Origin of the sequence: Noviherbaspirillum sp. (genome assembly GCF_036563305.1) — a bacterium.
In the GTDB taxonomy this organism is placed as follows: domain Bacteria; phylum Pseudomonadota; class Gammaproteobacteria; order Burkholderiales; family Burkholderiaceae_D; genus Noviherbaspirillum.
On record NZ_DATCMQ010000011.1, the window covers coordinates 225,984 to 282,341 of the forward strand.

Annotated in this window: 56 protein-coding genes and 1 tRNA gene (1 of these 57 cut by a window edge); 34 read left to right on the forward strand and 23 right to left on the reverse strand. The window is 64.7% G+C overall.

The features are described from left to right. From secA to VIM12_RS09085, 7 genes are all read left to right on the forward strand, one after another. Positions 1-126 carry the 3' portion of a preprotein translocase subunit SecA gene (gene secA, locus VIM12_RS09055; RefSeq protein ID WP_331941287.1) on the forward strand. It extends 2,637 nt beyond the left edge of the window, so 126 of the gene's 2,763 nt are visible here — the last part of the coding sequence; its start codon lies off the left edge, out of view; its stop codon occupies positions 124-126. 138 nt (positions 127-264) lie between these two features. Then, on the forward strand, positions 265-1,503 hold the full coding sequence (gene argJ, locus VIM12_RS09060) for a bifunctional glutamate N-acetyltransferase/amino-acid acetyltransferase ArgJ (RefSeq protein ID WP_331941288.1): 1,239 nt from the start codon (positions 265-267) through the stop codon (positions 1,501-1,503). A gap of 1 nt (position 1,504) precedes the next feature. Next, the gene (locus tag VIM12_RS09065; protein ID WP_331941289.1) at positions 1,505-2,386 is read left to right on the forward strand and encodes an ATP-binding protein; all 882 of its coding nucleotides are present in this window, start codon (positions 1,505-1,507) and stop codon (positions 2,384-2,386) included. Then, positions 2,383-2,802 (forward strand): NUDIX domain-containing protein, encoded by a 420-nt coding sequence (locus tag VIM12_RS09070; RefSeq protein WP_331941290.1) that lies wholly within the window; start codon positions 2,383-2,385, stop codon positions 2,800-2,802. Before VIM12_RS09065 ends, VIM12_RS09070 begins: the two co-directional genes overlap by 4 nt. 272 nt (positions 2,803-3,074) lie before the next feature. Then, a complete protein-coding gene (locus VIM12_RS09075) occupies positions 3,075-4,370 on the forward strand; it encodes a D-amino acid dehydrogenase (RefSeq protein WP_331941291.1) in 1,296 nt (431 codons plus the stop codon). After that, positions 4,367-4,900 carry a hypothetical protein gene (locus VIM12_RS09080; protein WP_331941292.1) on the forward strand — a complete coding sequence of 178 codons (534 nt, stop codon included), beginning with the start codon at positions 4,367-4,369 and terminating at the stop codon, positions 4,898-4,900. Before VIM12_RS09075 ends, VIM12_RS09080 begins: the two co-directional genes overlap by 4 nt. Before the next feature lie 97 nt (positions 4,901-4,997). Continuing rightward, positions 4,998-6,563, forward strand: a complete 1,566-nt coding sequence (locus VIM12_RS09085) for a sigma 54-interacting transcriptional regulator (protein WP_331941293.1) — start codon at positions 4,998-5,000, stop codon at positions 6,561-6,563. 9 nt (positions 6,564-6,572) lie between these two features. Here VIM12_RS09085 and yacG read toward each other — a convergent pair whose 3' ends face one another. From yacG to ispB, 8 genes are all read right to left on the reverse strand, one after another. Continuing rightward, complete coding sequence (gene yacG, locus VIM12_RS09090; RefSeq protein WP_331941294.1) at positions 6,573-6,761, reverse strand: DNA gyrase inhibitor YacG; 189 nt, start codon at positions 6,759-6,761, stop codon at positions 6,573-6,575. A gap of 22 nt (positions 6,762-6,783) precedes the next feature. Then, positions 6,784-7,539 (reverse strand): cell division protein ZapD, encoded by a 756-nt coding sequence (gene zapD / locus VIM12_RS09095; protein ID WP_331941295.1) that lies wholly within the window; start codon positions 7,537-7,539, stop codon positions 6,784-6,786. Positions 7,540-7,665: 126 nt separating this feature from the next. Then, positions 7,666-8,295: a dephospho-CoA kinase gene (gene coaE, locus VIM12_RS09100; protein WP_331941296.1), complete on the reverse strand. Its 630-nt coding sequence runs from the start codon at positions 8,293-8,295 to the stop codon at positions 7,666-7,668. 6 nt (positions 8,296-8,301) lie between these two features. Further along, positions 8,302-9,168, reverse strand: coding sequence for an A24 family peptidase (locus VIM12_RS09105; protein WP_331941297.1), 867 nt, complete (start codon positions 9,166-9,168; stop codon positions 8,302-8,304). After that, entirely contained in the window at positions 9,168-10,394 is a 1,227-nt protein-coding gene (locus tag VIM12_RS09110) for a type II secretion system F family protein (protein WP_331941298.1), read from the reverse strand. The genes VIM12_RS09105 and VIM12_RS09110 overlap by 1 nt, the downstream gene beginning before the upstream one ends. A 13-nt stretch (positions 10,395-10,407) precedes the next feature. After that, the gene (gene pilB / locus VIM12_RS09115) at positions 10,408-12,138 is read right to left on the reverse strand and encodes a type IV-A pilus assembly ATPase PilB (protein WP_331941299.1); all 1,731 of its coding nucleotides are present in this window, start codon (positions 12,136-12,138) and stop codon (positions 10,408-10,410) included. Positions 12,139-12,547: 409 nt separating this feature from the next. Beyond that, a tRNA-Pro gene (locus VIM12_RS09120) sits at positions 12,548-12,624 on the reverse strand. A 25-nt stretch (positions 12,625-12,649) separates the two neighbouring features. Next, positions 12,650-13,639: an octaprenyl diphosphate synthase gene (ispB, locus tag VIM12_RS09125; protein ID WP_331941300.1), complete on the reverse strand. Its 990-nt coding sequence runs from the start codon at positions 13,637-13,639 to the stop codon at positions 12,650-12,652. Positions 13,640-13,871: 232 nt separating this feature from the next. Here ispB and rplU point away from each other — a divergent pair, with 232 nt between their 5' ends. The 4 genes from rplU (at position 13,872) to proB (ending at position 16,953) form a co-directional block, all read left to right on the forward strand. Then, the gene (gene rplU / locus VIM12_RS09130) at positions 13,872-14,183 is read left to right on the forward strand and encodes a 50S ribosomal protein L21 (protein ID WP_057290114.1); all 312 of its coding nucleotides are present in this window, start codon (positions 13,872-13,874) and stop codon (positions 14,181-14,183) included. Between the two features lie 34 nt (positions 14,184-14,217). Beyond that, complete coding sequence (gene rpmA / locus VIM12_RS09135; protein WP_331941301.1) at positions 14,218-14,475, forward strand: 50S ribosomal protein L27; 258 nt, start codon at positions 14,218-14,220, stop codon at positions 14,473-14,475. 154 nt (positions 14,476-14,629) lie between these two features. Further along, positions 14,630-15,739 (forward strand): GTPase ObgE, encoded by a 1,110-nt coding sequence (gene obgE / locus VIM12_RS09140; protein ID WP_331941302.1) that lies wholly within the window; start codon positions 14,630-14,632, stop codon positions 15,737-15,739. A 92-nt stretch (positions 15,740-15,831) separates the two neighbouring features. Further along, positions 15,832-16,953, forward strand: coding sequence for a glutamate 5-kinase (gene proB, locus VIM12_RS09145; protein WP_331941303.1), 1,122 nt, complete (start codon positions 15,832-15,834; stop codon positions 16,951-16,953). Between the two features lie 30 nt (positions 16,954-16,983). On the opposite strand, the gene VIM12_RS09150 is transcribed toward proB, so the two are convergent. Continuing rightward, positions 16,984-17,568 (reverse strand): CNP1-like family protein, encoded by a 585-nt coding sequence (locus VIM12_RS09150; protein WP_331941304.1) that lies wholly within the window; start codon positions 17,566-17,568, stop codon positions 16,984-16,986. Between the two features lie 5 nt (positions 17,569-17,573). Continuing rightward, complete coding sequence (locus VIM12_RS09155; RefSeq protein ID WP_331941305.1) at positions 17,574-18,155, reverse strand: RNA pyrophosphohydrolase; 582 nt, start codon at positions 18,153-18,155, stop codon at positions 17,574-17,576. Positions 18,156-18,353: 198 nt separating this feature from the next. Between VIM12_RS09155 and VIM12_RS09160 the strand changes: the two genes are divergently transcribed. Both VIM12_RS09160 and VIM12_RS09165 read left to right on the forward strand, forming a co-directional pair. After that, entirely contained in the window at positions 18,354-20,078 is a 1,725-nt protein-coding gene (locus VIM12_RS09160) for a proline--tRNA ligase (RefSeq protein ID WP_331941306.1), read from the forward strand. A gap of 3 nt (positions 20,079-20,081) precedes the next feature. After that, positions 20,082-20,693 carry a lytic transglycosylase domain-containing protein gene (locus VIM12_RS09165; RefSeq protein WP_414691772.1) on the forward strand — a complete coding sequence of 204 codons (612 nt, stop codon included), beginning with the start codon at positions 20,082-20,084 and terminating at the stop codon, positions 20,691-20,693. 145 nt (positions 20,694-20,838) lie between these two features. Here the strand turns inward: VIM12_RS09165 and VIM12_RS09170 are convergent, their stop codons facing one another. After that, a complete protein-coding gene (locus tag VIM12_RS09170) occupies positions 20,839-21,351 on the reverse strand; it encodes an SWIB/MDM2 domain-containing protein (RefSeq protein ID WP_220807129.1) in 513 nt (170 codons plus the stop codon). Between the two features lie 515 nt (positions 21,352-21,866). After that, on the reverse strand, positions 21,867-23,234 hold the full coding sequence (gene ffh / locus VIM12_RS09175; protein ID WP_331941307.1) for a signal recognition particle protein: 1,368 nt from the start codon (positions 23,232-23,234) through the stop codon (positions 21,867-21,869). Positions 23,235-23,434: 200 nt separating this feature from the next. Between ffh and VIM12_RS09180 the strand changes: the two genes are divergently transcribed. The 12 genes from VIM12_RS09180 to VIM12_RS09235 all read left to right on the forward strand — a co-directional run bounded on the left by VIM12_RS09180 (position 23,435) and on the right by VIM12_RS09235 (position 38,106). Continuing rightward, positions 23,435-25,240: a sensor histidine kinase gene (locus tag VIM12_RS09180; RefSeq protein WP_331941308.1), complete on the forward strand. Its 1,806-nt coding sequence runs from the start codon at positions 23,435-23,437 to the stop codon at positions 25,238-25,240. Then, complete coding sequence (locus VIM12_RS09185; protein WP_331941309.1) at positions 25,227-26,567, forward strand: sigma-54 dependent transcriptional regulator; 1,341 nt, start codon at positions 25,227-25,229, stop codon at positions 26,565-26,567. Before VIM12_RS09180 ends, VIM12_RS09185 begins: the two co-directional genes overlap by 14 nt. An 82-nt stretch (positions 26,568-26,649) precedes the next feature. Beyond that, positions 26,650-27,459 carry a cytochrome C assembly family protein gene (locus VIM12_RS09190; protein ID WP_331941363.1) on the forward strand — a complete coding sequence of 270 codons (810 nt, stop codon included), beginning with the start codon at positions 26,650-26,652 and terminating at the stop codon, positions 27,457-27,459. Next, a complete protein-coding gene (locus VIM12_RS09195; RefSeq protein WP_331941310.1) occupies positions 27,456-27,725 on the forward strand; it encodes a PP0621 family protein in 270 nt (89 codons plus the stop codon). The genes VIM12_RS09190 and VIM12_RS09195 overlap by 4 nt, the downstream gene beginning before the upstream one ends. 33 nt (positions 27,726-27,758) lie before the next feature. After that, entirely contained in the window at positions 27,759-29,447 is a 1,689-nt protein-coding gene (locus tag VIM12_RS09200; RefSeq protein WP_331941311.1) for a sensor histidine kinase, read from the forward strand. A gap of 19 nt (positions 29,448-29,466) precedes the next feature. Then, positions 29,467-30,942, forward strand: a complete 1,476-nt coding sequence (locus tag VIM12_RS09205) for a sigma-54 dependent transcriptional regulator (protein WP_331941312.1) — start codon at positions 29,467-29,469, stop codon at positions 30,940-30,942. Then, on the forward strand, positions 30,939-31,523 hold the full coding sequence (gene ampD / locus VIM12_RS09210) for a 1,6-anhydro-N-acetylmuramyl-L-alanine amidase AmpD (RefSeq protein ID WP_331941313.1): 585 nt from the start codon (positions 30,939-30,941) through the stop codon (positions 31,521-31,523). The genes VIM12_RS09205 and ampD overlap by 4 nt, the downstream gene beginning before the upstream one ends. A gap of 355 nt (positions 31,524-31,878) precedes the next feature. Next, on the forward strand, positions 31,879-34,785 hold the full coding sequence (locus VIM12_RS09215) for a ribonucleoside-diphosphate reductase subunit alpha (RefSeq protein ID WP_331941314.1): 2,907 nt from the start codon (positions 31,879-31,881) through the stop codon (positions 34,783-34,785). Positions 34,786-34,871: 86 nt separating this feature from the next. Then, positions 34,872-36,068 (forward strand): ribonucleotide-diphosphate reductase subunit beta, encoded by a 1,197-nt coding sequence (locus VIM12_RS09220; RefSeq protein ID WP_331941364.1) that lies wholly within the window; start codon positions 34,872-34,874, stop codon positions 36,066-36,068. A 546-nt stretch (positions 36,069-36,614) separates the two neighbouring features. Continuing rightward, positions 36,615-37,160, forward strand: coding sequence for a histone H1-like DNA-binding protein (locus VIM12_RS09225; RefSeq protein WP_331941315.1), 546 nt, complete (start codon positions 36,615-36,617; stop codon positions 37,158-37,160). A 98-nt stretch (positions 37,161-37,258) separates the two neighbouring features. Then, entirely contained in the window at positions 37,259-37,801 is a 543-nt protein-coding gene (locus VIM12_RS09230; RefSeq protein ID WP_331941316.1) for a YggT family protein, read from the forward strand. Next, positions 37,798-38,106: a DUF167 domain-containing protein gene (locus tag VIM12_RS09235; RefSeq protein WP_331941317.1), complete on the forward strand. Its 309-nt coding sequence runs from the start codon at positions 37,798-37,800 to the stop codon at positions 38,104-38,106. Before VIM12_RS09230 ends, VIM12_RS09235 begins: the two co-directional genes overlap by 4 nt. Here the strand turns inward: VIM12_RS09235 and VIM12_RS09240 are convergent. The 9 genes from VIM12_RS09240 to VIM12_RS09280 all read right to left on the reverse strand — a co-directional run bounded on the left by VIM12_RS09240 (position 38,087) and on the right by VIM12_RS09280 (position 45,235). Continuing rightward, on the reverse strand, positions 38,087-38,530 hold the full coding sequence (locus VIM12_RS09240) for a glycine zipper 2TM domain-containing protein (RefSeq protein WP_331941318.1): 444 nt from the start codon (positions 38,528-38,530) through the stop codon (positions 38,087-38,089). The two genes, VIM12_RS09235 and VIM12_RS09240, sit on opposite strands and share 20 nt — an antisense overlap. A 47-nt stretch (positions 38,531-38,577) precedes the next feature. Beyond that, positions 38,578-39,510, reverse strand: a complete 933-nt coding sequence (locus VIM12_RS09245) for a carbohydrate kinase family protein (RefSeq protein WP_331941319.1) — start codon at positions 39,508-39,510, stop codon at positions 38,578-38,580. Positions 39,511-39,554: 44 nt separating this feature from the next. Beyond that, the gene (locus tag VIM12_RS09250; RefSeq protein ID WP_331941320.1) at positions 39,555-40,652 is read right to left on the reverse strand and encodes a DUF3426 domain-containing protein; all 1,098 of its coding nucleotides are present in this window, start codon (positions 40,650-40,652) and stop codon (positions 39,555-39,557) included. Positions 40,653-40,655: 3 nt separating this feature from the next. Then, positions 40,656-41,567 carry a 50S ribosomal protein L11 methyltransferase gene (gene prmA / locus VIM12_RS09255; RefSeq protein WP_331941321.1) on the reverse strand — a complete coding sequence of 304 codons (912 nt, stop codon included), beginning with the start codon at positions 41,565-41,567 and terminating at the stop codon, positions 40,656-40,658. A 13-nt stretch (positions 41,568-41,580) separates the two neighbouring features. Further along, positions 41,581-42,960: an acetyl-CoA carboxylase biotin carboxylase subunit gene (gene accC, locus VIM12_RS09260; RefSeq protein ID WP_331941322.1), complete on the reverse strand. Its 1,380-nt coding sequence runs from the start codon at positions 42,958-42,960 to the stop codon at positions 41,581-41,583. 84 nt (positions 42,961-43,044) lie between these two features. Beyond that, positions 43,045-43,503: an acetyl-CoA carboxylase biotin carboxyl carrier protein gene (accB, locus tag VIM12_RS09265; RefSeq protein WP_331941323.1), complete on the reverse strand. Its 459-nt coding sequence runs from the start codon at positions 43,501-43,503 to the stop codon at positions 43,045-43,047. A gap of 81 nt (positions 43,504-43,584) precedes the next feature. After that, the gene (aroQ, locus tag VIM12_RS09270) at positions 43,585-44,022 is read right to left on the reverse strand and encodes a type II 3-dehydroquinate dehydratase (protein WP_331941324.1); all 438 of its coding nucleotides are present in this window, start codon (positions 44,020-44,022) and stop codon (positions 43,585-43,587) included. Between the two features lie 83 nt (positions 44,023-44,105). After that, entirely contained in the window at positions 44,106-44,627 is a 522-nt protein-coding gene (locus VIM12_RS09275; RefSeq protein ID WP_331941325.1) for a TlpA disulfide reductase family protein, read from the reverse strand. Then, positions 44,624-45,235 carry a hypothetical protein gene (locus VIM12_RS09280; RefSeq protein WP_331941326.1) on the reverse strand — a complete coding sequence of 204 codons (612 nt, stop codon included), beginning with the start codon at positions 45,233-45,235 and terminating at the stop codon, positions 44,624-44,626. The genes VIM12_RS09275 and VIM12_RS09280 overlap by 4 nt, the downstream gene beginning before the upstream one ends. A 161-nt stretch (positions 45,236-45,396) precedes the next feature. Between VIM12_RS09280 and mpl the strand changes: the two genes are divergently transcribed. From mpl to corA, 8 genes are all read left to right on the forward strand, one after another. After that, on the forward strand, positions 45,397-46,773 hold the full coding sequence (mpl, locus tag VIM12_RS09285) for a UDP-N-acetylmuramate:L-alanyl-gamma-D-glutamyl-meso-diaminopimelate ligase (protein ID WP_331941327.1): 1,377 nt from the start codon (positions 45,397-45,399) through the stop codon (positions 46,771-46,773). After that, positions 46,770-47,354: a YqiA/YcfP family alpha/beta fold hydrolase gene (locus tag VIM12_RS09290; protein ID WP_331941328.1), complete on the forward strand. Its 585-nt coding sequence runs from the start codon at positions 46,770-46,772 to the stop codon at positions 47,352-47,354. The genes mpl and VIM12_RS09290 overlap by 4 nt, the downstream gene beginning before the upstream one ends. Before the next feature lie 59 nt (positions 47,355-47,413). Beyond that, positions 47,414-47,944 (forward strand): chorismate--pyruvate lyase family protein, encoded by a 531-nt coding sequence (locus tag VIM12_RS09295; protein WP_331941365.1) that lies wholly within the window; start codon positions 47,414-47,416, stop codon positions 47,942-47,944. An 11-nt stretch (positions 47,945-47,955) separates the two neighbouring features. Next, entirely contained in the window at positions 47,956-49,959 is a 2,004-nt protein-coding gene (locus VIM12_RS09300; protein WP_331941329.1) for a ribonuclease catalytic domain-containing protein, read from the forward strand. 69 nt (positions 49,960-50,028) lie between these two features. Then, positions 50,029-50,931, forward strand: coding sequence for a TonB family protein (locus tag VIM12_RS09305; protein ID WP_331941330.1), 903 nt, complete (start codon positions 50,029-50,031; stop codon positions 50,929-50,931). After that, the gene (gene aroE / locus VIM12_RS09310; RefSeq protein WP_331941331.1) at positions 50,928-51,746 is read left to right on the forward strand and encodes a shikimate dehydrogenase; all 819 of its coding nucleotides are present in this window, start codon (positions 50,928-50,930) and stop codon (positions 51,744-51,746) included. The genes VIM12_RS09305 and aroE overlap by 4 nt, the downstream gene beginning before the upstream one ends. 1 nt (position 51,747) lies before the next feature. Next, positions 51,748-52,446, forward strand: a complete 699-nt coding sequence (mtgA, locus tag VIM12_RS09315) for a monofunctional biosynthetic peptidoglycan transglycosylase (protein ID WP_331941332.1) — start codon at positions 51,748-51,750, stop codon at positions 52,444-52,446. Between the two features lie 329 nt (positions 52,447-52,775). After that, a complete protein-coding gene (gene corA / locus VIM12_RS09320) occupies positions 52,776-53,738 on the forward strand; it encodes a magnesium/cobalt transporter CorA (protein ID WP_331941333.1) in 963 nt (320 codons plus the stop codon). A gap of 33 nt (positions 53,739-53,771) precedes the next feature. On the opposite strand, the gene hemL is transcribed toward corA, so the two are convergent. Together hemL and VIM12_RS09330 are read right to left on the reverse strand one after the other, a co-directional pair. Further along, positions 53,772-55,055 (reverse strand): glutamate-1-semialdehyde 2,1-aminomutase, encoded by a 1,284-nt coding sequence (hemL, locus tag VIM12_RS09325; protein ID WP_331941334.1) that lies wholly within the window; start codon positions 55,053-55,055, stop codon positions 53,772-53,774. 24 nt (positions 55,056-55,079) lie between these two features. Further along, on the reverse strand, positions 55,080-55,904 hold the full coding sequence (locus VIM12_RS09330; RefSeq protein ID WP_331941335.1) for a hydroxymethylpyrimidine/phosphomethylpyrimidine kinase: 825 nt from the start codon (positions 55,902-55,904) through the stop codon (positions 55,080-55,082). A 99-nt stretch (positions 55,905-56,003) separates the two neighbouring features. Here VIM12_RS09330 and VIM12_RS09335 point away from each other — a divergent pair, with 99 nt between their 5' ends. After that, complete coding sequence (locus VIM12_RS09335) at positions 56,004-56,156, forward strand: rubredoxin (protein WP_331941366.1); 153 nt, start codon at positions 56,004-56,006, stop codon at positions 56,154-56,156. The last annotated feature ends 202 nt before the right edge of the window (positions 56,157-56,358 follow it).

Consider the following 56,358-nt stretch of genomic DNA (forward strand, 5'->3'; position numbering starts at 1 on the left):
CCGGTCGGCGAAGGCGATGCCGGTCGGAAGGCGTTGGCGGATGCGGTGCCGAAGGTCGGGCGCAACGACCCCTGCCCCTGTGGCAGCGGCAAGAAGTACAAGCAGTGCCACGGCAAGCTGGCCTGAACCTTCCGCCAGGCGCGGCAGGAAAAGAAGAAAGGGCAGGGTGACCTGCCCTTTTGCCATTCCCGGTGCGGGCTACGCCGCGGCGGCCGGCGATGCGTTTACAATTACGCACTTGTCCAACCGTCCCTCCGCATAGCCATGGCTGTCAATCTTCCCCTTCCTGTCGCCGCCAACCTCAAGCCCGTTCCCGGCATCGAACTCGGTCATGCGGAGGCCGGCGTGCGCAAGGCCAACCGCAAGGACCTGCTGGTGATGAAACTGGCCGAAGGCGCCAGCGTCGCCGGCGTGTTCACGCTGAACCGTTTCTGCGCCGCGCCGGTGCAGGTCTGCAAGGCGCACCTGCAGGGTCTGCAGTCGGGCGGGGCGCCGATCCGGGCGCTCGTGATCAATACCGGCAACGCCAACGCGGGCACCGGCGAAGCCGGCCTTGCCAATGCGAAGGCCACCTGCAGCGCGCTGGCCGGTCTGCTTGGCTGCGCGCCGTCGCAGATCCTGCCGTTCTCGACCGGCGTGATCCTGGAGCCGCTGCCGGTCGACCGCATCGCCGCCGGCCTGCCGCAGGCGATCGCCAGCCTGAAGCAGGACAACTGGTACAACGCCGCAGAAGCGATCATGACCACCGACACGCAGCCGAAGGCCGCGTCGCGCACCGTCAGCATCGGCGGCAAGACCGTCACCATGACCGGCATCAGCAAGGGCGCCGGCATGATCAAGCCCAACATGGCGACCATGCTCGGCTTCCTCGCGATGGATGCGAAGGTGTCGCAGCCGCTGCTGGAGAGGATGGTGAAGGACGCGGCGGACAAGTCCTTCAACTGCATCACCATCGACGGCGATACGTCCACCAACGATTCCTTCATCGTGATCGCAACCGGGGCCGGCGCGCTTGAAGTCAATGACGCCGGCAGCGCCGAGTATGCGCAGCTGTCAGAGGCGCTCACCGCGCTGTCGCAGGAACTGGCGCAGATGATCGTGCGTGACGGCGAGGGTGCGACCAAGTTCATGACGATCACCGTGGAAGAGGGCGCAAGCGTCGAGGAGTGCCGCAAGATCGCCTACGCCATCGGCCATTCGCCGCTGGTGAAGACCGCGTTCTATGCATCCGACCCCAACCTCGGCCGCATCCTCGCCGCCATCGGCTATGCCGGGGTCGATGACCTGGACGTCGGCAGCATCAATCTCTGGCTCGACGACGTCTGGGTGGCTAGGGACGGCGGCCGCAACCCGGACTACAAGGAAGAGGACGGCCAGCGGGTCATGAAGCAGAGCGAGATCACGATCCGGGTCAGGCTGGCGCGCGGCAATGCGTCCGCAACCATCTGGACTTGCGACCTGTCGCACGACTACGTCAGCATCAATGCGGACTACCGTTCCTGACATGTCTTCACTTGACCATTTCCTGCAGCGCGCCGAAGCGCTGCTGACCCGTCTCGAAGCCATCCTGCCGCAAGGCGCTCCCGCGCCCGACTGGAACGCCGCGACCGCGTTCCGCTGGCGCAAGCCTGCCGGCAACGGCGGCCGCGGCTACCTGCAGCCCGTCACCCATGTCGCCCGCATCGGCCTCGACGACCTGCATAACATCGACGCGCAAAAGCAGCAGATCGACCAGAACACCCGCCAGTTCGTCGAGGGCCGTCCGGCCAACAACGTACTGCTGACCGGCGCAAGGGGCACAGGCAAGTCGTCGTTGATCAAGGCCTGCCTTAACCAGTATGCGTCGCGGGGCCTGCGCCTGATCGAGGTCGACAAGGAAGACCTCGGCGACCTGCCGGATATCGTCGACCTGGTCGCGACCCGTCCCGAGCGTTTCGTGATCTTTTGCGACGACCTGTCGTTCGAGGAGGGCGAAAGCGGCTACAAGGCGCTCAAGGTCGCGCTGGACGGCAGCATCTCCGCACAGTCGGACAACGTGCTGATCTACGCGACCTCGAACCGCCGGCACCTGATGCCGGAGCGGATGTCCGACAACGCAAGCTACACCCACACCGAGGACGGCGACCTGCATCCGGGCGAGACCGTCGAAGAGAAGATATCGCTGTCGGAGCGGTTCGGCCTTTGGGTGTCCTTCTATCCGTTCAGGCAGGATGACTACCTCGACATCGTGGCCCACTGGCTGCGCCACTTCGGCTGCGACGTTGCCGACATCGAGGCGTCGCGCGCCGACGCGCTGAGATGGGCATTGCAGCGGGGCTCTCGCTCGGGCCGGGTTGCATGGCAGTTCGCAAAGGACCACGCCGGCAAGCTGGGCGGACCGCAATGACGGCCGTTGGCGCGGCGCCGATCGATGTCGCGGTCGGCATCCTGATGCAGGAGGGCGGCGACGTGCTCCTCGGGCAGCGCCCGGAGGGAAAGCCCTACGCCGGCTACTGGGAATTCCCGGGCGGGAAGGTCGAGCCGGACGAGACCCTGTTCGAAGCGCTGCGACGCGAACTGATCGAGGAGCTCGGGGTCGAGATCCTCGACGCCGAGCCGTGGTGCTGCGTCGAGCATGTCTATCCGCACGCCCACGTCCGGTTGCACTTCTTCATCAGCAGGCAGTGGCGTGGCGAGCCGCAAGGGCTGGAAGGCCAGGCATTTGCCTGGCAGGGCCACGTGGCGGTGGAGCCCCTGCTACCGGCGACGATTCCCCTCATCGAGTGGCTGGACCGGCTGCGTATGCCGTCCTCTCCGGCATGAACTGTACAAAATTCCGTACAGTGTAAGAAAATTTGCACATGCAAGGCAAGTCCTTGATTGGATGGCACTTTTTCTTTCAAAAGCAGCGCACTTCCAGTAAGTGTAAAAATTCCGATACAGCCATCACTCCCTGTGCCCACCCTCCTGCTTCCTTCAAGCCGTTGATTCTGAAGACTTTCTGAGTCTGGCACGCCTGTTGCTGAATGCGCATCTGTACTGCCCGCAGCACCGGGCCAGAACGCATTCGACACTCATCAGAACAGGGAAGCAGCGTGAAAATCATCGTCTTGGGCAGCGGCGTCATCGGTGCCACTTCTGCCTATTACCTGGCCCAGGCCGGTCACGAGGTCACGGTGCTTGACCGCCAGCCCGGTCCCGCACTCGAAACCAGCTTCGCCAATGCCGGCGAGGTGTCACCCGGCTACTCCGCCCCATGGGCGGCGCCGGGCATCCCGCTGAAGGCGATGAAATGGCTGTTGATGAAACACAGCCCGCTGGTCATCCGCCCCGGCATGGACCCGGCAATGTGGCGGTGGGTTTGGCAGATGCTGATGAACTGCACCGCGGCGCGCTACGAGGTCAACAAGGGGCGCATGGTACGCCTTGCCGAATACAGCCGGGACTGCCTGATTGCGCTGCGCGCCGCCACCGGGATCAGCTACGACCAGCGCACCCGGGGCACCCTGCAACTGTTCAGGACCCAGCAGCAGCTGGACGCGGCCGCCCAGGACATCGCTGTGTTGCAGCAATCCGGCGTCCCGTATGAAGTGCTGGATCCCGCGGGATGCATCCAGGTCGAGCCGGCGCTTGCGCACGTCAGGGAAAAATTCGTCGGCGCCCTGCGGCTGCCAAACGACGAGACCGGGGACTGCTTCAAGTTCACCCGCGAGCTGGCCAGGCTTGCTGCCGAAGCCGGCGTGCAGTTCCGCTACGGCGTCGACATCCGGCGCCTCGTCACTGATGGAAGCAGGATTACCGGCGTCCAGACGTCGGAGGGCGAGCTGAAGGCGGACAGCTACCTGCTGGCCCTCGGCAGCTATTCACCGCTGCTGCTGCGCGACCTCGGCATCAAGATACCGGTGTATCCGATCAAGGGGTATTCGATTACCGTGCCGATCGAGGACGCCGCAGGCGCGCCCGAATCGACCGTGATGGACGAGACGTACAAGGTTGCCATCACCCGACTCGGCGATCGCATCCGGGTTGGCGGGACGGCGGAAATCGCCGGCTATGACCTGACGCTGCGCGCCGCACGACGGGCCACACTGGAACATTCGGTGGGCGACCTGTTCCCGCGGGGCGGCCGCCTGGACCGGGCCGAGTTCTGGGCAGGCCTGCGGCCGATGACGCCCGACGGCACCCCGGTGATGGGCCCCACGGCATACCGCAACCTGTTCCTCAACACCGGCCATGGCACCCTCGGGTGGACCATGGCATGCGGCGCCGGGCGCATGCTCGCCGACCTGTTGTCCGGCAAGCGCCCCGAGATCGATACCGAGGGACTGTTCATCGACCGTTACCACGGCAAGCGGGGCGCGCCGCCGCTGCCGCAAGGGGTACATGCATGAGCGCCCGCGCAATGGAGCCGCTGTCGATCGAATGCATTTTCGGCGACCCGGCACTGCACGCGCGGTTCTCCATTGCGATCGACCTGATGGCACGGCTGGTCATGGCCGGGCCGGAGCCGCTCACCGGGGCGATGCTGGCGGCGGGCATGGGACAGCCCGCGCGCGTGGTCCGCGCCGTACTGTCCAGCCTGCGTGCAGGCGGCCTGGTCTATGCGCATCCTTCCGCGCGGGACGTCTGGGCCTGCGCGCCGCACGTGGAGTCGCTGACCCTCGCCGACGTGTTCCGCAGCATCGCGGACGCGGGGACGCCGGCGGCGCCGCCCGAAGCCGATGCCGACGACGCACGCAGGGCGTCCCGGCTGGGTGTCAACCTCTTGCTGATGCAAGCCACCATGGCGATCAACCAGGTGGTGCAGCAGCATCTGCAAACCTTCGATCTTGGCCGCTTGCGTGCGCTGGGAAGCGCCGCCGGCTTCCCGCCATTCGCCGGCGCACGCCGCCACCGTCCGCGCTTGGCTGAAACGGCCTGATCACGCACTGCGCCGTCGTCAAAGCCGGTATCATCCGCGTTACGGATGCCGCTGCCCGGCCATCCCGCCATCGCAACCGACCAGGCCCCTTTGCTCCATGCGGATTGATGTCCAGTTCGCCGACCGTGTCGGCATCGCCCACGAAATCCTCGCCGTCCTCGCGCGCCGCGACATGAACGTGGTCGCGGTCGAGGTCGACTCTTCCGACGTCTTCATCGATATTCCCGGCCTGACCCCGGCGCTGCTGCCTTCGCTGCGCGAGGATTTCCTGCGCGTGGCGGGCGTGCGCGCCGTCGAGGTGGTCGACGTGCTGCCAGGCGCCCGCCGGCGATTGCACCTCGATACCCTGCTGGCGGTGATGGCCGACCCGATCATGGCTGTCGACGCCAGCGGGCGCATCGTTGCGGCCAATGCCGCCGCCGCGGCGGTGGCACACATGCAGGAGAGCGAACTGCATGGGAAGACGCTGCACGCGCTTTTCGGCGAGGACAGCCTGCAGGCGGAACTGCTGGAGCGCGGCTTCCAGGCGCCGTCCCGCGAAGTGCGCCTGCACGGCGAACCTTTCCTGCTGGAGGTGACACCGGTGTCCGAGCCGCTGGAATCAGCTCTCGGCCATACGGTCGGCGGCGTGATCACGCTGCATGCGCCCCGACGCCTCGGCGGCCGGCTGCATGCGCTGCAGCATTCAGGCGGCTTCGACGCGATCATCGGCGACTCGGAAGCGATCAGGGCACTCAAGGCGCGGGCGGCACGGGTAGCGGTCGTCGATGCGCCGCTGCTGATTGTCGGCGAGACCGGGACGGGCAAGGAACTGGTGGCGCAGGCCTGCCACGCGGCCAGCCAGCGCAACAGCGCGCCTTTCCTTGCCCTCAATTGCGCGGCGCTGCCCGAAAGCCTGGCTGAAAGCGAATTGTTCGGCTACATGTCCGGCGCCTTCAGCGGGGCACAGCGCGGAGGCAAGCCGGGGTTGATCGAGATGGCCGACGGCGGAACCGTATTCCTGGACGAGATAGGGGAAATGTCGCTCTACCTGCAGGCCAAGCTGCTGCGGTTTCTGAACGATGGCCGCTTCCGTCGCATCGGCAGCGACCGCGAGATCAAGGTCAACGTGCGCATCATCAGCGCAACCCATCGCAACCTGCGCAAGATGGTGGCGGAGGGCAGCTTCCGTGAGGACCTGTTCTACCGGCTAAACGTGCTGCAGCTGGATGTGCCGGCGCTGCGCGAGCGGCCAGACGACATCCTGCTGCTGGCACGGCACTTCATCCAGCGCGCCTGCGCGCAGGCGCAGAAGCCGATCTGCCGGCTGAGCGCCCCGGCCTGTGCGGCCCTCGTGGAGCACAACTGGCCCGGGAACGTGAGGCAGCTGCAGAACGTGGTGTTTCGGGCCATCACGATGACCGACAAGCGCGTCCTGGACGCTGTCGATCTCGACCTGGCCCGGGACGCCGCGCTCAGGGACGCGTCGGCCAGGGACGAGGGCGTGCAGGACGGCGATCCGGACGACTGGGAACAGGCGGTGGCGGCATTCGAGCGCGCTTTCCTGGAGCGCCTCTATCCGCGCTATCCGTCGACCCGCAAGCTCGCGCTGCGGCTACGGACATCGCATTCGATGATCGCGGGGAAGCTGCGCAAGTACGGCATCACCGGTTCCTCGCGCTAGCATCGATCCCTATTGCAGCGGGTTGCCGTCGTCGTCGAGGTCCGCTGGCGGGTGTACCGCGGGAATGGTGTATTTTTCCTCGGCCCATGCGCCAAGGTCGATTTGTTTGCAGCGGTCGGAGCAGAAAGGCCGGTACTTGTTCTTGTCGGTCCATTCGACCTTCTTGCCGCATGTCGGGCAATCTACGACGGTCGTCATGTCGGTGGAGTCAGGATCAGATTCAGAAATTGCAAAGGGTCAGTTCGAATGTCACGTCGCTCTCGAGGGACTTCGGCTTCATGTCCCCGTCCTGCGTCGTGAAGCGAACCCACAGCATATACTTGTTCGCGGAGATCTCGGGTATCGCGCCCTGGTTCGCGTCCAGGGTCAGCCGCAGCATCTGGTACACCTTGCCCTGCAACATCTGCTGGTAGCTGCCTGCCTGGGCAATGGTCATCAGCGAGCGCCCCGACTCCCGCAGCAGGCGCAGCACCAGGCCGATGGCGTCGAACAGCGGCGCCAGCGGCGCGAACCATCCCGAGATGTCGTCGAAGCGCTGCTGCGGCGTCCGGTGCTGCCAGGCATAGTAGGAGGGCAAGTCGAATTCGCAGGCGCCGCCGGGGATGATGGTGCGCCCGCGGATGCTCATCAGCCATTCATTGTCGCGCACGTTCTGCCCGGTCTTGCCCTGCGAGCCCATCAGCGCGGTGCTGCAGCGGTCGACTTCCGACAGCACCGCATCGAGGCGCTCGGACACGACATTCGGATTGGACTTGAATCCGAGCAGGGTCTGCTTCTGGCGCTCGAGCTCCTGCAGCAGGTCGGATTTCAGGTCGGCGCGACCGGCCACTTCGAGCATCTCGAAGATGGTGGACAGTGCGACGTGGTGTTGATGGGGGTGTTCCTGGTGCAGGAAAAAGGCAAACTTCTCGTACAGATCCTCCAGCCGCAGCAGAGTGCGAATACGCTCGTTGAAAGGGTATTCGTAGGTGATCAAAATGACGTCCCTCAGCGGTAAAGGTTGGGCTGGAAGTAATTGTGTGATTCTGAACGAAGCGATGAAAAATTACAAATACACGAGAGGCCCGCCGCGGGATTTGAGGGGATACCGTGTAATCGTTTGTTACGGCGGCGGCGGAACGTCGGCGACGAGCGCCAGGTAGGTCGCATGCAACCGCTCGACCTGGGGCACCAGTGCGTCCGCATCGCCGTCGTTGTCGATCACGTCGTCGGCAACCGCCAGTCTTTGCCCACGCGTTGCCTGTGCCGCCATGATGGCCCGGACCTGCGCCTCCGGCAGCCCGCTGCGTGTCATCACGCGGCGTACCTGGGTCTGCTCGTCACAGTCCACGACCAGGACGCGCGATACCCGTTCTCGCCAGCCGCGCGATTCGACCAGCAGGGGCACAACGAACATGAGATAGCTGCCCTGGGCTGCCTGCGCCGCACGTTCGGTCTCGATCCTGATGAGCGGATGGAGGATGGCCTCCAGCCTGGCCTTGGCACTGGACTCGGCGAAGACGTATTCACGCATGCGCGCGCGGTCCATCGCGCCGTCGGCGGTCAGGAACGAGGCGCCAAACTGGGCGTGTATCGCCGCGATGGCGGCGCCCCCCGGCTGCGTCAGGGAGTGGGCGATCAGGTCGGTGTCGACCAGGGCGGCGCCGCGTGCGGCAAACATGTCGGCAACCGTCGTCTTGCCGCTGCCGATGCCGCCCGTGATGCCAATCGAGAACCTGCGCGGCGTGCTCATTGATCGTCAGACCGGAAACCCGAGATAGGCCTGCACCAGTTCCTTCCCGTAGAAGAGGGCGATGATTCCCGCCAGTGCCAGGTAAGGGCCAAAGGGAATCGGCTTGTTCCGCCCGTGGCGGGCGAAGACGATCAGCGCGATGCCGACCACCGCGCCCACCAGGGAGGACAGCAGGATGATCACCGGCAGCATCTTCCAGCCCAGCCAGGCCCCGAGCGCGGCCAGCAGCTTGAAGTCGCCGTAACCCATGCCTTCCTTCCCGGTCAGCAGCTTGAACAGCCAGTACACCGCCCACAAAACCAGGTAGCCGGCCACGGCGCCGATCACTGCTTCCGACAGCGGAACGAAGGTGGCGTTCAGGTTGAGCAGCAGGCCGGCCCATAGCAGGGGCAGGGTCAGGTCGTCGGGCAGCAGTTGGGTGTCGGCATCGATGAAGGTGAGCGCCACGAGGAGGTAGGCGAACAGCAGGGTCGCGAGACCCTGGATGCCGCTGCCGAAGTGCCAGACAAGCGCCGCGGAAAGCAGGCCAGTCAGCAGTTCCACCGCCGGGTAGCGCGCGGAGATCGGCGCCTTGCACGAGACGCAGCGGCCGCGCAGCGCAATGTAGCTCAGGACCGGGATGTTCTCGAGGGCGGTGATCTGGTGGCCGCAATGCGGGCAGGCCGAGCGCGGCGCCATCAGGTTGTAGCGGTCCGTGTGGGGCAGTGGCTGGCCGCTTTCCTGCGCGACGTAGTTGTCGGACTCGCGCTGCATCATCTTCGGCACGCGATGGATCACGACGTTCAGGAAGCTGCCGATCAGCAGGCCGAACACGGCGGCGACCACCGCCGGCAGCACGCTGCCCGGCGGCGCAAACAAGACCAGGTCGAACATCAGACCACTGCTCCGAGCTTGAAGATGGGGAGGTACATCGCGACCACCAGGCCGCCGATCAGCACGCCGAGGATGGCCATGATCAGCGGCTCCATCAGGCTGGACAGCGAGGCGACCGCCTCGTCGACTTCCGCCTCATAGAAGTCCGCGACCTTGCCGAGCATCTGGTCGAGCGCGCCGGATTCCTCACCAATCGCGACCATCTGCGTCACCATGTTGGGGAACACGTTCGCATTCTGCATCGAGACCGTCAGGCTGGTGCCGGTGCTGACTTCGGTCTGGATCCTGCGGGTGGCGTCCAGGTAGACGATATTGCCCGAGGCGCCGCCGACGGAATCGAGCGACTCGACCAGTGGCACGCCGGCGGCGAACATCGTCGACAGCGTGCGGGTCCAGCGGGCGATCGTGGCCTTCCGGATCACGTCGCCGAATATCGGCGCCTGCAGCAGGATGCGGTCCATGAACGCCTGGACCTTGGGCGAGCGCTTCCACGACTGGAAAAAGAGATAGAGGCTCGCGAACAAGGTGCCGAAGATCAGGTACCAGTACGAGACGAAGAAATCGGAGATGGCCATCACGAACAGCGTCGGCGCCGGGAGGTCCGCGCCAAAGCTCTTGAACACATCCTTGAACGCCGGTACCACCCAGATCATGATCACCGAGGTGACCACGAAGGCGACCACCAGGATCGAAACCGGGTAGAACAGCGCGGACTTGATCTTGGCCTTGATTGCCTGCGTCTTTTCCTTGTAGGTGGCAAGCCGGTCGAGCAGGTCTTCCAGGATACCGGCCTGTTCGCCCGCCCCCACCAGGTTGCAGAACAGGTTGTCGAAGTACAGCGGAAATTTACGGAAGGCCTGGTTCAGGCTGCTGCCGGTCTCCACATCGCTGCGGATATCATGGATCAACTTGGAGACGGCCGGGTTCGCATGTCCCTTGCCGACGATGTCGAAGGCCTGCAGGAGCGGTACGCCGGCCTTCATCATCGTCGCCAGCTGGCGGGTGAAGAGGGTAATGTCCTTGTCCGTGACCTTCTTGCCGGTCGAGAACGACTTTTTCTTGACCTTGGTGACGAGGATACCCTGCCGGCGCAGCGTCGCATTGACCACGGCCTCGCTGGCGGAGCGCAGCTCGCCCTTGACGGTCTTGCCTGTCTTGTCCTTGCCTTCCCAGGCGAAGATCGCGTCTTTTATCGCGCCCGCAGATTTGCTCGCCGCAGTTGCCATGTATTTCCCCTGACTATTCGTTTGTGCAGCCAAGCACTTCTTCCAGGCTGGTAAGTCCCTGCCTGACCTTGACCAGGCCGGCTTCGCGCAGCGTCTTCACGCCGTCGCGCCGTGCCTGTTCCTCAATCTCGAGCGCAGTGCCATGCGCGAGGATGATACGTTCGATCTCTTCCGAGATCGGCATGATCTGGTAGATGCCCACCCGTCCCTTGTAGCCGCTGCCGTTGCAGCGCTCGCAGCCTACCGGCTTGTAGGGCATCCAGCTGCCGTCCAGTTCGTCCTCCTTGAAACCCGCGTCGAGCAGCGCCTCGTCGGGAATGGAGACGGTCTGCTTGCAGGTGCACAGCCGGCGCGCGAGACGCTGGGCGGTGATCATGATCACGGACGACGCGATGTTGAACGGCGCCACGCCCATGTTCATGAGTCGCGTGAGGGTGGAAGGCGCGTCATTGGTGTGCAGGGTGGAAAAGACCATGTGGCCGGTCTGCGCCGCCTTGATCGCAATGTCCGCGGTTTCGAGATCACGGATCTCGCCGACCATGATGATGTCCGGATCCTGCCGCAGGAAGGCCTTCAGCGCCGCCGAGAAGGTCAGTCCGGCGCGGTCGTTGACGTTGACCTGGTTCACCCCGGGCAGGTTGATTTCCGCCGGATCCTCGGCGGTGGAAATATTGATGCCGGGCTTGTTCAGGATGTTCAGGCAGGTGTACAGCGACACGGTCTTGCCCGAGCCGGTCGGGCCGGTCACCAGCACCATGCCGTAGGGCCGCTGGATGGCGTTCAGCAGCAGCTCCTTCTGATCGGCGTCGTACCCGAGCGCGTCGATGCCCATCTGGGCCTGGCTCGGATCGAGGATACGCATCACGATCTTTTCGCCGAACAGGGTGGGCAGGGTGCTGACGCGGAAATCGATTGCACGCGTCTTCGACAGCACCAGCTTCATTCGTCCGTCCTGCGGCACCCGCTTCTCCGAGATGTCCAGCTTGGAGATGACCTTGACCCGGGAGGCCAGCTTCTCCTTGATCGCCAGCGGCGGTTGCGCAATTTCCCGCAGCACGCCGTCGACGCGGAAGCGGATCCGGTAGAACTTCTCGAAGGGCTCGAAGTGCAAGTCCGACGCGCCCATGTTGATTGCGTCGATCAGGATCTTCTGCAGGAATTTGACGACCGGCGCATCGTCGATGTCCGTCGTCGAGGCATCGCTGGCCGACGAGGCGGCCATGTCCTCTTCGCTGAAGTCGACGTCAAGGTCGTCGCCGATCAGCTCGTCGAGATTCTGTTCCGCGCTCTGGCCAAGCTTCTCGATCAGCTGCACCAGGGCCGAATGCTCGACGATCACCGGCTCCACGGCGAGCTCGGTCTGGAACTTGATCTGATCGAGCGTCTGGGTGTCGGTAGGGTCGGAAATCGCGATCGACACCTTGTTGCCGCGCTTGCTGAGCGCCATCACCCGATGCTTCTGCATCAGCTTCGGATCGACCACATTGGTAGGCAAGTGCGCGAAGCTCAGTGCCGATATGTCGAGCAGCGGGTAGCCGAAGGTCTCGGAGCAGAAACGGGCGAGGGAACGCGCGTCGATCGTCGCGCTGCCGACGAGGGCGTCGATGAACGGAGCCTTGTCACTGAGTGCCTGCTTGTTCAGTGCTTCGGCCTGCTGCGCGGTCAGGCGGCCGGCTTGCACCAGGGCGCGCGCCAGTCCGGGCATCGGCACAGCAGTAGACTGATTGGGGAGAACCGCCGCCATGTATTGATTTCTTTGAAGCCGGGAATCGGCAAGGATCGTCCAAGTTGCGTTAGATAATGCCTATAGGCATCTGATTTGTAAAGGTATTGTGGTCAAATTGACATTGAAAGCGCGGGCTGCCTGTGGCAAAAGCCGGCCCGCCGCCCCGGCGGATGCGAAGAATGCGGGGGCGGGCCGGCCTGGCATCATGTCCGCTGCAGCAAAGGGGGACCGGCGACCAGGTTAGGGCCGGGACCGGCGCGGCGTGCTTCCGGTTCGGCCTCGGCATGCCAGGCCGCTGATCGTGCGGCGTCCGGGGAATACGCGGTGGTAGCGACGGCAGGGCCGCGATCGCGCCTGTCGGCGAAAAGCCAACCGTAAACGCAAAACGGACTAACCATTGATGGATAGTCCGTCATGAGAAGAAATCTGGTCGGGGTGAGAGGATTCGAACCTCCGGCCTCTACGTCCCGAACGTAGCGCTCTACCAGGCTAAGCTACACCCCGATTCCGTGCCGACCGCACTAATCTGCTAGTGATTTCGGTCGACCGCGAAAGCGCATAATTGTAGCAAAGAATCCTTGAATTTGCTATCCACGATTTCGGAAATTGCCTGCGCGGCCCGCTGCGCCGCCTTTTCAGCCTCGCGCCGGGTGTACTCGAGCGCGCCGGACCCGCTGATTGCGGCCAGCACCTGGTCGAAGTGCTGTTCGTCGCCTGTCTCGATGCAGCTTCGCACCAGGCTGCGCTGTTCCGCGGAGCCGTTCTGCATCAGATAGATCAGGGGCAGCGTCGGCTTGCCTTCGCGCAGGTCGTCGCCGACGTTCTTGCCGATGTCGTTTGCATTGCCCGAATAGTCGAGCACATCATCGATGAGCTGAAACGCGGTGCCGAGCGAACGGCCATATTCTGCGGCGGCCTCGATCTCGGTTTCCTGCGCGCCGGCGATCAATGCCCCGAGCTGGGCTGCCGCCTCGAACAACTTTGCGGTCTTCGACCGTATCACCTGGAGGTAGCGCTCCTCAGTGACGTCGGGGTCGTGCATGTTCAGCAGCTGCAGGACTTCGCCTTCCGCGATCACGTTGGTGGCGTCGGCGAGAATCTGCATCACGCGCATGTTGCGGATGGCGACCATGATCTGGAACGCACGGGAATAAACGAAGTCGCCAACCAGGACCGCCGCCGCGTTGCCGAACATCGCATTCGCCGTCTTGCGTCCCCGCCGCAGCGAGGATTCGTCCACGACGTCGTCATGCAGCAGGGTGGCGGTATGGATGAACTCGACGACCGCCGCAAGGTCATGGTGGTGAGTGCCCCGGTAGCCGAAGGCATTGGCCACGAGCAGCACCAGCACCGGGCGGATCCGCTTGCCGCCGGCGCTGATGATGTACTCCGCAATCTGGTTCACCAGCGGTACTTCGGAATGCAACTGGCGGCGAATGACCGCATTGACAGCATCAAGATCGGCGGAAATGGGCTCGATGACCCCGTTCTGGGAGGCGGGTTGGAGTGCGGCGGACAAGATGAAACCTGCGAAATCGTGAATTCCGACGATTATACGATGACTAATGCTTCACGCCACGGGCGGCCATGCGGCCCGCCCGCTACCCAGGCGCGCGCCGATGTGACCCGTCCGGCTTTTGACCGCCGTGCTAAGTCTATGTATAATCAGCGGTTTTCCCGATTCTGCCTGGATACCTGAGCGTCGGATCGCGAAGAAAAAGTTCTTTTATTCATACTCGATGAGGTTTCACATGTACGCGGTCATAAAAACCGGCGGCAAACAATACAAGGTTGCTGCTGGCGAAAAACTTAAAGTAGAACAGATACCGGCTGACATTGGTTCCGAAATCACCCTTGATCAAGTGCTCGCAGTGGGCGCTGGCGATACCATCAAATTTGGTGCGCCGCTGGTTGAAGGTGCCAAGGTCCAGGCAACGGTAGTGGCGCATGGTCGCCACGACAAGGTGAAGATTTTCAAGATGCGCCGCCGCAAGCACTACCAGAAGCGCCAGGGCCATCGCCAGAACTACACCGAACTGCAAATCGTCTCGATCAACGCTTAAGCGATCGGGCTAACCGGAAACCAAGGAGCTTCACATGGCACACAAAAAAGGCGGCGGCACTACGCGCAACGGCCGCGATTCCGAGTCGAAACGACTGGGCGTCAAGGTCTACGGCGGCCAGGCTATCAATGCCGGCGGCATCATCATCCGTCAGCGCGGCACCCGCGTGCACGCTGGCGAGAACGTCGGCATGGGCAAGGACCACACCCTGTTCGCGCTGGTCGACGGCAAGGTGCAGTTCGCAACCAAGGGCGCAGCCAAGCGCCACGTGGTGACCGTCGTTCCGGCCTGATGGCGTCGGCGTAGTTCACCCGGGGGGCAACAAGCCCGCTATCGCGAAAGGCTCTGCCGCTGGTAGGGCCTTTTTCGTTTTCACTGGCACGCTGCATGCTGCGCGCCGATTATTTCCGAGCCGGCCTGCCCGGCATTTTTCCTGCGGCATACACATGAAGTTCATCGACGAAGCAAAAATCGAGGTTATTGCCGGCGACGGCGGTAACGGCGTAGTGTCGTTTTGCCGCGAGAAATTCCGTCCCTTCGGTGGGCCGGATGGCGGCGACGGCGGCAAGGGTGGTTCGATCTGGGCGGTCGCCGACCGCAATATCAACACACTTGTCGATTACCGCTACTCGAAGCTGCACAAGGCGCGCAACGGCGAGCACGGCCGCGGTTCCGACTGCTACGGCAAGGGTGCGGAAGACGTCGAACTGCGCATGCCGGTCGGCACCCTGATCAACGACCTGAACAGTGGAGAGATCATCGCCGACCTCACCGAGCATGGCCAGCGGGTGCTGCTCGCCAAGGGCGGCGAGGGCGGCTGGGGCAATATCCATTTCAAGTCGTCCACCAACCGGGCGCCGCGGCAGAAGACCGATGGCAAGGAAGGCGAACGCCGCGAACTGCGACTGGAGCTGAAAGTCCTCGCCGACGTCGGTTTGCTCGGCATGCCGAATGCGGGGAAGTCGACGTTCATCACCGCCGTCTCCAACGCCAGGCCGAAGATCGCCGACTACCCCTTCACGACGCTGCATCCCAACCTCGGCGTCGTGCGCGTCAGCCATGAGAAAAGTTTCGTCATTGCCGACATTCCCGGCCTGATCGAGGGTGCGGCGGAAGGCGCGGGCCTCGGCCACCAGTTCCTGCGTCACCTGCAGCGCACCCGCCTGCTGCTGCACATCGTCGACCTCGCGCCGTTCGAGGATACGGTCGATCCGGTGAAGGAGGCCAAGGCCATCGTCAAGGAACTCAAGAAATACGACGAGTCGCTGTACGACAAGCCGCGCTGGCTGGTGCTGAACAAGCTGGACGTGGTGCCGGAGGAAGAGCGCAAGAAGCGGGTCAAGGACTTCGTCAAGCGCTTCGGCTGGAAGGGGCCGGTGTTCGAGATCTCCGCGCTTAACCGCGATGGTTGCGAGGACCTGGTCAATGCGATCTACGAGCACCTGGCCGCGCAGCGCGAGCAGGAACACCGTGCGCAGGAGACCAGCATGGCCGAAGAAGCGCGCGGCATTTCGTCGATCGACCCGGACGATCCGCGCTTCAAGTTGGCCGAATAACACCGCCCGGCGCGCGGTTTCGGTACTATTGCGAACTATGCAGCGCGGTGCTGCACGCAAACCGGGGCGCGCCAGCGCCCGCCGACAAGAACATGAATACCTCCGTCATCCAGAAAGCCAGACGCATCATCATCAAGGTCGGCTCGTCGCTCGTCACCAACGACGGCAAGGGGCTGGACCATGCAGCCATTGCCAAGTGGGCCGAACAGATTGCCCAGCTGCGCGCTCTGGGCAAGCAGGTGGTGCTGGTCAGCTCCGGTGCGGTGGCCGAAGGCATGCAGCGCCTCGGCTTCGACAAGCGCCCGACCGGGATCCACGAACTGCAGGCGTGTGCGGCGGTGGGGCAGATGGGCCTGGCGCAAATCTATGAGACGAGCTTCCGGCGCCACGACCTGCGCACCGCGCAGGTCCTGCTGACCCACGCGGACCTGGCGGACCGCGAGCGTTACCTGAACGCGCGCTCCACCCTGTTCACGCTGCTGCGGCTGGGGGTCGTGCCAATCATCAATGAGAACGACACGGTGGTCACCGATGAGATCAAGTTCGGCGACAACGACACGCTGGGCGCGCTGGTCGCGAACCTGATCGAAGGCGACGCCCTGATCATCCTGACCGACCAGCGCGGGCTGTACACCGCGGATCCGCGCAGGCATGCGGATGCGGAGTTCGTGCACGTCGCGAAGGCGGGCGACCCGGCCCTGGAGGCAATGGCGGGCGGCGCCGGCACGGGCATCGGCCGTGGCGGCATGCTCACGAAGATCCTGGCCGCTAAGCGCGCTGCGACGTCGGGCGCCCATACCGTCATTGCCTGGGGCCGCGAGGACCGGGTGCTGACCAGGCTGGCTGCAGGCGAGTCGATCGGCACGCAGCTCACGGCCCAGACCGCGCAGCTGACCGCACGCAAGCAATGGATGGCCGACCACCTGCAGACCGCAGGCAGGGTCGTGCTGGATGCGGGCGCGGTGCAGAAGCTGACCGCGGAGGGCAAGTCGCTGCTGCCGATCGGGGTGGTGGAAGTGGCCGGTGAATTCGGCCGCGGCGACGTCATCACCTGCATCGACGAACAGGGGCGCCCGGTCGCCCGCGGCATCAGCAACTATTCGAGTTCCGATGCCCGCCGCATCATGCGCCGTCCGTCCACCGAGATCATGGCGATCCTCGGCTTCGTCGAAGAGACCGAGCTGATCCACCGGGACAACATGGTGCTGCTGTAGGAGAACCTGCGGCTCGCTGCCGCACCGGGGTCAGCGATAGACCTGGACGGTCAGCGGACGCTGGTAGCGCAGCCGGTCTGCCATGTCGCGCGCGTTGCCTGCGATTGTCTTCAGGTCGCAGAAATACTCCTTGGCCAGCGCCGCATGCTGCCGGTTCACGGCATTGCCGGTGATCAGTTCCCACTTGTCCCGCCGGGACCGCGACCAGCTGCCGTCAGGCTGGCCAAACGCATACAGCTTGCGCTCGTAGGTCGCACACCGGATACCCTCGAAACTCACGTTGCGCGCGCCTCCCTCGCTGGTCGCGACGAGCACATAGCGGATCACGCCGTCTTCGCCGACGGTGATCGAGCTGGTGTCGACCTCGAACTTCTGGGTGGCGACAGCGCTGACGAACAACGGCGCCAGGTTTTGCTGCTGCGGAGCCTGCGGCAACTGCACCGCGATTTCCTGCCAGGGCTTTTCCTCGTCGTCGAACTCTTCCTCGAAGCGGGACTGCGCATGCGCGCCACTCCATCCGAGAAGAATGACGGCAGTCAGCCCGGCGGCGGCGAGGCGGGAGCGGGTCCCCGAGGCGCCATCGTGCGCCGGAGCTGAATCATGTTGTTGCGGCATGTGGTTCATTCAGTTTTTGGTTTGACGGCAGGATGCGGCAGGTCGGCGCTGATGCGGCCGGCATGGTTCTGGCGCAGGTAGCGCGCGCCGTGCCGCACGGTGCTGCCTGCGGACGGGCGCTGCAGGAAGCGGGAAAGCTCCTGCAATGCCTTCTGGTAGACGTCGCGCTTGAACTCGATGACGACGTCGAGCGGGACCCAGTAGTCGTGCCAGCGCCAGGCGTCGAACTCCGGATGGTCGGTGCAGCGCAGGTTGATGTCGCAGTCGCGGCCGACCATGCGCAGCAGGAACCAGATCTGCTTCTGGCCACGGTAATGGCCACGCACCTCGCGCTTGATGAAGCGGTCCGGCACCTCGTAGCGCAGCCAGTCGCGCGTACGGCCGATGATTTTCACGTGCTCGGCCTTCAGGCCGACTTCTTCTTCGAGTTCGCGGAACATCGCCTGCTCGGGTGTCTCGCCGAACTTGATGCCCCCTTGAGGGAACTGCCACGAATGTTCACGCACCCTTTTTCCCCACCACACCTCGTTGCGCGAGTTGAGCAGGATAATGCCGACGTTCGGGCGAAAGCCTTCACGATCCAGCATGTTGCACCTCAAAACTTTCTGCGGCTAGATGGTCCTCATTCTTGCGATTTTTTCATCGGGGATTCGTTGCTGTCGTCGTGCCATGACTGCAGACCGGCAGCAGCGGAACCAAATGTGTCCTGAATGGGCGCATCAGCCAGCTAATCCTTTAAAATTGAGTCGATTATAACCCTCTCTTTTTAAAAAGAATTCACCTCCATGCGTGCATCACGATTTTTTATTTCTACCCTAAAAGAAGCCCCGTCGGACGCCGAAATCGTCAGTCACAAGCTGATGATGCGGGCCGGGATGATCAAGCGCCTCGGCTCGGGCATCTATACCTACATGCCGATGGGCCTGCGGATTATCCGGAAGGTGGAAAACATCATTCGCGAGGAGATGAACCGGTCCGGCGCGGTCGAGCTCCTGATGCCGGTGGTGCAGCCCGCGGAGATGTGGCAGGAGACCGGGCGCTGGGACAAGATGGGCCCGGAGCTGATGCGGGTGAAGGACCGGCACGGCCGCGACTACGCGATCCAGCCGACGTCGGAGGAGGTGATCACCGATGTGGTGCGCAGTGACATCAAGTCCTACCGGCAGCTGCCGATCAACTTCTACCATATCCAGACCAAGTTCCGCGATGAGCGCCGTCCGCGGTTCGGCCTGATGCGCGGCCGCGAATTCACGATGAAGGATGCCTACTCGTTCGACCGCGACGTCGCCGGCATGCAGCGGTCCTACCAGGTCATGTACGACGCGTACGTGCGCATCTTCGACCGCTTCGGGCTGCAGTTCCGGGCCGTGGCGGCCGACAATGGCGCCATCGGCGGCTCCGGCTCGCATGAGTTCCACGTGATCGCCGACACCGGCGAGGACGCGCTGGTCTACTGCCCGGAATCGGGCTATGCAGCCAACATGGAAGCGGCGGAAGCGGTCGCTCCGGCGGCCCCGCGCGGTGCGGCAACGCAGGCACTGACGAAGACGCCGACGCCCGGCAAGGCGAAGTGCGAGCACGTCGCCGAACTGCTCGGGCTGCCGCTGCAGCAGACGGTGAAGTCGATCGTGCTGGCGGTCGAGCGCGAGGAAGCCGGGAAGGAAATCTGGCTGCTGCTGCTGCGCGGCGACCACGAACTCAACGAGGTCAAGGCGTCCAAGGTCCCTGGTCTCGGCGGCTACCGTTTTGCCAGCGAGGCCGAGATCGTCGAATGGTTCGGCACCAAGCCAGGCTACCTTGGTCCGATCGGCACCAGGAAGCCGGTACGGGTCGTCGCCGACCGCAGCGTCGCCGCGATGAGCGATTTCGTCTGCGGCGCGAACGAGGAGGACTTCCACTTCACCGGAGCAAACTGGGGACGCGACCTGCCCGAACCGCAGGTGGCCGACCTGCGCAACGTGGTCGCGGGCGACCCGTCCCCGGACGGAAAGGGCGCACTGGCGATCCAGCGCGGCATCGAGGTCGGCCACGTGTTCCAGCTCGGTACCCGCTATTCCGAGGACATGAAGGCGACCTTCCTGGATGAGAACGGCAAGCCGCAGCTGCTGCAGATGGGTTGCTACGGGATCGGCGTGACCCGCATTCTCGGCGCCGCAATCGAACAGAATTTCGACGACAGGGGCATCATCTGGCCGCGCGCCATTGCCCCGTTCGAGGTGGTGCTCTGCCCGATGGGCTATGACCGCAGTGAGGCGGTGAAGGCCGAGACCGACCGGTTGTATGCTGCGTTGCAGGCAGCGGGCGTGGACGTCATCCTCGACGACCGTGGAGAGCGGCCGGGCGTGATGTTCGCCGACTGGGAACTGATCGGCGTGCCGCACCGCGTCGTGGTGGGCGAGCGCGGCCTGAAGGAGGGCCAGCTGGAGTACCAGGGGCGCCGCGATGCGTCCGCCACCCCGGTTCCGGTCGCCGAAATGGCGGCGTTCGTGCAGGCCAGGCTGGCGGCCTGAGCGGTGCCGTCCGCCGCAGTGCGCCGCCTGCTGATCGCGGCGGCGCTCACGCTTTGCGCCGCTGTCGCGCACGGCGGCAACCAGAAGGAAGAGGCGCTGGGCGATTCGGTCCGGCTGGCACTGTCGCGCGCCATCACCGATCCCCGACCTCCGCGCCCGGAGTTCGCGACCATCGAAGAGCGCATCAAGTACCTGAACTGGATAGGCGAGATGTCGGAGCGCCTGAAGAAGCGGATGCCGGACACCCAGGTCAGGCGCGAATTCCTGCAGACGGTCTGGTATGAATCGCGACGGGCCGGACTCGATCCTTCGATGGTGCTGGGGCTGATCCAGGTCGAATCCGGATTCCGCAAGTACGCGGTGTCGCATGCCGGCGCCCACGGCTACATGCAGGTGATGCCGTTCTGGACGCGGGTGATCGGCGACGGCGACCGCAGGAAGCTGTTCCACATGCAGACCAACCTGCGCTACGGCTGTGCCATCCTCCGGCTGTATCTCGATATGGAGAAGGGCAATCTCTACCTTGCGCTCGGCCGCTACAACGGCAGCCGCGGCCGGCCGGAGTATCCAAACATGGTGCTTGGCGCGTGGAAGCGCTGGGAATTTGCGCAGTAGCCGGCAGCCCGGCGACGCCTCGGTGGTGAAGCCTACGGAGGGACGCTTGCAGAGGGAACCCTGCAGAGGGAACCCTGCAGAGGGAGGCATCAACAAAAACGCCCGCGCGATGCGGGCGTTTTTGTTTGGCCTCTGGAAAGAGAGATTATTGCAGGTGGTTGGAAATGAGTTTGGTCATTTCGAACATGGACACTTGCTTCTTTCCGCCAAACACAGCTTTCAGCTTGTCGTCTGCATTGATCATGCGCTTGTTCGCATCATCCTGCAGCTTGTTCTTCTTGATGTAGTCCCAGACCTTCTTGGTGACTTCAGTACGCGGCAGCGGGTTCGCACCGATCACTGCACCCAGCGTGGCGGACGGCGTCAACGGCTTCATGAACGCGGCGTTCGGTTTGCGCGGGGTCTTCGGCTTTGCTGCTGCCTTCTTCGCGACAGGCTTCTTGGCGGGAGCTGCCTTCTTGGCCGGGGCGGCTTTCTTTGCTACCGGCTTGGCTGCTGCCTTCTTTGCTGCGGGTTTTGCTGCTGCCTTCTTTGCTACCGGCTTGGCTGCTGCCTTCTTTGCGGGTGCTGCCTTCTTTGCTGCGGGTTTGGCTGCTGCCTTCTTTGCAGCCGGCTTTTTAGCGGCTGCTTTGGCCGCGGGTTTTTTGGCTGTTGCCATCTTCAGGCCTCCTTCACAGAAGTGTGTTGGGAAAATGCGTCATTTCACGCACCGCTAATAGTGGTGCGGTTTTCATAGGTATGCAAGTGTTTTTTAAGCGTTTGCAGACGAATTTGCAGGCAGCGATGCGGCCTGCTCTCCATAGCGTAAACCGCCGTCCTGGTCGCCTCGCGCAAATGTGTCGCCACCAAAGGTGGCGGCGACGAGGGCGAAGCCGGCCCGATGAGGGGCGGGCGATGGGACCCGGCAGCAGCGTCCGCCACTATGAAAAAGCCTGGTTCCGAGAGTGAAAACGTCCGGCTGCAGGCGTCCGCAGCGGAGCCGGAAGGGAAGCTTGGAGCCAGCGGGAGGCCGCGAAGCCTCCGCTGCGCCGGAGGCGGGGAAGTACCCGGTGACGCCGGTCACAGCGGAGGAGGAAGGCCTCCGCAGGGGAGGCCAGGGGGGGATGCAGACGAAGCCGGGCAGGGGAGAAGGGTGGAAGCGACGGCGGCAGGGGGGAGGCGGCCGGCGTCCGGTCAGCGCATGCCGGGCATCATGCCCTTCATCCCCCGCATCATCTTCATCATGCCGCCGCCCTTGAGCTTCTTCATCATGGATTGCATCTGCTCGAACTGCGACAGCATGCGGTTGACCTCCTGCACCTGCACGCCGGCGCCAGCGGCGATACGACGCTTGCGGGAGGCCTTGATCAGCTCCGGCTTGGCCCGCTCCTGGGGCGTCATCGAGTTGATGATGCCCTCCATCCGGCGCACCTGCTTCTCCGCCTGGCCCATGTCGGCGTTGCCCGCGGCCTGCTGGAACTGCGCCGGCAGCTTGTCCATCAGGCCGGAGAGGCCGCCCATCTTCTTCATCTGGCTGAGCTGCGCCTTGAAGTCGTTCAGGTCGAACTTGCCGCCACCCTTGATCTTGTCCGCCAGGTCCTTGGCGGCCTCGACGTCGACGCCCTTTCTGGCTTCCTCGACCAGCGCCAGGATGTCGCCCATCCCCAGGATGCGGTTGGCCATCCGGTTCGGATCGAACGCCTCGAGGCCGTCCAGCTTCTCGGCAACGCCGGCGAACTTCACCGGTTTGCCGGTGACATGGCGCACCGAGAGCGCCGCGCCGCCGCGGGCATCGCCGTCGAGCTTGGTGAGGACGACGCCGGTCAGCGGCAAAGCCTCGTTGAACGCCTTGGCGGTGTTGATTGCGTCCTGGCCGAGCATGGCGTCGACCACGAACAGGGTTTCGATCGGCTTGAGCGCCGCATGCAGCGCGGCGATCTCCTGCATCATCGCCTCGTCGATGCCGAGCCGGCCGGCGGTGTCGACGATCAGCACGTCGTGGTAGTGGCGGCGTGCGTGGTCCAGCGCGGCAAGCCCGATGTCGACCGGCTTGTCGGTCGCGGCGGAAGGAAAGAAATCGGCGCCGACCTGACCGGCCACCGTCTGCAGCTGGCTGATTGCCGCCGGCCGGTAGACGTCCGCGGAGACCGTCAGCACCTTCTTCCTTTTCTGTTCCTTCAGGTACTTGGCGAGCTTGCCGACGGTCGTCGTCTTGCCGGCGCCCTGCAGGCCGGCCATCAGGATCACGGCCGGCGGCTGGGTCGCCAGGTTCAGCTGGCTGGCCTCGGGCCCGAGGTCGGCGCCCATGATCCCGGCCAGTTCGCGCTGCACCACCCCGACCAGCGCCTGGCCAGGGGTGAGCGAACCTATCACCTCTTCGCCCATCGCCTTTTCCTTCACCCGGGCGATGAACTCGCGCACTGCCGGCAGTGCGACGTCCGCCTCCAGCAGCGCCAGCCGCACCTCGCGCAGCATCTCGGCAGTGTTCGATTCGGTCAGGCGGGCTTCGCCGCGCATGGTTTTGACGACTTTCGCCAGTCGTTGAGTCAGGTTGTCGAGCATGGATGAAATAGTGTCAAGAGATGGGGGCGACGGCAGGGAGATCGGCGCATCGCGGACAGGTCTTCATTCTACCCGATGGCGACTGGCAGCCGCGCCAGCGCCACACCCGGGACAGCCCGCGCTCGCGGTTTGATGTGTGCAGAGGGTAATATTGGCGCTCGCGCGCCACCGGCCGCGGCAAGCATGGGTGCAGCTAACGGATGAAACCGGCAAAACACGTGGTCTGGATCGCGCTCGCCGCCGCGCTGGCGCTGCTCGTCGTCTGCAGTGTCTACCTGCTGGCCGCCGGCAGGGCGCGCCAGGAGAGCCATGACGCCGCACGCCGCCAGTTGCAGATCATTGCCCTCGACCTCGAATCGGTGCTCGAACGTTTCGAGACCCTGCCTTTTGCGCTTTCCTTTCATCCCGACCTGGCGCAGGCGCTGGAGCACCCCGGCGACGCGGCACTGCTCGCCCGTCTCAACCAGACGCTGCAGACGATACAGCGGCAGGCCAGGGTCAGCGCCATCTACCTGATGGACGGCGAGGGCCTGACGCTGTCCTCCAGTAACTGGAACGAGCCCATCAGTTTCGTCGGCAAGAACTTCGCCTACCGTCCTTATTTCCGGGACGCGGCGGCCGGCGGTGCAGGCCGGTTCTACGGGATCGGCAGCGCCACCGGGGAGCCTGGCTACTTCATTGCGCAGCCGGTCTACCGCGGCAGCCGCGACGGCATGCCCGCCGGGGTCATCGCGGTCAAGATCAGCCTTGCCGACTTTGAGCAGACCTGGCGCAGCAGCGCGGAACCCATCGCGCTGGCCGATCAGCGCGGCGTCGTGTTTCTCAGCAGCCGTCCGGAGTGGCGCTATCACAGCTTGCGTCCGCTCGAGCCGCCGGAGCAGCGCCGCCTGGTCGGTACGCTGCAATATGCCGGGCAGCAGATCCTGCCGATTGCCGCGCTGGCCGCCGGACTGGGCAGCGGGCCGGGCGATCGCGTCGGCACGCCGGTCGGCCGGCTTGGATGGGAGTTGATGCTGTTTCCATCTTCGAGCCGCGCCTTGCGCAGCGGGTTGCTGTCCGCGCTGGCCACGGCCCTGCTGCTTGCCGTCGCCGCCGTGTCATTGATGGCGCTGCAGCAGAGGCGGCGCCGGCTGGAGGAACAGCAGGCTTCGCGGCGGGCGCTGCAGCGCGCGGCGGACGAGCTCGAGCAGAAGATCGCGCAGCGCACCGAGGAACTGCAGACGAAGTACGCCAAGCTCAAGCATGCCGAGCAGCTGCTGCGCTCCACCCAGGACGAGCTGGTACAGGCCGGCAAGCTGGCCATGCTGGGCCAGATGGCGGCGGGCGTGACCCACGAGCTCAACCAGCCGCTGGCCGCCATCCGGGCGTTCGCCGACAATGCCGTCACCTTCCTGGGGCGCGGGCAGGCGGACAAGGCGCAGGAAAACCTGTCGCATATCGCCGCCGCCAGCGCGCGCATGGGCGCCATCGTCGGTCAGCTCAAGGGCTTCGCCCGCAAGCACGGCGATGCCGTGGCGGAAGTCGACCTGGGGCAGGCGGTGCGGGCGTCGGCCATGCTCCTAGAGAATGAATTCCGGCGCCAGGAGGTATCGCTCGACATCGATGCGCGGGAAAGTATCGTGGTGCTAGGCGACTCGGTGCGCGTCGAACAGGTGCTGATCAATCTCCTGCGCAACGCGCTCGACGCGGTCGAGGGGCTGGCGCTGCGCCGGGTCGAAGTGCGGCTGGGGCGCGAGGACGGGCAGGCGGTGGTCCGGATCCGGGACACCGGTCCGGGCATTCCGCAACAGGTCGCGCGCCACCTGTTCGAGCCGTTCTTCACCACCAAGCCGTCCGGGCGGGGGCTGGGCCTCGGGCTCGCGATCTCCTCATCGATCGTGCAGGCAATGAACGGGCGGCTGGAGGCGGGAAACCGGGAAGAGGGCGGGGCGGAATTCGTGCTGCGGCTGCCGCTCCCGGTGCCGCCTGAGGCAAATTCAAATGGAGGTGCGAGTGCCGGAACGTGAAGGCGGCGACCAGGCATTGCTGGTCGAAGACGAACAGGCGGTCCGCCTGGCGACAACGCAGACGCTGGAGCTTGGCGGCTTTGCGGTGCACGCCTGCGGCAGCGCCGAGGAGGCGAAGCCGAGGCTGTCGCCGGATTTTCCGGGCGTGCTGGTGAGCGACGTGCGGCTTCCGGGCCGCTCGGGCCTGGACCTGCTGCAGGATGCCCTGGCCTGCGATCCGGAGATTCCGGTGATCCTGCTGACCGGCCATGGCGACGTCGGCATGGCCGTGCAGGCGATGCGGGCGGGTGCCTACGATTTCATCGAGAAGCCGTTCGCGGCGGAGGCGCTGTTGGAAGCGGTGAAGCGCGCCCAGGAGAAGCGCCGACTGGTGCTGGAAAACCGGCGCCTGAAAGCTGCCTGGAGCAACGACCCCCACATGCCCGCGCTGATCGGTCATTCCCCGGCCATCGAACGGGTGCGCGCGATGATACAGGCGGTCGGTCCCACCGCTGCGGACGTGCTGATCAACGGCCAGACCGGCACCGGCAAGGAAGTCGTCGCGCGCCAACTGCATGCCGCCAGCGGGCGCAAGGGTGCATTTGTCGCGATCAACTGCGGGGCGTTGCCGGAATCGGTGTTCGAAAGCGAGATCTTCGGCCATGAGGCCGGGGCCTTCACCAGCGCCCAGAAACGACGCATCGGAAAGCTGGAACATGCGGACGGCGGCACGGTATTTCTCGACGAAATCGAGTCGATGCCTCTCGCGCTGCAGGTGAAGTTGCTGCGGGTGCTGCAGGAACGCCGCCTCGAACGCCTGGGCAGCAACCAGCCCATCGCCATCGACTGCCGCGTGATTGCCGCCAGCAAGGCCGACCTGCTGGCCCTGAGTGCGCAAGGCAGCTTTCGCGAGGATCTGTATTACCGCATCGGCGTGGTCAGCATCGACCTGCCCAGACTGGCCGAGCGGCGCGAGGATATCCCGCTGCTGCTGAGCCATTTCGTGCAGGCCGCCGCCACGCGCTACCAGCGTCCGCCGGCGCACTGGAGCGCCGCGCAGATGGCCGGCTGGCAGGCCCGCGACTGGCCGGGCAACGTGCGTGAACTGCGCAACTTCGCCGACCGCCTGGTGCTGGGTGTCGAACACGCCGGCCTGGCGCCCGGCGTCGCGCAGGATGATTCCCTGCCGCAGCGGGTCGACGCCTATGAGCGGATGCTGATCGCCGAGGCGCTCGCGGCGAACCAGGGCAATGTGGCGGCGAGCGCGGACGCGCTCGGCGTCCCGAAAAAGACCCTGTACGACAAGTTGAAGAAATACCAGCTGGCGACGGGAAGGGCGCAGGAATGAGGCAGGCAAGGGCACCAGGCGCGGCACTGTTTGCGCCCGGACATGGTGTAAACTCGAACTCCGGTGACCACCCGCATCCATGATGCATACATTTCTTTTCATACTGGCGGCGCTGCTCTACGCCGCCTCCGCCCTGCTGCCGACCGAACGGCGCGCCCTGATTTCAGCCGCGACCGCGGCAGGCTGGGTGCTGCACGGTGCCGCGCTCTGGGCGGACATGGTGGTCCCTGGTTCCTTGCGCATCGGCTTCGCGATGGTGCTATCGGCAACGCTCTGGATTTCGGTCGCCGCGTACTGGCTGGAAAACCGCAATCTTTCCCTGGACGGCCTGCGCGTGCTGGTGCTTCCCTGCGCGGCGGCGGCGGTGATCCTGCCGGCCTTGTTTCCCGGCTCCCTGGTTCCGCTGGAAGGCAAGTCGTCGCTGTTTCCCTGGCATGTCGCCATTGCGATCCTCGCATACAGCACGCTGACCATCGCCGCATTCCACGCGGTGCTGATGGTGCTGCAGGAGTCCCGGTTGCATGCGCCGGCCGACGCATCGCAGGGCGGCTGGCTGGCGAAGGCGATCGACCGGCTGCCGGCCTTGCTGACAATGGAAAAGCTGCTGTTCCGCCTGATCGCGTTCGGCTTCGGCCTGCTGACCCTGACCGTGGTTTCCGGCATCGGGTTCTCCGAGCAGTTATTCGGCACGCCGTTCAAGTGGGATCACAAGAATGCGTTCACCATGCTGTCCTGGCTCCTGTTCGGCGCCCTGCTCGCCGGTCGGGCATGGCGCGGCTGGCGCGGGAAGACCGCGCTGCGTTTCACGCTCACCGGCTTCGCCACGCTGTTGCTGGCCTACGTCGGCAGCCGTTTCGTGCTGGAAGTGGTGCTGCACCGGAGCGTGGCATGAGGATCCTGCTGCTGGTCCTGTTCGTGGTCGTCGTTCTGTACCTGCTCGGCCGGCTGCGGGCGCGCGGCGGCGCGCAGCAATCGCAACGTTCGCAGCAATCGCCGTCGCGCGATTCCCAGCCTTCGCGGCAGCAGGCGGCCGACGTTGAAGCGATGCGGCAGTGCGCGCATTGCGGCGCGCACTTTCCTGAGTCCGACGCGGTGTTCGCCCCTTCCGGGGCAGTGTTCTGTTCCGAACAGCATCGGCTGCAGCATGCCGGCGCCTGACGCCGCCCGCGTCACCGGCATTTGCGGACACCGATGAAGCATCCCGCCGTAGCTTCCGTCCCCGATACCCGTGACACTTTCTGGCGGACGCTGCAGACCTTCTGTGCTACCCGGGTGGTCATTGCGGTAGTGCTGCTTGTCTACGTCGCCTTCAACCAGATCAAGGGCGACCGGCCCGTCGCAGGACCGCTCGACTGGCATACCTGCGTCGCTTACCTGCTGCTCGCGGCAGGCTTCGCAGCGATGGTGGCGACCTACCGCCGACGCTTCATGTGGCAGCTGCTGGCGCAGATCGTGGTCGACCTGGCGGCAATCTCCCTGCTATATGTCATGGCCGGAGGCGCCCGCAGCGGCCTGGCCATCCTCTACCTGTTTCCGCTCGCCGGCGCGGCCATCCTGGCGCCGCTGGTCCTGGCGCTGTTCTTCGTCTCGGTGGTGACCCTGCTGCTGCTGGCGGAAAGCGGGTACCAGCTGCTGCAGGCGGCGGACGAGGTTCTGGCATCGCAGGCCGGCCTGTATGGCGCCGCGTTCTTCGCCGCGATTTTCCTGGTCAACCGGCTCGCCGCGCGCCTGATCAAGGAAGAGGACCTGGCCGCGCAGCGCGGGCAGGACTTGCGGCTGCAGGAAGCGGTCAACCGCATCGTGATTGCCGACATGACCGACGGCATACTCGTGGTCGGCGCGCAGGGCGAGGTGTACGCCGGCAACCCGGCCGCCGAACGCATGCTGGGGCTGCCGCTGGCGCTCGGCCATTCGCTGCAATCGCTGCACAATGCGACGGCGCTGGCGCCGATCGCGGAGGCCTTCGGCGCCTGGCGCGACGGCCGGCACGACGCGGCGGGCGATGACAAGGCCGCGTATGTGATGATCAAGCCGGAAGACGCCCTTGCTCCGATGACGGGCAGCGATGCGGTCCGCAGCTACGTGCTGCACCTGAAGCTGCGCTTTGCCGGCGTGCAGACCCCCGGATTGCCCGACCGCCGCACTGTCATCTTCCTGCAGGACGTGAGCGAGATCGAAAACCGGGCGCAGCAGCTCAAGCTGGCGTCGATGGGACGCCTGACGGCCAGCATCGCCCATGAAGTGCGCAACCCGTTGTCGGCCATCTCGCACGCGGCGTCGCTGCTGGCGGAAGACATGGCGCAGGGGCCGCAGGCGCGGCTGCTGCGGATCATCAGTGACAACGCGGTGCGCTTGAACCGCATGATCGAGGACATCCTGCGGTTGTCGCGTAAGGCGCAGCCGCACGGGGACCCGGTGCTGCTCGGCCCCTGGCTCGCGGACCTGCTCGCCGAGTTCCGGGAAGTGCACAAGATCGAGCACGACAAGATCCACCTGGGCGATATGTTCCAGTATCAGGTGCGCTTCGACCCGATGCACCTGCGCGAGGTCCTCGTAAACCTGCTGACCAATGCGCTGCGGTATGCCAGTGCCCGTCCCGGCAGCATCCGGGTGCATGCGGTGGCGCCGAAGCCCGGCCGCCTCGAGCTGCATGTCCAGGACGACGGTCCGCCGATTTCCCCGGAAGTCAGGGCGCACCTGTTCGAACCCTTCTACACCACGTCCAGCCGCGGCACCGGGCTCGGGCTCTACCTTGCGCGCGAACTGTGCTTGAATAACGGGGCGATGCTCGACTATGAATACCGCACCGACGTCCTCGGCGACGGACAGCCGGGCGGACGATTCGTGATCACCTTCGGCGCCATCGGCGGCGCCGTCTGATGCAAACTGAAATGCCAACATGACTGCTCCCCGTATCCTGGTTGTCGACGACGAAGCCGACTTGCGCGAGTTGCTGGAAATTACGCTCGTGCGGATGGGCCTCGACGTCGACACGGCCGAAAACCTGGCGGCGGCGCGCGATTGCCTCGCCCGGCATGAATATGCGCTGGCGCTGACCGACATGCGATTGCCGGACGGCTCCGGCATCGAACTGGTCCGCGAGGTGACGAGTGGCCAGCGAAGCACGCCGATCGCGGTGATCACCGCTTTCGGCAGCACCGACAATGCGGTCGCGGCGCTGAAGGCCGGCGCCTTCGACTACCTGTCCAAGCCGGTCGGCCTGGATCAGTTGCGCCTGCTGGTGCAGTCGGCACTGCGGGTGTCCGGCAAGGTCGAGGCGGGCGAGACGGGGGCGCGACCCCCGGCCTCCCGCCTGGTCGGCGAGTCGCCCCTGATGCACGAGCTGCGCGCGCAGATTGCCCGCCTGGCGCGCAGCATGGCGCCAGTGGCGATCACCGGCGAGTCCGGCAGCGGCAAGGAACTCGCGGCACGCGACATCCATGCCCACAGCGCGCGGGCCGACAAGCCTTTTGTCGCGGTCAACTGCGGGGCCATTCCGGAGGCCCTGGTGGAAGCCGAGTTCTTTGGCTACCGGAAGGGGGCGTTCACCGGTGCGGCCGATGACCGCGACGGCTTCTTCCAGGCGGCCAACGGCGGCACGCTGATGCTTGACGAGGTCGCCGACCTGCCGTTGGCGATGCAAGTCAAGCTGCTGCGCGCCATACAGGAGCGCCGGGTGCGGAAGGTCGGGGCCACCACGGAGGATCCGGTGGACGTGCGGCTGGTCAGCGCCACCCATCAGAACCTCGCGGAGTGCGTCGAGAAGGGCCGGTTCCGCCAGGATCTCTTCTACCGGCTGAACGTGATCGAGTTGCGCCTGCCGCCGCTGCGGGAGCGGCTGGAGGATGTCGGCCTGCTTGCCGACACCATCCTCGCGCGGCTGTCGTCCCCCGGACCGCGGGCGACGCTCTCTCCCGCCGCGCTGCAGGCTTTGCGCGGCTACGCTTTCCCGGGCAACGTGCGCGAGCTCGAGAATATCCTCGAACGGGCGCTGGCCTTCGCCAATGACGGCGTCATCGAACCGGCCGACCTTGCGCTGCGCGCGGCGCCGCCGCCACCCGCTGTTGCGGGCGTGGCGCCTGCTGCGGTCCCGCCGGAGGCAGCGCCTGTCGCCGCAACGACGCCCGCCGCACCGGCATCGGCACCGGCATCGGCATCGGCATCGACTGCCGCCGCGGCAAGCGCGGCGGCAGGACCATCGTCCGACCTGCCATCGTCGCTGCCGGAGCACCTGGACATGGTCGAACGGGAAATCATCCTGCGCGCGCTGGCGCGCACCAACTTCAACCGCACGCAGGCCGCCGAACTGCTGGGCATCAGCTTCCGCCAGCTGCGCTACCGGATGCAGCGGCTTGCCATCCACGAACCCGAATGAGCACGCACTTCCATATCGACGAAACCGGCTGGGCGGCCGACGTCACCCGCCTGGCCTCACCCAACTTCGATGCGCGCAGCCCCGGGACCGAGATCGACCTGCTGGTGATCCACAACATCAGCCTGCCTCCCGGCCAGTTCGGCGGGCCGTTCATTGCGGACCTGTTCGGCAATTGCCTCGATTGCGACCTGCATCCCTATTTCGACCAGCTGCGCGCGCTGCGCGTCTCCGCGCACTTTCTGATACGGCGCGACGGCGAGGTGATGCAGTTCGTGTCGGCGGACCAGCGCGCGTGGCATGCCGGCGCTTCTTCCTTCCGCGGACGAGAACGCTGCAATGACTTCTCGATCGGCATCGAGCTCGAGGGAACCGACGTCGACCCGTTCGAGGACGCGCAGTATGCCGCCCTTGCATCGCTGACAACGGCACTGCGCGCGCGGTATCCCCTGACTGCGGTCACAGGTCACGAGCACATCGCTCCCGGTCGCAAGACCGATCCCGGTCCCTGCTTCGATTGGGTGCGCTATCGCAAGTCCTTGATTCAAAAAGAGCAGCGCCTCCCGCTCGATTTTCCCGCCTGACTTCGACGAAAAGTCAACCCGTGAAGGGGGCGGAATGCTTGCGGAATCCACAAAAAAAGATATTGCGCACTCGCCCACCCGGCACTAGAATTAGTCTCAGTCGCGATCGATACCACTAGATATAGTGGTGCAGCGATTCCCCGAAACGGGCTGTTCAGTTGTTCCTCGACCGAGGTGTAGTGGGTGGGCGATGAACAGCTCTCCCTTCAAACGTGCGCATCGGCGCAGGCACCGGCAGGCGTCCGGCGCGAACCGCCGGCATGGATTTGCATGAACGTCTGAACGCCGCAGGTACCGGGCGTTCTAATTAATAACCAAGCAGCCGACCCGCTGTCGAGATTCATCAGGAGGCGAGATGCACTCAACGCAAGAACTTTCCATCACCAACACTGCAGGCCTGGTCCCTGCGCAGACCGCCGCCTCTGCCGGCAGCACCGCGAACCTGAAGGTCAGCCTCGGCGACTACAAGATCATCCGCCGCAACGGCGCAGTCGTCGGCTTCGAGCCGTCCAAGATTTCTATCGCGATGACGAAGGCCTTCCTCGCCGTAAACGGCGGTCAGGGCGCGGCGTCCGCCCGCGTGCGCGAGCTGGTCGAGCAGCTGACCGCCGACGTGGTGTCCGCGCTGGTGCGCCGCCAGCCGGCCGGCGGCACCTTCCACATCGAGGACGTGCAGGATCAGGTGGAGCTTGCGCTGATGCGCTCGGGCGAACATGACGTCGCCCGTTCCTACGTGCTGTATCGCGCCAAGCGGATGGAAGAGCGTGCGCAGCAGCAAGCCGCAAAGCCTGGCGATGCACCGCAGCTGCATGTGACCGAAGACGGCCGCAGCCGGCCGCTCGACGTGGCGGAAGTGCGGGCGCTGATCACCGCCGCCTGCGTCGGCCTCGAGAAGCATGTGGACGCGGAAGCGATCCTGGCCGAGACGGTGAAGAACCTGTACGACGGCGTCCCCGTCGAGGAGCTGCACAAGTCCGTGATCCTGGCCGCCCGCGCGCTGATGGAAAAGGACCCGGCCTACAGCAAGGTCACCGCCCGCCTGCTGATGCATACCGTGCGCAAGGAAGTCTTCGGCCAGGAAGTCGCCCAGGCCGACGCCGCCGCACACTATATAGATTACTTCCCGAAGTTCATCAAGAAGGGCATCGCCGCCGACCTGCTCGATTCCAAGCTGGCCCAGTACGACCTGCAGACGCTGGCGGAAGCGCTGCAACCGGAACGCGACCTGCAGTTCGGCTACCTCGGCCTGCAGACCCTGTATGACCGCTACTTCCTGCACATCGACGGCACCCGCATCGAAATGCCGCAGGCGTTCTACATGCGGGTGGCGATGGGCCTGGCCCTGAACGAGGTCGACCGCGAGGCGCGCGCGATCGAGTTCTACAACCTGCTGTCCTCGTTCGACTTCATGAGCTCGACGCCGACGCTGTTCAACTCCGGTACCCAGCGCTCGCAGCTGTCGTCCTGCTACCTGACGACCGTTTCGGACGACCTCGACGGCATCTACGAGGCAATCAAGGAGAACGCACTGCTGGCCAAGTTCGCCGGCGGCCTGGGTAACGACTGGACCCCGGTGCGCGCGCTCGGCGCCCATATCAAGGGCACCAACGGCAAGTCGCAGGGCGTCGTGCCCTTCCTGAAGGTCGTCAACGACACCGCCGTCGCGGTCAACCAGGGCGGCAAGCGCAAGGGCGCGGTCTGTGCCTACCTGGAAACCTGGCACATGGACATCGAGGAATTCCTCGACCTGCGCAAGAACACCGGCGACGATCGCCGCCGCACCCACGACATGAACACCGCGAACTGGATTCCCGACCTGTTCATGAAGCGCGTGATGGAGAAGGGCGAGTGGACCCTGTTCTCGCCGTCCGATGTTCCCGACCTGCACGACAAGTTCGGCCGCGCCTTCGAGGAGGCCTATACCGGCTATGAAGCCAAGGCTGCCCGCGGCGAGCTGAAGCTGTTCAAGAAGGTGCAGGCGAACGACCTGTGGCGCAAGATGCTGTCGATGCTGTTCGAGACCGGCCATCCGTGGATCACCTTCAAGGATCCCTGCAACATCCGTTCGCCCCAGCAGCACGTCGGCGTCGTCCACAGCTCCAACCTGTGCACCGAGATCACGCTCAACACCAACGACTCCGAAATCGCGGTCTGCAACCTCGGTTCGGTCAACCTGCCGGCACACATGAAGGACGGCAAGCTCGACCACGCCAAGCTGCAGAAGACCATCCGCACCGCGATGCGCATGCTGGATAACGTGATCGACATCAATTACTATGCGGTGAAGAAGGCGCGCGACTCCAACCTCCGCCATCGTCCGGTCGGCATGGGCATCATGGGCTTCCAGGACTGCCTGCACATGATGCGGGTGCCGTATGCCTCGAACGATGCGGTCGAGTTCGCCGACCGTTCGATGGAAGCCGTCTGCTACTACGCCTACTGGGCCTCGACCGAGCTGGCCGAGGAGCGCGGACGCTACAGCTCCTACCGCGGCTCGCTGTGGGACCGCGGGATCCTGCCGCAGGACTCGCTCCGGCTGCTGGCCGAGGAACGCGGCGGCTATCTCGAGGTCGACACCTCGGAGAGCATGGACTGGTCCGCGCTGCGCGCCCGCATCAAGGAGCACGGCATGCGCAACTCGAACTGCGTGGCGATCGCCCCCACGGCGACGATCTCGAACATCATCGACGTCTCCGCCTGCATCGAGCCGACCTACCAGAACCTCTATGTGAAGTCGAACCTGTCGGGCGAGTTTACGGAGATCAACGAGCACCTGGTGCGCGATCTGAAGGCACGCGGCCTGTGGGACGAGGTGATGGTCGCCGACCTGAAGTACTTCGACGGCAGCCTGGCCAAGATCGACCGCATCCCGCAAGACCTGCGCGATATCTATGCCACGGCATTCGAGGTCGACCCGAAGTGGCTGGTGGAAGCCGCCTCGCGCCGCCAGAAGTGGATCGACCAGGCGCAGTCGCTGAACATCTACATGGCGGGCGCGTCCGGCAAGAAGCTCGACGAGACCTACAAGCTGGCCTGGCTGCGCGGCCTGAAGACCACGTACTACCTGCGCACCATCGGCGCGACGCACGCCGAGAAGTCGACCACGAAGGCCGGCGCGCTGAATGCGGTTTCCGCCAACGCCGGCCCGATCGGCGCCGCCGCGGCCCCGGCTGCACCGGTCCCGGCCGAAGACATCGCCGGCCCGGCCTGCATGCTGCGCCCCGGCGACCCGGGCTTCGAAGAGTGCGAAGCCTGCCAGTAAGATGAAACGATGGGCCGGCGCCGCGCGAGCGGCGCCGGCATGCACCACAAGCCATCAGATAACGATACCTGCAAGGAAGAATGAATATGCTTAGTTGGGATGACGAAGTATCTCCTGCCGCCCGGCCGGCCCATGCGCCGCAGCCCGGCATGTCGCCGGCTGCCGCGTCCCGCCCGCTGTCCCCGGATGCCCAGATGAACGCGCAGCTCACCAATGCGGCGCTCAACCCCGCGCTGGTCGCGAAGCCGGTCGCCGGCGAAGAGTCGCGCCGCGTGAATGCCGCCGACAAGCGCATCATCAACGGCCAGACCGACGTCAACCAGCTCGTCCCGTTCAAGTACAAGTGGGCGTGGGACAAGTACCTCGCCGGCTGCGCCAACCACTGGATGCCGCAGGAAATCAACATGCAGCGCGACATCGAGCTGTGGAAGAACCCGAACGGCCTGACCGAGGACGAGCGCCGCATCATCAAGCGCAACCTCGGCTTCTTCGTGACCGCCGATTCGCTCGCGGCAAACAACATCGTGCTCGGCACCTACCGCCATATCACTGCTCCCGAATGCCGCCAGTACCTGCTGCGCCAGGCCTTCGAAGAGGCGATCCACACCCACGCGTACCAGTACATCGTCGAGTCGCTCGGCCTCGACGAGGGCGAGATCTTCAATGCCTATCACGAGGTCACCTCGATCCGCGACAAGGATGAATTCCTGATCCCGTTCATCGACGTGCTGACCAATCCCGAGTTCAAGACCGGAACGGTCGAAGCCGACCAGACGCTGCTGCGTTCGCTGATCGTGTTCGCCTGCCTGATGGAGGGCCTGTTCTTCTATGTGGGCTTCACGCAGATCCTTGCGCTGGGCCGGCAGAACAAGATGATGGGCGCCGCTGAGCAGTATCAATACATCCTGCGGGACGAGTCGATGCACTGCAATTTCGGGATCGACCTCATCAATACAATCAAGCTCGAAAACCCGCACCTGTGGACCGCGGAATTCCGCGACGAGATTAAATCGTTGTTTTTGCGCGCGGTGGAGTTGGAATATCGCTACGCAGAGGATACAATGCCGCGTGGAGTGCTCGGACTGAATGCACCAATGTTCAAAGGGTACTTGCGATTCATCGCGAATCGCCGCGCACAGCAGATCGGTCTCGATCCGATGTTCCCGCAGGAGGAGAATCCCTTCCCCTGGATGAGCGAGATGATCGATCTGAAGAAGGAGCGCAACTTCTTCGAGACACGTGTGATCGAATACCAGACCGGCGGCGCGCTGAGCTGGGAATAAGAAGCAAAGGCAGTGTGTCTGGCGTGCGTACAGAAGCAAAGCGCATCGTAAGTGGAGACAGCAGTCGACCCGTACCCGGGAAAGCAAACCGAAGCGGGTCGACATGTAAACCCGAAGGGCTTACACCAATTGATGGACAGTAGACGAACGTATCGGTCATCTCTGTATTCGCCGCTGACCCCGACCATGTCGGGAAAGGCGGCTTTTGCTCTGAAAAACCAGGTGGTTTTTTACAATCTGTATTCCGACGCCGGCATTGTGGCCGGCGTTTTTTTTGGCTACGGCAACCGCAGCGCCTGTTGAGCGCGCGGTGAAGTCCTCCGTCCCCGCTGGCGCGCAGCGGCGACCCGAAGAAGAGAGGCGTAGCTGAATGAGGCTGAAGTGCTGCATGTATGAGGTGATGCAGCAGTTCAGCTGGTGCCGAATTCATTAGCGCAAGCAGACGCTTGCTTGTGCCGATGAATAATCCGTATGCCTCATCGCGATGCGGCATGCGGGTTTCCAACCTCGTAGTTTGAACTTTCTCATCACGTGAAGGAGAAACAAATGGCAACAGCAAAGAAAGCAGCTGCTAAGAAGCCTGCGGCGAAGAAGGCAGCGGCCAAGAAGCCGGCAGCGAAGAAAGCAGCAGCAGCCAAGAAGCCGGTAGCGAAGAAGGCAGCAGCAGCCAAGAAGCCGGTAGCGAAGAAGGCGGCAGCAGCCAAGAAGCCCGCAGCGAAGAAGGTCGCGGCGAAGAAGCCGGTAGCAAAGAAAGCAGCAGCAAAGAAGGTCGCCGCCAAGAAGCCGGTAGCCAAGAAAGCTGCAGCGAAGAAGGTCGTCGCCAAGAAGCCCGTAGCCAAGAAAGCTGCAGCAGCCAAGAAGCCGGCTGCGAAGAAGGCCGCTGCGAAGAAGCCGGTAGCCAAGAAGGCTGCAGCAGCCAAGAAGCCGGCTGCGAAGAAAGCCGCTGCGCCGAAGAAGGCCGCTGCGCCCAAGAAGGCAGCTGCACCGAAGAAGGCAGCAAAGCCGGCAGCAAAGCCGGCAGCTGCACCCGCGGTGAAGACCGTGCTGAACCCGGCAGCGGCCTGGCCGTTCCCGACCGGCACCCGTCCGTAATCGTCGAGCTTGCTCGCACGCCTGATTAAGTTCAGGCAAAATGCCCGTTGCGTGGCGCCACGCTGCACAACGGGCATTTTCTTTGGGAGATCGGAAACGTGCTGAACAGCATACTTACGTTGATCGTCGACAGCATCGCCGCCATCCTCGGCGGTGTGCTGCTGTTGCGCTTCTGGATGCAAGTCGTGCGCGTGCGGCCGCCGTCCGCACTCGGCCAGTTCATCTTCCAGCTGACGGACTGGCTGGTTCGTCCGCTGCGCCGCGTCCTGCCTGGCGCGGGCGGCTACGACTGGGCAAGCCTGATTGCCGCTCTGCTGGTGATCCTTCTCGCCGTGGCGATAAATCTCGCGATCTTCTCGCGCTTCAGCGCCGAACTGCTGGTCCTGCTGACCCTGATCCGGTTCTTCGAATGGGTGTTCTATGGCTTCATGGGCCTGCTCATCATCGAGGCGATCTTCAGTTGGGTGAATCCGCACGCTCCCCTGGCGCCCTTCATCCGCGCACTGAATGATCCGTTGCTGCGCCCGTTGCGCCGCGTCGTGCCGCTGATCGGCGGCATCGACCTGTCGCCGCTCGTTGCCCTGATTCTGCTGCGCATTGCGCTGATGCTGGTCACCTCGCTGCTGCTTTCCCTTGCATGAATCCCACCTGGTGCAGCGCCACCGCCGGTGGCCTGCGCATCAGCGTCCAGCTCGCGCCGAACGCAAAAACGAACGAAGTAGGCGGCATCCACGACGGCGCACTCAGGATTCGCCTGCAGGCGGCGCCGATCGACGGCAAGGCGAATGAGGCTTTGCTGCGCTTCCTGGCCGAACGGCTGGGGGTCCCGAGAAGCAGGGTCGTGCTGGTGCACGGACAGACCAGCAGGCGAAAGGTGGTGGATGTGCAGGCAGTGATGCCGGTCGAACAGGCAGAGGCCTGCCTGCTCAGCGCGTCACGCGGGTGATGCCGTTCGTGGTGGTGACACGCACCGGGTCGCCGATGCGGAAGCGGTCGCCGGGGTCGACCTGGTAGGTCTGCACCTCGCCGCTGTCCAGCCTCACGGTCAGTTCCGTACGTTGAGAAGACTTCGAGGATTCTTCCACATGCTGGCCGGCCATGCTGCCGCCGACCGCGCCGCCGATGCTTGCCACGGTGCTGCCGTGACCGCTGCCGATCGCGCTGCCTGCAACGCCGCCGAGGATGGCACCGACGAAGGAGCCGATGCCCGTTCCCCGTCCTCCCCGGATCGTCACGTCACGCATTCCCGTCACCTGGCCGTTGCGCACCACCGTCGACCCCTGGGTAGATGACGTGACCGGGTCGGAAGCGCATGCAGCCGCCAGCACGATAACTGCGCAGCCGATGACGCCTGAAATTGTCCTGTTCATCCACGGTCCTCCCGATTCGGTCCCGCCGCGCTTGTCCGTCCTCCGGTTCAGAAGCGATAGCCGAACGCGGAGTGGAAGCGTTCTTCGATTTCCGGCCGCGTCGGGCAATGATTCTGGCCGCCCTGGTGGCCGATCTTGATTGCGCCCATCAGGCTCGCAAGGCGGCCGGTCGTGAACCAGTCCATGTCCTTGCCCAGCCCGTACAGCAATCCGGCGCGGAAGGCATCGCCACACCCGGTCGGATCGATCGCCTGCTCGACCGGCACGCAGGGGATGTCGAGGCGCTTGCCGTCAGTGTAGATTTCCGCCCCTTGTTCGCCCCTGGTGACGATCAGGGCCGAGGTACGCTGTGCGATCTGGTCGAGGGTGAGTCCGGTGCGTTCCATCAACAGTTCGGCCTCGTAATCATTGACCGCCACCCAGGTGGCCAGTTCAATGAAGTGCTGCAGCTCTGCCCCATTGAACATCGGCAAACCCTGGCCGGGATCGAAAATGAACGGCACGCCGAGCGACGCGCAGTCCGCCGCATGCTGCAGCATCCCGTCGCGTCCGTCCGGCGCGACGATCGCCAGCTTTACCGGCCCAGCGTCGGCGATCCTGTTCTCATGCGAGCAGGACATCGCGCCGGGATGGAAGGCGGTGATCTGGTTGCCGCCGGCATCCGTCGTGATGAATGCCTGCGCAGTGTAGGAAGAAGCGATGCTGCGCACGCAGCGGCGTGAGATCTGCAGCTGGTCGAGCCGGTCGAGATAGGGCTGCGCATCCTGTCCGACCGTCGCCATGATCAGCGGGTCGCCTTCCAGCAGCCGCAGGTTATATCCGATGTTGCCGGCACACCCGCCAAACTCGCGCCGAATCTCCGGCACGAGGAAGGCGACGTTGATCTTGTGCAGCTGGTCGGCGAGCAGCGCCTCGGAAAAGCGTCCCTGGAACAGCATGATGGTGTCGAACGCCAGCGAACCGCAGATTAAGGATGTCATGATGCCTGCCTGTAGATAGATGTAAGAGCCTGGCGCGGAACCGCTCAGGGATAGAAAACGTAGACGCGGTAGCCCGAGGCCTGCACCTGCGCCAGCTCGAAGTACAGCTTGACCGGCTGCTCGCTGCGTGCCGCGAAACCGCCGGCGGCATCCTGGGCGGCGGGAAGATAGTCGCGCGGAACGAACACCCGCCGCAGGAGCGGCTTTTCGTGTGCGTCGTTGAGCGTCAGCTCGATGTACGGCCAGGCCTCGACCGTGCTGCCCTGGTTGCGCAGCAGGACCGTGAGCGCGAAGCGGTTGCTGTCGCTGGACTCGGCCTGCAGCTCGCTGGACTCGATGGAGACGCTGTCGATCTGTGCCGGCAGGCCGACCTGGCAGCCCAGCAGGCCGCAGGCAGCGGAAAGCGCCGGGCGCGCAGCGGGGAAACGGGCGGCGATCTGGTCGCGGAAGGCGATGGAGGCCTGCAGCAAAAACGCCAGCAGCAGGAAAGCGCTGCCGGCGCCGAACACGCTACGGGCCGCCTGTCCGAGGCGCTGCCGCCTGCGCGCCTGGCGCACGAAGGCCGGCTCTTCATAATCGGCGGCATCGGCCTGGTCGAGCGGATCGGCGTCGGGGGCCTGTTCCGCTTCGTCGGCATTCCGCCATGGCTTGTTCTGCAGGTCGTTGATCGCCTGCTCGACCGGATCTTCCTGCTCTACCGCGGGCGCAGGCGCTGTCCCGGCCTCGGCGGCGGGCTCGGGATTCCCACCGGGCTGTGTATCGGTGGATGCCTGGCGGGGCACATGCGCGAAATCCAGCAGCGTCATCCGCAGCATCGGGTTTTCCGGCTTTTGCTCTTCCGCTTCCGGCGGTTGCTCGGCAGCGTTTGCCTGCGGCGCGCCCGACGGCCCGCCCTGCAGCAGCGCCGCGATGTCGGTTTCGGTATTGGGGGCCGCGCCGGTCGCGGGCGCAGCGGAGGAGGGGGATGGGGCCGGCGGGGTGGCGTTGGGCTGTCCGTCCTCATCCAGGCGGAGCAGGTTCTCGATGCCGTTGAAGATCTGCTTGCACGAGCCACAGCGCACCAGCCCGGCGCGCAGCTTCAACTGGTCATGCGCGACCCGGAATATCGTCTGGCAATGGGGACATTGGGTCGCGAGCGCCATGTCTCAGCGTGCGGCGGCGGCCTGGCCTGCCAGCGCCACCCAGCCCTCGTGTTCGGCCCAGACGGTGAGCACGATGAACGGCGCATACGCCGCAATGACCTCGTCCGCCTGGCGTGCCAGCACGCCCGACAGCACCAGATGCCCGGAAGACGCAACACGCGACGACAGCATCGGCGCCATCAGCTTGAGCGGGTTGGACAGGATGTTGGCGACGACCAGGTCGAAGCGCCTGGCCTGCGCGCTGCCGGCAAAGTCCTCCGGCAGGAAGTAGTCGATGCGGCAGTGGTTGCGTTCGGCGTTGTAGCGGGCGGACTCGATTGCCTGCGGATCGATGTCGACGCCGCAGACTTCAGCCGCGCCGAGTTTTTCCGCGACCATTGCCAGGATCCCGGATCCGCAGCCATAGTCGAGCACGCTGCCACGCGGCGGATGCTGCTCCAGCCACTCCATGCACAGGCGGGTGGTGGGGTGGCTGCCGGTGCCGAATGCGAGACCGGGGTCGAGCTCCAGCACCAGCCCGTTCGGGTCCGGCGCTTCATGCCAGCTCGGTACCACCCAGATGTTGCGGCCGATGTGAATGGGTTCGAACTGCGACTGCGTCACCCGCACCCAGTCCTGTTCCGCCACCGGGCGCAATGTGAAGTCGGGCGCCGGAACGACGCCGCATGCTTCGGCTGCGAGCCGGACAATGTCGCCATGGTCGGCATCCTCGTCGGCCAGCGCCACCACCCGGCTTCGGTCCCACGCCGCTTCGGATGGCTCCATGCCGGGCTCCCCGAACAGCGGGCGCTCGGCATCCGTTCCTTCGTCTGCGTCTTCGACCGACACCGACAGTGCGCCAGCCTCCATCAGTGCATCGGACAATGCCTCGGCCTGCCCGCGTGCGACTTCGATGACGATTTCGGTCCAGCTCATGGCGTCCTTGTGCTTACTGCTTGCCGTTGGCATTGCCCTTCGGCAGGTCCGGCTTGTTCGCCAGCTTCTGCTCCAGGTAGTGGATGTTGGTGCCGCCCTCGATGAAGCGCGCATCCACCATCAGCTCGCGATGCAGCGGGATGTTGGTGAGGATGCCCTCGACCACCATTTCCGACAGCGCGATCTGCATGCGCTTGATGGCCTGATCGCGGGTCGCGCCATAGGCGATGACCTTGCCCACCATGGAATCGTAGGTGGGCGGCACGAAATAGCCGGTGTACGCATGCGAGTCGACGCGGATACCCGGGCCGCCGGGCGGATGCCAGGCGGTGATGCGGCCGGGCGACGGCGTGAACTTGAACGGGTCCTCGGCATTGATGCGGCATTCGATCGCATGGCCGGAAAGCTCGATGTCGCGCTGGCGGAAGCGCAGCTTCTCGCCTGCCGCAACGCGGATCTGCTCCTGCACCAGGTCGACGCCGGTGATCATCTCGGTGACAGGATGCTCAACCTGGATCCGGGTGTTCATTTCGATGAAATAGAACTCGCCGTTCTCGTAGAGGAATTCAAAGGTGCCTGCACCCCGGTAGCCGATCTTGCGGCAGGCCTCGGCGCAACGATCGCCGATGCGTTCGATCAGCTTGCGCGGAATGCCCGGCGCCGGTGCCTCTTCGATCACTTTCTGGTGCCGGCGTTGCATCGAGCAGTCGCGCTCGCCGAGCCAGATGGCGTTCTTGAACTCGTCGGCCAGGACCTGGATTTCCACGTGCCGCGGGTTCTCCAGGTACTTCTCCATGTAGACTTCCGGGTTGCCGAAAGCGGCGCCGGCCTCGGTCTTGGTCATCGTGACCGCGTTCAGCAGCGCGGCCTCGGTATGCACCACGCGCATTCCGCGTCCGCCACCACCACCGGCTGCCTTGATGATCACCGGGTAGCCGATCTTGCGCGCGATGCGGATGATTTCCTTCGGGTCTTCCGGGAGCGCACCCTCGGATCCGGGGACGCAGGGGACGCCGGCCTTGATCATCGCATGCTTGGCCGACACCTTGTCTCCCATCATGCGGATCGAATCCGGACGCGGACCGATGAAGACGAAACCGCTTTTCTCGACCCGCTCGGCAAAGTCGGCATTCTCCGACAGGAAGCCGTAGCCGGGATGGATCGCCTCGGCGTCGGTGACTTCCGCGGCGCTGATGATCGCCGGCATATTGAGGTAGCTCTGCGACGATGGCGCCGGGCCGATGCAGACCGATTCGTCGGCCAGCTTGACGTACTTGGCTTCGCGGTCCGCCTCCGAATGGACGACCACGGTTTTAATGCCCATTTCACGGCACGCGCGCTGGATGCGCAGCGCAATTTCACCGCGATTGGCAATCAGGATTTTCTCGAACATGTTGTGGGTGTGAAGCTGGATGCGACGGTTTGAGCAGGGATGCTATATATATAGGCGCGGGCCGGCATCGCCGGCGATCCGTTCCTAGCCGATCACAAACAGCGGTTGGCCGAATTCCACTGGCTGGCCGTTCTCCACCAGGATCTGCTTGATCACGCCGGCGGCGTCGGCGTCGATCTCGTTCAGCAGCTTCATTGCTTCGATGATGCACAGCGTGTCGCCCTGCTTTACGGTGGCGCCGACCTCGACGAACGGGGGATTGCCCGGTGCGGAAGCGCGGTAGAAAGTGCCGACCATCGGCGACTTGACGACATGGCCTTCCGGTTCGGCCGGGGCTGCGGCAACCGGGGCGGCTGCCGCGGCGGGCGCCGGCGCCGATGCCATCACGGTTTGCGGCTGCTGCGGCATCATCACGACCTGATTCTGCGGCGTGCCGGAGGATTTGACGATACGGACTTTGCTTTCGCCTTCTGTCACCTCCAGCTCGGCGATGTCTGATTCGGCCACGAGGTCGATCAGCGTCTTGAGTTTTCGTAGATCCATATGAAAATCCTTCAGTCTTATTAGGTAGGTATTGCTATCGAGTCGCCACGATTATAAATGTTGGTGGCGAGATAAAGAAAATTAGAGCTTTTTGAGCGCAAAATCGATCGCAGCGCGGTAGCCCTCCACCCCCAGCCCGCAGATCACGCCCACGGCAACCGCCGACAGGTAGGAGTGATGGCGGAACGTCTCGCGCTGATGGACATTGGAGATATGCACTTCCACGAAACGGATGGCCACGCTGGTCAGGGCGTCCCGCAGGGCGACACTGGTGTGGGTGAGGCCGCCGGGATTGATGACGATGGCGTCGACGCCGTCGGCGCGTGCCGCGTGAATGCGGTCGATCAGCGCTCCTTCATGATTGCTCTGGAATGCGACAAGTCGGGCGCCTGCCTCCGTGGCCTGCGCCACGGCGGCACGTTCCACGTCGGCCAGCGTCACGGTTCCATAGACTTCCGGCTCGCGCGTACCCAGCAGGTTCAAGTTGGGGCCGTTGAGCAGAAGGATGTTCTTTGCCATGGAGATGCAACTCCGTTTGACGAGGATGGCGCATTTTGCCGCCAAATCATACTTTCTGGCAAGGACAAAGATATCGCCGTCCGTCAGAGCGATGCAAGGTCCTTCTTCAGTTCGTCCATCTTCAGCCGGCCGATATAGGTCTTGCGGACGGCGCCCTGCTTGTCGATCAGCACGGTAAACGGAAGGCCGCCGGCCTGGTTGCCGAACCGTCGCGACAGTTCGGTGCCCGTCATGCCGCCCGCATAAAGCGGATAGCTGATTTTGTACTTGGTTCCAAATTCGGCGATATTGGCGGGAGAATCGATACCAATGCCGAGTATCTGCACCTGTCGCGGCGCCAGCTCCTGTTGCAGGGCGGACAACTCGGGCATCTCGTCCACGCACGGGGCGCACCAGGTGGCCCAGAAGTTGACCACCATCGCGCGTCCTTTCCATTGCGATAACGATTGCGGCGTGCCGCTGCTGTCATTCATGGTCTGGGCGAGGAGGGCCTGGACGGCGGCAGCCTCGGCGGGGAGGGGCGCCGTCTGCCGATGCCCGAGGTAGACGCCCAGGCCGGCGAAAAGCAGCGCGACCGCTGCAAAAATGACAATCTTTCCTTTCATGCTTCTTCGCTATCGTTGATCAGGGTTCGCAGGATTTGCACGTCGGCCCGGACCAGCTTGCCGTCGGGCGTCTTCAGCGCGCCGCGCAAATCGTCAATCTCGTAGAGCGCGAGATGGACGCCTTCGTTTTTCCAGAGGAAGCTCAGAACCTCCACCGGCTCGTCGCGCTTTCTGAAATGCGGGCTCTCGGACACTTCAAAGTCGACATTCTTGTTGATCAGGAAAATCTCAACCTCCTTTGCGCTTTCGGCGAACAGCTGGAGGTGGATATCGGAATGCTCGCCCGCGGTGCCGTTGAGGACGGCGCCGGTCAGGTACGGGCTGAAGCGTTCGAATTCCTGCATGAGCTGCAGCGCAACCCGGCGCAGATGCCGCAACCGTTCCGGCTGCGTATCGGCAAAGAAGAGTTCGTTGTAGAGCCGTACTTCTTCTTCGATCTGGCCGTTATCGGGCATGTACTCGCCGCGAACCTTCGTGTTTCCCAGCACTTGCCGGGCGGCCTTGCGCTTGGCCGTGCCGTAGTCGGCGCCGTCCTCGGCGATCATTCGCGCGGCGGCGGCGGCGATCTCGGCGCGCAACGCTTCGAGGCTGTTGGTGAAATTGCTCATGGCCGCGATGATACTCCGTAAGGATGGATGGCGCGGGTCGGGTAGAATTCCGGTTTCCCCGACGGCCGGAAACCGGGTGGCCGTATCGCCTGGCGCGCGCTTGCCCCCCTTGGACCTTTCCACGGCCGGTTCAGTCAGATTTTTATTTCGCGACACTGCATATGCATATCCACATCCTCGGCATCTGCGGCACCTTCATGGGCGGCCTGGCCGTGCTGGCAAAGGAAGCCGGGCACCGCGTCACGGGCTGCGACGCCAACGTCTATCCACCGATGAGCACCCAGCTCGAGGCACAGGGCATCGAGCTGATCGAAGGGTTCGATCCGGCGCAGGTCACGCTGCAGCCCGACCTGTTCGTGATCGGCAATGTCGTTTCACGCGGCAATCCGCTGATGGAGGAAATCCTCAATCGCGGCTTGCCCTACACCTCCGGTCCCCAATGGATAGGCGAGCATATCCTGCGCGACCGGTGGGTGCTGTCGGTCGCAGGTACCCACGGCAAGACGACAACCGCGTCGATGCTGGCATGGATCCTGGAAGATGCCGGCTACCATCCGGGCTTCCTGATCGGCGGGGTGCCGATGAACTTCGGCATCTCGGCCCGGCTGTCGGGCCGGGAAAACGGCTCCAGTTTCTTCGTCATCGAGGCGGATGAATACGACACGGCGTTCTTCGACAAGCGCTCGAAGTTCGTCCACTATCGCAGCAGGACGGCGATCCTGAACAACCTGGAGTACGACCATGCCGACATTTTCCCGGACCTGACGGCGATCGAGACCCAGTTCCATCATCTCGTGCGGACCGTGCCCCAGGTCGGCCGCCTGGTGGTCAACGGCCGCGAGGATGCCCTGCGGCGGGTGATCGACCGCGGCTGCTGGAGCGACTTGGAGCGGTTCGGCGGCGCCGACGGGCAGGGCTGGACGATGCGTGACCAGGAGGACGGCAGCTTCGACGTCCTGTTCAACGGAGAAGAACTGGGCAGGGTGCGGTGGGAACTCACCGGCGAGCACAACCGCATGAATGCGCTGGCGGCGATTGCCGCCGCGCGGCACGTCGGCGTGACGCCGGCCGTCGCCATCGACGCGCTGTCCCGCTTCGTCAGCGTCAAGCGGCGCATGGAAGTGCGCGGCGTGGTCAGGGACATCACCGTCTACGACGACTTTGCCCACCACCCGACGGCGATTGCCACCACGGTCGGTGGACTGCGCAGGAAAGTCGGCGGCGCGCGCATCCTCGCGGTGCTCGAGCCGCGGTCCAACACCATGAAGCTGGGTACGATGAAGGAGGCGCTGCCGGCCAGCCTGGGCGATGCCGACCTGGTGTTCGGCTATGGCGCCCGCAGCGGCAAGGACGCGCTCGGCTGGGACCTCGGCGAGGCGCTCGCGCCGCTGGGCGACAAGGCCGGTGCCTGGGACGACATCGGCACGCTGGTCGACGCCATCGTTCGTGCGGCGCGCCCCGGCGACCATGTGCTGGTGATGAGCAACGGCGGCTTTGGCGGGGTCCATCAGAAGATCCTCGACGCGCTGGCGCAATGATTCTTTATCTGCACGGCTTTCGTTCCTCCCCGCAATCGTTCAAGGCGCGACTGCTCGGTGATCGCATGCGCGGGCTCGGGCTGTCCCACCGCTATGCCTGTCCGCAGCTGCCCGCCTCGCCGGCGGCCGCGGTGCAACTTGCGCGCGATCTGGCGGCAGGCGCGCCGCCGGCCGGGCTGACCCTGGTCGGCTCTTCGCTGGGCGGCTACTACGCAACCTGGCTGGCGGAGCAACTCGGCTGCAGGGCCGTGCTGCTGAACCCGGCGGTCAAGCCGCCGCGCGACCTCGAGAAATACGTCGGCGTGACCACCGCCTACCACTCGGACGAACGATTCGAGTTCAAGCGTGAATACATCGACGAGCTGAAGGCACTCGAAGTCCCGCACATTACGCGCCCCGAGCGCTATTTCCTGATCGCCGCGACAGGGGACGAGGTGCTCGACTGGCGCGAGATGCGGGACCACTATCCAGGCGCGGCGCGATGCATCATCGATGGCAGCGACCATGGCATCTCCGACTTCGCGTTATATGCGGACAGGGTGCTGGCCTTTGCGGGCCTCGGCACGGGGGTGGCGCCGTGAATGATTGTCGCGTCGCGCATGCGCAATGGCATGCGCATGTCAACGGCGTCGATGCCGGGATGCTCATGCGGGGCTGGCTGACCGACACCATGTCGCTCACGGCCAAGCTGCAGCGCCACTGCGGCCACTTCCGGGTACAACGGCTGGCGCAGAGCAACAACGCCTGCCTGCCGGATGAACGCGCGCTGCTCGGCCTGCCACGGCGGCTGCAGGTGCAGGCGCGCGAGGTGCTGCTGCGCTGCGACGGCCGGCCGGTCGTCTATGCCCATACCGTCGTGCCCCTGTCCGCCAGCGCCGCCGACTGGCCGTTTTTCCGCCGGCTCGGGGAACGCTCCCTGGGCTCCACCCTGTTCGGCGATCCTCGCGTGCGGCGGGGGTCTCTGCAGTATGCACGGCTGCATAGCCGGCATCCGCTGGCACGCCGCGCCGCGGCCGCGCTGGGCACGCCGCTCGACGCGCCGCTGCTGGCGCGCCGCTGCCTGTACCGGCGCCGCCGGGGCCTGCTGCTGGTCACCGAACTGTTCCTGCCCGCCATCGTTGCGCTGCGCTTGCAGCGCCAGGCCGGGCCCGATCTCCTGAACGCTGCATAAGCGAAGCAATAATGAATCTATTTTTTGAAGAGTCCGGCGAGTTCAAGGCCGGCGCAGTATTGTCCCAGCAGGGTGAAGCGTTCCAGGTCGAGATGGCGACCGGAAAGCGGTCCAAGGTGAAATCGCGCGACGTGCTGCTGCAGTTCGCTGCGCCGGAGCCGGGACAGCTGATGACCGAAGCCCGTGCGCTGGCCGACGAGATCGACCTCGACTTCCTGTGGGAAGTGGCGGGCGAGGAGGAGTTCGGCTTTGCGGAACTGGGCGGCGAGTATTTCGGCCACGAGCCGAAACCGGTCGAGGCGGCCGCACTGCTGCTGCGCCTGCACGCGGCGCCCGTCTATTTCTATCGCAAGGGCCGCGGACGCTACAAGGCCGCGCCCGAGGATTCCCTGAAGGCGGCGCTGGCCGGCATCGAGCGCAAGAAGCAGCAGGCCCTGGTACAGGCGCAGTACGTCGACGAACTGAAGGCCGGCCGCCTGCCGGAAAGCTTCCGCCCGCTGGCGATGCAGCTGCTGTTCAAGCCCGACAAGAACAGCATCGAGTACAAGGCGCTGGAGGCGGCCGCGAACGAAATGCAGACGACGCTGCATCGGGTCATGCTCGCCGCGGGAGGCGTCGCCTCCCCGAAGCAGCTGCACTTGGGGAAATTCCTGCATGAATACTTTCCGAAGGGGACCGGCTTCCCGGCGCTGGCGGTCCCGCCGGTGCCGGCGCTGCCCGAGGCGCCGGTGCAGGCGTTCTCGATCGACGACGTGACGACCACCGAGATCGATGACGCCCTTTCGGTGACGCCACTGGCCGATGGCAGGGTAAGGATCGGCATCCATATCGCCGCGCCCGGCATCGGCATACGGCGGGGCGACACGCTCGACGCGATCGCCCGCCAGCGCCTGTCGACGGTGTATATGCCCGGCGACAAGATCACCATGCTGCCCGACACACTGGTCGATGCATTCACGCTGGCCGAGGGCCGCAGCTGCCCGGCGCTGTCCCTGTATGCCACGCTCGACACTGCGACGTGGACGGTGCTCGGCACGGAAACCCGGGCCGAACTGGTGCCCATCGCAGCCAACCTGCGCCATAACGACCTGGACCACCTCGTCACGGAGGAAAACCTTGCCGCCGGCGCAGGCGACTATCCCCACAAGACCGACATCGCCGTGCTATGGCAGTGGGCGCAGGCGCTCGAACAGGCGCGGATGGAAAAGCGCGCGGCATTCGGCCTGAAGCCCGAGCAGACCAACCGGGTCGATTTCAATTTCTACGTGGAGGACGATGTGGTCAGCATCGTCAGGCGCAAGCGGGGCGCACCGCTGGACAAGATCGTGGCCGAGCTGATGATCTTCGCCAACAGCACCTGGGGCAAGCTGATGCACGACTCGGGCGTACCCGGCATCTACCGCGCCCAGGGCGGAGGCGGGAGCGGAGGCGGCTGGGGCGCGCGCATGCAGGTCCGTATGCTGACGCACGCGGCGCCGCACCAGGGCCTGGGTGTCGACCAGTACGCATGGAGCACCTCGCCGCTGCGGCGCTACACCGACCTCGTCAACCAGTGGCAGATCCTGGCCTGCGCCGAGCACGGCGTCACCGCGCCGCTGGCCGCGCCGTTCAAGCCGAAGGACGCGGACCTGTTCGCCATCGTGTCGGCCTTCGACGCCGCATATGCGGCCTACGCCGATTTCCAGTCGGGCATGGAGCGCTACTGGTGCCTGCGCTGGCTCAGCCAGGAAAACGCAAGGATGGTCGACGCGGTCGTCCTGAAGGACGAGATACTGCGCCTGGTTGACATTCCGCTCATCATTCGCCTTCCCGGCATGCCGCAGGCAGCCCGCGGCGCGCAAGTCCGGCTCGAGTTGATCCGGTGGGATGAAGTCGATCTCTCGATCGAGGCGCGTGTTGTCGAAGTGGTCAATGCGGCAGCGGGAACGGCGGATGTCGCCGATGAGGCCGATCCGGTCGATGACGAAATCGCCACGACCGACACCGAGACTGGCGCGGAATCGGTACAGCAATAAAAACTGCCGGGTCCCGGGTCGCCCTTTATCGTAAAATCCCGGGGTTATCCAACGCCTGATTGTCGCCGCGTGAAGTTACTCCTACCTGAAAACCGCACCCTGGCCATTGCCATTGCGGCGTCGGTGCTGGCGCATGGCGCGCTGCTGGCGGTGCGTTTCGCCGCGCCCGATGCATTTCGCTTCAAGCCCGCCGATCCCGGCCTGGAGGTCATTCTCGTCAATGCCAAGCATGACAGGAAGCCGCTGAAAGCCGAGGCACTGGCGCAAGCCAACCTGGACGGCGGCGGCAACGCCGACGCCGGCCGCGCGAGTTCCCCCCTGCCTGACATGCGCCGTCACGAAAATGGCGACGGCGTGGCGGCGATGCGCCGTCGCATCGAGGAACTCGAGCGGCAGCAGCGCATGCTCGCCCAGGCCAACCGCAAATCGCCGCTGGCCGCACCGCCCACCAAGGAGCAGGCGGTGCCGAAGGAAAACCTGCCGCGTCCGGAGGCCGACGACGTGGCCGACAGTGCCCAGGAAATCCTGCGTCGGGAAGCCGAGATCGCCAAGCGCATCGAGGATGAGAACAAGCGGCCGAAGAAGACCTTCATCTCCCCCAGCACGCGTGAGGTCGGCTATGCAATGTATTTCGACACGGTGCGCCAGCGCATCGAGAAATTCGGCACGCTGAATTTCCCGCAGAAGGACGGCCGCAAGCTGTACGGCGAGCTGACCCTCTCGATTTCCATCTTCCATGACGGGCAGATCTACACCGCGGACCGCGACGAAGGCGTGGTCGTCGAGCGCTCTTCCGGCAATCCCGCCCTCGATCAGGCGGCCCGCCGCATCGTGCAGCGCGCCGCGCCGTTCGGTGCGTTCGCCAAGAACATGCGCAGCAGCGGCAAGGACGATGTGTGGGTGATGACGACCCGGTTCAAGTTCACGCGCGACGACGGCCTGCAGGCTGAAATGTCCGGGGGACGCAATTGAGCGGGCCCGAACGCTACGCGGTGATTGGCAATCCGGTCGCCCACAGCCGGTCGCCGGACATTCATGCATGGTTCGCCCGGGAGACGGGGCAGGAACTGGTGTATGAACGCCTGCTGGCGCCGCTCGACGGTTTCCGCGCCGCGGTGGAACAGTTCATCGCGGCAGGCGGCAAGGGCGCAAATGTCACCGTGCCCTTCAAGCTCGAGGCGCACGCCCTCGCACAAGAATTGAGTCCGCGCGCGCGGGCCGCCGGCGCGGTCAACACGCTGCGCTTCGCTCAGGGGCGCATCTACGGCGACAACACCGACGGCGTCGGCCTGGTCACCGACATCGTGCGCAATGCCGCGAGCCCGATGCGCAAGAAGAAGATCCTGCTGCTTGGCGCCGGCGGCGCGGCGCGCGGGGTGATCCTGCCGATCCTGGCAGAGCGGCCGGCGCAACTGGTGATCGCCAATCGCACGCCGGAGAAGGCGCGGCAACTGGCGACGCAATTCGCCGCCGACGGTCCGGTCGCCGCCTGCGGATTTGAAGAAGTGCACGTGCCTTTCGACATCATCATCAATGCCACCTCGGCCAGTCTTGGCGATGCGCTGCCGCCGGTCGACCCGGTGGTGTTCGGCAGCGGCACGCTCGCCTACGACATGATGTACGGCCGCGAGGCCACGGTATTCATGCGCTTTGCGCGCGGCCACGGCGCAGTGATTCGCGACGGGCTCGGCATGCTGGTGGAGCAGGCCGCCGAGTCGTTTTCGGTCTGGCGCGGCGTGCGCCCGCGTACCGGCGAACTGCTCTCCTGGCTGCGCGACCGGCTCTGACATGAAGAAGCCGCTGCGCAAGCTCCTGTTCTGGATGCTGGCCGCGCCCCTGCTCGCGGTACTGGTGATCCAGCTGTACTTCCTGATCCAGATCTGGTGGTGGATCGATCACAACCCGCGCTCCACCAGTTTCATGGACCAGCAGTTGTCCGTATTACAGGAGAAATCGCCGAATGCCCGCCTCAAGCACAAGTGGATACCCTACGACCGTATTTCCAATCATCTGAAGCGGGCCATCATCGCAGCCGAGGACGCAAATTTTTCGGAGCATGAGGGGGTCGACTGGCAGGCGCTGCAGAAAGCGTATGAAAAGAACACGAAGAAGGGCAGGGTCGTGGCAGGCGGCTCCACCATCACCCAGCAGCTGGCGAAGAACCTCTTCCTGTCGGGCGAACGCAGCTACCTGCGCAAGGCGCAGGAAGTGGCGATCACCTACATGCTGGAGGCGATGATGGACAAGGAACGGATCTTCGAGATCTACCTCAACGTCGTCGAGTGGGGCGTTGGCGTGTTCGGAGCGGAGGCGGCGGCGCAGCACTATTTTGGCGTGTCGGCGGCCGCGCTTGGCCCGGCCCAGGCCGCGCGTCTCGCCGTCATGCTGCCGCGCCCGCGCTACTACGACAAGCACCGTGGATCGGCTTATCTCGCGCGGCGCACGGAGCTGATCCTGCGCCGGATGAATGCGGCCGACCTGCCGTAGCGGCGGATCGAACCCGCCGCGGCGTGACCGGTCATAACGCCAGGCGCAAACGCGGCCGCAGCGGCTTGCCTGATGCTATTGTTGTCAGTACACTTGCGCTGTTTTTGTTCCCGGAGACCCGTCTTGGGTAGTCCCAGTACACACAGTCGACCGTTATCCGACGGTAGATCGGCGAGTTAGCGCTGCCCGGTTCCCATCCAAGCGCCTCTCGCCTCAGGCGGGGCGCGTCCAGGCCGCAAGCACGGCCGCGTTCCTGAAGAATTGAACCAGCCCGCACGACAGATGCGGGATGGGCTGCGCCCCACCTGCAGGCGCGGCCGGGAGAGCACATGATTAATGTTTTCGTCTTGCAGAACGGGCGGCTGAACCAGGTCAACATCGAGACCCGCAACGACCTGGAAAGCGCCGCACCGGTTTGGGTCGACCTGACCGATCCGAACGAGGAAGAGCGCGGGTGGGTGAAAAGCATCTACGGCGTGACCCTGCCGGGGGAAGACGAAGTCAAGGATATCGAGGCATCGGCCCGCTACTACGAGGCCGAGAACGGCGACCTGCACCTGCGCACGGATTTTCTGCTCGAGGAGGATGACGGATCCAGGGTGGTGACGGTGGCCTTCATCCTCGCCCGCAACATGCTGTTCTCGGTGCACACCGACGACCTGCCGGTGTTCCGGCTGGTGCGCATGCGGGCGCGTTCCCGCCCCGGTTCCATTGCCGACTACAAGGATGTGCTGCTCGACCTGTACGCAACCGACGCAGAGTATTCCGCGGATGCGCTGGAAGGCATCTACCAGAGCCTGGAAGACGTCAGCCGCAGCGTGCTGAAGAAAGAGCTGACCGACCAGGACGCCGCCGCCGCCCTCGGTGCGATCGCGCAGGAGGAGGACTTGAACGGCCGTATCCGCCGCAACATGATGGACACGCGGCGCGCCGTCAGTTTCCTGATGCGCGGCAGGCTGCTCAACGGCGAGCAGTTCGAGGAGGCGCGGCAGATCCTGCGCGACATCGAGTCGCTCGACGGCCATACCGCCTTCCTGTTCGACAAGATCAACTTCCTGATGGACGCCACCGTCGGCTTCATCAACATCAACCAGAACAAGATCATCAAGATCTTCTCGGTCGCATCGGTGGCCTTCCTGCCGCCAACCCTGATTGCCAGCATCTACGGCATGAACTTCCGCATACTGCCCGAACTGAACTGGAACCTCGGCTATCCGTTTGCGTTGCTGCTGATGGTGGGCAGCGCGGTCACGCCGTTCTGGTACTTCCGCCGACGCGGTTGGCTCAAATGAAAAGGCGGCGCCCCGGCGCCGCCTTTTTCATGTTCAGGCCGCGCGCCTGAATGCCTCGCGCGCCGCGTCCACGGTCACCGCGATGACGGCAGCGTCGTGCCGCGCCGAGACGAATCCGGCTTCGAATGCGGACGGGGCAAGGTAGACGCCCAGATCGAGCATCGCATGGAAGAAGCGGTTGAAGCGATCCTTGTCGCTGGCCATCATCTCCTTGTACGACCCCGGGATGCGGTCTGCGAAATACAGGCCGAACATGCCCCCCACGGCGTCCGCGCAGAACTCCACCCCTGCCTCTCGTGCGGCCGCCGCCAGGCCGGAGGCCAGTTCGGCGGTCCGCGCCGAGAGCGCTTCGTAGAAGCCCGGCTGCTGCACGAGCTTCATCGTGCACATGCCCGCCGCGACGGCGACCGGGTTGCCGGACAGGGTGCCGGCCTGGTAGACCGCGCCGAGCGGCGCCAGATGCTTCATCAGGTCCTTGCGGCCGCCGAAGGCCGCCACCGGCATGCCGCCGCCGATCACCTTGCCTAGGACGGTGAGGTCGGGCGTGATCCCGTACAGCCCCTGGGCGCAACCCAGGCCGACGCGGAAGCCCGACATCACCTCGTCGAAGATCAGCACTGCGCCGTGCGCACTGCACAGCCGGCGCATCGCCTGCAGGAATTCCGGCGTGGCGCGAATCAGGTTCATGTTGCCCGCCACCGGTTCGACGATCACGCAGGCGATCTGGTCACCCATGGTGCGGAACGCATCTTCGAGCTGCTGCGGGTCGTTGTAGTCCAGGACCAGCGTGTGCTTCGCAAAATCCTCCGGCACTCCGGCCGAGGTCGGATTACCCAGGGTGAGCAGACCGCTGCCGGCCTTCACGAGCAGCGAATCGGCGTGTCCGTGGTAGCAGCCCTCGAACTTGATGATCTTGTCGCGCCCGGTCGCGCCGCGCGCAAGTCGCAATGCGCTCATCGCCGCCTCGGTGCCGCTCGAGACCAGCCGCACCTGTTCGACCGACGGCAGGAGCCTGCAGATCTCTTCCGCCATCTCGATCTCGGCCTCGGTCGGTGCGCCGAAGCTCAGTCCATGGGTCGCTGCTTCCTGCACCGCACGCACCACGTCGGGGTGCGCATGGCCGACGATCGCCGGACCCCAGGAGCCGATGTAGTCGACATAGCGCTTGCCGTCCGCATCCCAGAAATACGGCCCTTCGGCACGTGTGATGAAGCGCGGCGTGCCGCCGACCGAACGGAACGCGCGCACCGGCGAATTCACGCCACCGGGCGTGCTCGCCTGCGCACGGGTGAACAGGAGGTCATTCTTGGAAGTCATGCGATGTCTTTTGAAGAGTGAAGATTAGTCGGATTCGTCGCCTGGCTCGCGGACCCAGAAGTAGCGGTCGGGGGTCAGTTTGCCCATGCCCAGCCGTTGTGCCGCGGACAGTGCGGCATGCGTGAATTCCTGGGCCTCGATCACGGCCTCCGGCACTTCCATGCCGTTCGCGAGCATCGCCGCGATGGTCGCCGAAAGAGTACTGCCGGCGCCACTGAACGGACCGGCGAGCCGCGGCCAGCGATCCTCGCGCAGCAGGCCGGTGCCATCGAAAAGCATGTTGCAGATTTCCTGCGCGTCCCCGCCGGTGCCGGTGATAAGTACATACTCGCAGCCGGTGTCGACCAGGTGCATCGCATCGACGGCAGTCATGTCGTCGTCCGACGGCTCGCGCCAGGTTTCCGCGAGCCGGGTCAGCTCGACGGCGGACAGGAGCAGCAGCGTGGTTTGCGGCACCAGGAGTTCGCGGATCGCGCCCAGCATGTCGTCGCCGTCCTCGCGCTCGGGCAGGGCGCTGACGAAAGGATCGAGCACCAGCGGCAGGTCCGGGTAGTCCGACACGATCTCGGCGATGGCAGCCGCGCTCTCGATGCTGCCGACGGCGCCGATCTTGATCGCCGCCACCGCCATGTCTTCAAGCACGACCCTTGCCTGGTCCGCCACCCAGTCGGCGTCGACGGGTTGCATGTCCTCCACCCGCGCGGAATCGGCGATGAGGAGCGCGGTGATCGAGGACAGGCCATGGCAGCCCATCGCCGCGAACGACGCCAGGTCGGCCTGGATACCTGTTGCGCCAACCGGATCGGTGGCACCGAAAGTCAGGATGAGTGGAGAAGTTTGGTTTTGCACGGCCGCTGCATTAAGATGTTCGACTTTGCATTTTACTTGAACGAAGGATAGTCAACTGTGAGTACGAGCGTCGCATCGAACGAAGAATTCAAGACCTGGATGTGCCTGATCTGCGGCTGGGTGTACGACGAGGCCGAAGGTCTCCCGGACGAGGGAATTGCGCCCGGTACGCGATGGGAAGATGTGCCGATGAACTGGACCTGTCCCGAGTGCGGCGCCCGCAAGGAAGATTTTGAAATGGTGGCAATCTGACCACGAAATGACGTGTCCGGGCCATCGGTCCCGCACTTCCCGTCGCGACCGCGCCGCACTCCCTCCGCCGTGTTACCCCTATATAGAACGACAACTGCCTGTTTCGCAGAAATACGACGTTGACTTAAATCAACCCCGGACTTGACCTAAAGCATCTTGCTTTTTGTTACAGTAGCGCCGTAGTATTGGTCGGATGGTTCGA

Bases quoted from the DNA above. Each gene is read 5' to 3' on its own strand.
- mpl (WP_331941327.1), top strand. From the start codon at position 45,397: ATGCATATCCACATCCTCGGCATCTGCGGCACCTTCATGGGCGGCCTG.
- accB (WP_331941323.1), bottom strand. From the start codon at position 43,503: ATGGATCTACGAAAACTCAAGACGCTGATCGACCTCGTGGCCGAATCA.
- VIM12_RS09295 (WP_331941365.1), top strand. From the start codon at position 47,414: ATGCTCATGCGGGGCTGGCTGACCGACACCATGTCGCTCACGGCCAAG.
- VIM12_RS09110 (WP_331941298.1), bottom strand. From the start codon at position 10,394: ATGGCAACTGCGGCGAGCAAATCTGCGGGCGCGATAAAAGACGCGATC.
- hemL (WP_331941334.1), bottom strand. From the start codon at position 55,055: ATGACTTCCAAGAATGACCTCCTGTTCACCCGTGCGCAGGCGAGCACG.
- VIM12_RS09205 (WP_331941312.1), top strand. From the start codon at position 29,467: ATGACTGCTCCCCGTATCCTGGTTGTCGACGACGAAGCCGACTTGCGC.
- VIM12_RS09290 (WP_331941328.1), top strand. From the start codon at position 46,770: ATGATTCTTTATCTGCACGGCTTTCGTTCCTCCCCGCAATCGTTCAAG.
- VIM12_RS09235 (WP_331941317.1), top strand. From the start codon at position 37,798: ATGAATCCCACCTGGTGCAGCGCCACCGCCGGTGGCCTGCGCATCAGC.
- VIM12_RS09240 (WP_331941318.1), bottom strand. From the start codon at position 38,530: ATGAACAGGACAATTTCAGGCGTCATCGGCTGCGCAGTTATCGTGCTG.
- accC (WP_331941322.1), bottom strand. From the start codon at position 42,960: ATGTTCGAGAAAATCCTGATTGCCAATCGCGGTGAAATTGCGCTGCGC.
- VIM12_RS09280 (WP_331941326.1), bottom strand. From the start codon at position 45,235: ATGAGCAATTTCACCAACAGCCTCGAAGCGTTGCGCGCCGAGATCGCC.
- prmA (WP_331941321.1), bottom strand. From the start codon at position 41,567: ATGAGCTGGACCGAAATCGTCATCGAAGTCGCACGCGGGCAGGCCGAG.
- VIM12_RS09065 (WP_331941289.1), top strand. From the start codon at position 1,505: ATGTCTTCACTTGACCATTTCCTGCAGCGCGCCGAAGCGCTGCTGACC.
- VIM12_RS09070 (WP_331941290.1), top strand. From the start codon at position 2,383: ATGACGGCCGTTGGCGCGGCGCCGATCGATGTCGCGGTCGGCATCCTG.
- yacG (WP_331941294.1), bottom strand. From the start codon at position 6,761: ATGACGACCGTCGTAGATTGCCCGACATGCGGCAAGAAGGTCGAATGG.
- VIM12_RS09155 (WP_331941305.1), bottom strand. From the start codon at position 18,155: ATGCTGGATCGTGAAGGCTTTCGCCCGAACGTCGGCATTATCCTGCTC.
- corA (WP_331941333.1), top strand. From the start codon at position 52,776: ATGATTAATGTTTTCGTCTTGCAGAACGGGCGGCTGAACCAGGTCAAC.
- rplU (WP_057290114.1), top strand. From the start codon at position 13,872: ATGTACGCGGTCATAAAAACCGGCGGCAAACAATACAAGGTTGCTGCT.
- ampD (WP_331941313.1), top strand. From the start codon at position 30,939: ATGAGCACGCACTTCCATATCGACGAAACCGGCTGGGCGGCCGACGTC.
- VIM12_RS09085 (WP_331941293.1), top strand. From the start codon at position 4,998: ATGCGGATTGATGTCCAGTTCGCCGACCGTGTCGGCATCGCCCACGAA.
- VIM12_RS09170 (WP_220807129.1), bottom strand. From the start codon at position 21,351: ATGGCAACAGCCAAAAAACCCGCGGCCAAAGCAGCCGCTAAAAAGCCG.
- VIM12_RS09150 (WP_331941304.1), bottom strand. From the start codon at position 17,568: ATGCCGCAACAACATGATTCAGCTCCGGCGCACGATGGCGCCTCGGGG.
- VIM12_RS09195 (WP_331941310.1), top strand. From the start codon at position 27,456: ATGAGGATCCTGCTGCTGGTCCTGTTCGTGGTCGTCGTTCTGTACCTG.
- ffh (WP_331941307.1), bottom strand. From the start codon at position 23,234: ATGCTCGACAACCTGACTCAACGACTGGCGAAAGTCGTCAAAACCATG.
- VIM12_RS09080 (WP_331941292.1), top strand. From the start codon at position 4,367: ATGAGCGCCCGCGCAATGGAGCCGCTGTCGATCGAATGCATTTTCGGC.
- mtgA (WP_331941332.1), top strand. From the start codon at position 51,748: ATGAAGAAGCCGCTGCGCAAGCTCCTGTTCTGGATGCTGGCCGCGCCC.
- VIM12_RS09335 (WP_331941366.1), top strand. From the start codon at position 56,004: ATGTGCCTGATCTGCGGCTGGGTGTACGACGAGGCCGAAGGTCTCCCG.
- VIM12_RS09160 (WP_331941306.1), top strand. From the start codon at position 18,354: ATGCGTGCATCACGATTTTTTATTTCTACCCTAAAAGAAGCCCCGTCG.
- VIM12_RS09250 (WP_331941320.1), bottom strand. From the start codon at position 40,652: ATGGCGCTCGCGACCCAATGTCCCCATTGCCAGACGATATTCCGGGTC.
- argJ (WP_331941288.1), top strand. From the start codon at position 265: ATGGCTGTCAATCTTCCCCTTCCTGTCGCCGCCAACCTCAAGCCCGTT.
- coaE (WP_331941296.1), bottom strand. From the start codon at position 8,295: ATGAGCACGCCGCGCAGGTTCTCGATTGGCATCACGGGCGGCATCGGC.
- VIM12_RS09275 (WP_331941325.1), bottom strand. From the start codon at position 44,627: ATGAAAGGAAAGATTGTCATTTTTGCAGCGGTCGCGCTGCTTTTCGCC.
- VIM12_RS09225 (WP_331941315.1), top strand. From the start codon at position 36,615: ATGGCAACAGCAAAGAAAGCAGCTGCTAAGAAGCCTGCGGCGAAGAAG.
- VIM12_RS09300 (WP_331941329.1), top strand. From the start codon at position 47,956: ATGAATCTATTTTTTGAAGAGTCCGGCGAGTTCAAGGCCGGCGCAGTA.
- VIM12_RS09245 (WP_331941319.1), bottom strand. From the start codon at position 39,510: ATGACATCCTTAATCTGCGGTTCGCTGGCGTTCGACACCATCATGCTG.
- VIM12_RS09220 (WP_331941364.1), top strand. From the start codon at position 34,872: ATGCTTAGTTGGGATGACGAAGTATCTCCTGCCGCCCGGCCGGCCCAT.
- VIM12_RS09105 (WP_331941297.1), bottom strand. From the start codon at position 9,168: ATGTTCGACCTGGTCTTGTTTGCGCCGCCGGGCAGCGTGCTGCCGGCG.
- VIM12_RS09180 (WP_331941308.1), top strand. From the start codon at position 23,435: ATGAAACCGGCAAAACACGTGGTCTGGATCGCGCTCGCCGCCGCGCTG.
- VIM12_RS09215 (WP_331941314.1), top strand. From the start codon at position 31,879: ATGCACTCAACGCAAGAACTTTCCATCACCAACACTGCAGGCCTGGTC.
- VIM12_RS09200 (WP_331941311.1), top strand. From the start codon at position 27,759: ATGAAGCATCCCGCCGTAGCTTCCGTCCCCGATACCCGTGACACTTTC.
- rpmA (WP_331941301.1), top strand. From the start codon at position 14,218: ATGGCACACAAAAAAGGCGGCGGCACTACGCGCAACGGCCGCGATTCC.
- VIM12_RS09190 (WP_331941363.1), top strand. From the start codon at position 26,650: ATGCATACATTTCTTTTCATACTGGCGGCGCTGCTCTACGCCGCCTCC.
- proB (WP_331941303.1), top strand. From the start codon at position 15,832: ATGAATACCTCCGTCATCCAGAAAGCCAGACGCATCATCATCAAGGTC.
- aroQ (WP_331941324.1), bottom strand. From the start codon at position 44,022: ATGGCAAAGAACATCCTTCTGCTCAACGGCCCCAACTTGAACCTGCTG.
- pilB (WP_331941299.1), bottom strand. From the start codon at position 12,138: ATGGCGGCGGTTCTCCCCAATCAGTCTACTGCTGTGCCGATGCCCGGA.
- obgE (WP_331941302.1), top strand. From the start codon at position 14,630: ATGAAGTTCATCGACGAAGCAAAAATCGAGGTTATTGCCGGCGACGGC.